Annotated in this window: 60 protein-coding genes and 1 riboswitch (1 of these 61 running past the window's edge); of the genes, 33 read left to right on the forward strand and 27 right to left on the reverse strand. The window is 64.6% G+C overall.

Annotation, left to right across the window (positions count from 1 at the left end; all coding sequences use genetic code 11):
• The 4 genes from YP76_RS09210 to YP76_RS09225 all read left to right on the forward strand — a co-directional run.
• On the forward strand, positions 1-277 hold a 277-nt coding region (locus YP76_RS09210; protein ID WP_046763332.1), incomplete at its 5' end, for an IS5 family transposase.
• A gap of 375 nt (positions 278-652) precedes the next feature.
• Positions 653-3478, forward strand: a complete 2826-nt coding sequence (locus YP76_RS09215; protein ID WP_046763333.1) for a TonB-dependent receptor domain-containing protein — start codon at positions 653-655, stop codon at positions 3476-3478.
• Between the two features lie 142 nt (positions 3479-3620).
• Positions 3621-5516, forward strand: coding sequence for a molecular chaperone HtpG (gene htpG, locus YP76_RS09220; protein WP_046763334.1), 1896 nt, complete (start codon positions 3621-3623; stop codon positions 5514-5516).
• A 144-nt stretch (positions 5517-5660) separates the two neighbouring features.
• Positions 5661-6917, forward strand: coding sequence for an NAD(P)/FAD-dependent oxidoreductase (locus YP76_RS09225; protein WP_046763335.1), 1257 nt, complete (start codon positions 5661-5663; stop codon positions 6915-6917).
• A 12-nt stretch (positions 6918-6929) separates the two neighbouring features.
• On the opposite strand, the gene YP76_RS09230 is transcribed toward YP76_RS09225, so the two are convergent.
• On the reverse strand, positions 6930-7430 hold the full coding sequence (locus tag YP76_RS09230; RefSeq protein ID WP_046763336.1) for a 2'-5' RNA ligase family protein: 501 nt from the start codon (positions 7428-7430) through the stop codon (positions 6930-6932).
• A gap of 110 nt (positions 7431-7540) precedes the next feature.
• Here YP76_RS09230 and YP76_RS09235 point away from each other — a divergent pair, with 110 nt between their 5' ends.
• Positions 7541-7960 carry a hypothetical protein gene (locus YP76_RS09235; RefSeq protein WP_046763655.1) on the forward strand — a complete coding sequence of 140 codons (420 nt, stop codon included), beginning with the start codon at positions 7541-7543 and terminating at the stop codon, positions 7958-7960.
• On the opposite strand, the gene YP76_RS09240 is transcribed toward YP76_RS09235, so the two are convergent.
• The 6 genes from YP76_RS09240 to fabD all read right to left on the reverse strand — a co-directional run bounded on the left by YP76_RS09240 (position 7957) and on the right by fabD (position 13671).
• On the reverse strand, positions 7957-8880 hold the full coding sequence (locus YP76_RS09240) for a homoserine O-succinyltransferase (RefSeq protein ID WP_046763337.1): 924 nt from the start codon (positions 8878-8880) through the stop codon (positions 7957-7959). The two genes, YP76_RS09235 and YP76_RS09240, sit on opposite strands and share 4 nt — an antisense overlap.
• A gap of 42 nt (positions 8881-8922) precedes the next feature.
• Positions 8923-9029: riboswitch (SAM-I-IV-variant riboswitch) on the reverse strand.
• 59 nt (positions 9030-9088) lie between these two features.
• Positions 9089-10060, reverse strand: a complete 972-nt coding sequence (mltG, locus tag YP76_RS09245) for an endolytic transglycosylase MltG (protein WP_046763338.1) — start codon at positions 10058-10060, stop codon at positions 9089-9091.
• Positions 10061-10070: 10 nt separating this feature from the next.
• Positions 10071-11330 (reverse strand): beta-ketoacyl-ACP synthase II, encoded by a 1260-nt coding sequence (gene fabF, locus YP76_RS09250; RefSeq protein WP_046763339.1) that lies wholly within the window; start codon positions 11328-11330, stop codon positions 10071-10073.
• A gap of 179 nt (positions 11331-11509) precedes the next feature.
• Positions 11510-11743, reverse strand: coding sequence for an acyl carrier protein (locus tag YP76_RS09255; protein ID WP_007689016.1), 234 nt, complete (start codon positions 11741-11743; stop codon positions 11510-11512).
• 229 nt (positions 11744-11972) lie between these two features.
• A complete protein-coding gene (gene fabG / locus YP76_RS09260) occupies positions 11973-12713 on the reverse strand; it encodes a 3-oxoacyl-[acyl-carrier-protein] reductase (RefSeq protein ID WP_046763340.1) in 741 nt (246 codons plus the stop codon).
• Positions 12714-12735: 22 nt separating this feature from the next.
• Entirely contained in the window at positions 12736-13671 is a 936-nt protein-coding gene (gene fabD / locus YP76_RS09265) for an ACP S-malonyltransferase (protein ID WP_046763656.1), read from the reverse strand.
• 128 nt (positions 13672-13799) lie between these two features.
• Here fabD and YP76_RS09270 point away from each other — a divergent pair, with 128 nt between their 5' ends.
• The 5 genes from YP76_RS09270 (at position 13800) to YP76_RS09290 (ending at position 19304) form a co-directional block, all read left to right on the forward strand.
• Positions 13800-15287: an efflux transporter outer membrane subunit gene (locus YP76_RS09270; RefSeq protein ID WP_084733095.1), complete on the forward strand. Its 1488-nt coding sequence runs from the start codon at positions 13800-13802 to the stop codon at positions 15285-15287.
• On the forward strand, positions 15277-16809 hold the full coding sequence (locus YP76_RS09275; RefSeq protein WP_046763341.1) for an efflux RND transporter periplasmic adaptor subunit: 1533 nt from the start codon (positions 15277-15279) through the stop codon (positions 16807-16809). The genes YP76_RS09270 and YP76_RS09275 overlap by 11 nt, the downstream gene beginning before the upstream one ends.
• Before the next feature lie 4 nt (positions 16810-16813).
• Entirely contained in the window at positions 16814-17515 is a 702-nt protein-coding gene (locus tag YP76_RS09280) for an ABC transporter ATP-binding protein (protein WP_046763342.1), read from the forward strand.
• Positions 17515-18720 (forward strand): ABC transporter permease, encoded by a 1206-nt coding sequence (locus YP76_RS09285; protein WP_046763343.1) that lies wholly within the window; start codon positions 17515-17517, stop codon positions 18718-18720. Before YP76_RS09280 ends, YP76_RS09285 begins: the two co-directional genes overlap by 1 nt.
• A gap of 221 nt (positions 18721-18941) precedes the next feature.
• Positions 18942-19304, forward strand: a complete 363-nt coding sequence (locus tag YP76_RS09290) for an RcnB family protein (protein WP_046763344.1) — start codon at positions 18942-18944, stop codon at positions 19302-19304.
• Positions 19305-19345: 41 nt separating this feature from the next.
• On the opposite strand, the gene YP76_RS09295 is transcribed toward YP76_RS09290, so the two are convergent.
• Positions 19346-20749 (reverse strand): GntP family permease, encoded by a 1404-nt coding sequence (locus tag YP76_RS09295; RefSeq protein WP_046763345.1) that lies wholly within the window; start codon positions 20747-20749, stop codon positions 19346-19348.
• Between the two features lie 218 nt (positions 20750-20967).
• Between YP76_RS09295 and rpsF the strand changes: the two genes are divergently transcribed.
• The 3 genes from rpsF to rplI are packed head-to-tail and all read left to right on the forward strand — an operon-like array spanning position 20968 to position 22238.
• Complete coding sequence (rpsF, locus tag YP76_RS09300; RefSeq protein ID WP_046763346.1) at positions 20968-21390, forward strand: 30S ribosomal protein S6; 423 nt, start codon at positions 20968-20970, stop codon at positions 21388-21390.
• 13 nt (positions 21391-21403) lie between these two features.
• Positions 21404-21628: a 30S ribosomal protein S18 gene (gene rpsR, locus YP76_RS09305; protein ID WP_004212076.1), complete on the forward strand. Its 225-nt coding sequence runs from the start codon at positions 21404-21406 to the stop codon at positions 21626-21628.
• A 13-nt stretch (positions 21629-21641) separates the two neighbouring features.
• Entirely contained in the window at positions 21642-22238 is a 597-nt protein-coding gene (gene rplI / locus YP76_RS09310; RefSeq protein WP_046763347.1) for a 50S ribosomal protein L9, read from the forward strand.
• 145 nt (positions 22239-22383) lie between these two features.
• Here the strand turns inward: rplI and YP76_RS09315 are convergent, their stop codons facing one another.
• The 3 genes from YP76_RS09315 to YP76_RS09325 form a co-directional block, all read right to left on the reverse strand.
• Complete coding sequence (locus tag YP76_RS09315; protein WP_046763348.1) at positions 22384-22800, reverse strand: response regulator; 417 nt, start codon at positions 22798-22800, stop codon at positions 22384-22386.
• A gap of 65 nt (positions 22801-22865) precedes the next feature.
• Complete coding sequence (locus tag YP76_RS28200; protein ID WP_269748637.1) at positions 22866-25523, reverse strand: TonB-dependent receptor; 2658 nt, start codon at positions 25521-25523, stop codon at positions 22866-22868.
• 146 nt (positions 25524-25669) lie between these two features.
• Positions 25670-26374, reverse strand: a complete 705-nt coding sequence (locus YP76_RS09325; protein WP_046763658.1) for a 2OG-Fe(II) oxygenase — start codon at positions 26372-26374, stop codon at positions 25670-25672.
• 73 nt (positions 26375-26447) lie between these two features.
• On the opposite strand from YP76_RS09325, the gene pip reads away from it, so the two are divergent.
• The 5 genes from pip (at position 26448) to YP76_RS09350 (ending at position 31366) form a co-directional block, all read left to right on the forward strand.
• A complete protein-coding gene (pip, locus tag YP76_RS09330) occupies positions 26448-27401 on the forward strand; it encodes a prolyl aminopeptidase (protein ID WP_046763350.1) in 954 nt (317 codons plus the stop codon).
• A gap of 2 nt (positions 27402-27403) precedes the next feature.
• Positions 27404-27730, forward strand: a complete 327-nt coding sequence (locus YP76_RS09335; RefSeq protein WP_046763659.1) for a hypothetical protein — start codon at positions 27404-27406, stop codon at positions 27728-27730.
• A gap of 167 nt (positions 27731-27897) precedes the next feature.
• Positions 27898-29355, forward strand: coding sequence for a hypothetical protein (locus tag YP76_RS09340; RefSeq protein ID WP_232307496.1), 1458 nt, complete (start codon positions 27898-27900; stop codon positions 29353-29355).
• Positions 29356-29442: 87 nt separating this feature from the next.
• Entirely contained in the window at positions 29443-30309 is an 867-nt protein-coding gene (gene lgt / locus YP76_RS09345) for a prolipoprotein diacylglyceryl transferase (RefSeq protein WP_046763351.1), read from the forward strand.
• A complete protein-coding gene (locus YP76_RS09350; protein ID WP_046763352.1) occupies positions 30299-31366 on the forward strand; it encodes a class I SAM-dependent methyltransferase in 1068 nt (355 codons plus the stop codon). The genes lgt and YP76_RS09350 overlap by 11 nt, the downstream gene beginning before the upstream one ends.
• Positions 31367-31422: 56 nt before the next feature.
• On the opposite strand, the gene gmk is transcribed toward YP76_RS09350, so the two are convergent.
• The 4 genes from gmk to YP76_RS09370 all read right to left on the reverse strand — a co-directional run bounded on the left by gmk (position 31423) and on the right by YP76_RS09370 (position 34460).
• On the reverse strand, positions 31423-32088 hold the full coding sequence (gene gmk, locus YP76_RS09355; protein WP_046763661.1) for a guanylate kinase: 666 nt from the start codon (positions 32086-32088) through the stop codon (positions 31423-31425).
• Positions 32089-32141: 53 nt separating this feature from the next.
• On the reverse strand, positions 32142-32480 hold the full coding sequence (locus YP76_RS09360; protein ID WP_046763353.1) for a hypothetical protein: 339 nt from the start codon (positions 32478-32480) through the stop codon (positions 32142-32144).
• A gap of 49 nt (positions 32481-32529) precedes the next feature.
• Positions 32530-33915, reverse strand: coding sequence for a class II fumarate hydratase (gene fumC / locus YP76_RS09365; protein WP_046763354.1), 1386 nt, complete (start codon positions 33913-33915; stop codon positions 32530-32532).
• Positions 33916-33983: 68 nt separating this feature from the next.
• Complete coding sequence (locus tag YP76_RS09370; RefSeq protein ID WP_046763355.1) at positions 33984-34460, reverse strand: SspB family protein; 477 nt, start codon at positions 34458-34460, stop codon at positions 33984-33986.
• Between the two features lie 99 nt (positions 34461-34559).
• Here YP76_RS09370 and hisB point away from each other — a divergent pair, with 99 nt between their 5' ends.
• The 7 genes from hisB to YP76_RS09405 all read left to right on the forward strand — a co-directional run bounded on the left by hisB (position 34560) and on the right by YP76_RS09405 (position 38711).
• On the forward strand, positions 34560-35147 hold the full coding sequence (gene hisB / locus YP76_RS09375) for an imidazoleglycerol-phosphate dehydratase HisB (protein WP_046763356.1): 588 nt from the start codon (positions 34560-34562) through the stop codon (positions 35145-35147).
• Positions 35144-35761: an imidazole glycerol phosphate synthase subunit HisH gene (gene hisH, locus YP76_RS09380; protein WP_046763357.1), complete on the forward strand. Its 618-nt coding sequence runs from the start codon at positions 35144-35146 to the stop codon at positions 35759-35761. Before hisB ends, hisH begins: the two co-directional genes overlap by 4 nt.
• Entirely contained in the window at positions 35758-36495 is a 738-nt protein-coding gene (hisA, locus tag YP76_RS09385; protein ID WP_046763358.1) for a 1-(5-phosphoribosyl)-5-[(5-phosphoribosylamino)methylideneamino]imidazole-4-carboxamide isomerase, read from the forward strand. Before hisH ends, hisA begins: the two co-directional genes overlap by 4 nt.
• Position 36496: 1 nt before the next feature.
• Positions 36497-37261, forward strand: coding sequence for an imidazole glycerol phosphate synthase subunit HisF (gene hisF / locus YP76_RS09390; protein ID WP_046763359.1), 765 nt, complete (start codon positions 36497-36499; stop codon positions 37259-37261).
• A 160-nt stretch (positions 37262-37421) separates the two neighbouring features.
• Positions 37422-37679: a PEP-CTERM sorting domain-containing protein gene (locus tag YP76_RS09395; RefSeq protein WP_046763662.1), complete on the forward strand. Its 258-nt coding sequence runs from the start codon at positions 37422-37424 to the stop codon at positions 37677-37679.
• A gap of 42 nt (positions 37680-37721) precedes the next feature.
• Entirely contained in the window at positions 37722-38042 is a 321-nt protein-coding gene (locus YP76_RS09400; RefSeq protein ID WP_046763360.1) for a phosphoribosyl-ATP diphosphatase, read from the forward strand.
• Positions 38043-38129: 87 nt separating this feature from the next.
• Entirely contained in the window at positions 38130-38711 is a 582-nt protein-coding gene (locus tag YP76_RS09405) for a hypothetical protein (protein ID WP_046763361.1), read from the forward strand.
• Here YP76_RS09405 and YP76_RS09410 read toward each other — a convergent pair.
• Complete coding sequence (locus tag YP76_RS09410) at positions 38708-39619, reverse strand: histone deacetylase family protein (protein ID WP_046763663.1); 912 nt, start codon at positions 39617-39619, stop codon at positions 38708-38710. The two genes, YP76_RS09405 and YP76_RS09410, sit on opposite strands and share 4 nt — an antisense overlap.
• Positions 39620-39677: 58 nt before the next feature.
• Between YP76_RS09410 and YP76_RS09415 the strand changes: the two genes are divergently transcribed.
• The 3 genes from YP76_RS09415 (at position 39678) to YP76_RS09425 (ending at position 42257) form a co-directional block, all read left to right on the forward strand.
• Positions 39678-41147 carry a L,D-transpeptidase family protein gene (locus YP76_RS09415; protein ID WP_046763362.1) on the forward strand — a complete coding sequence of 490 codons (1470 nt, stop codon included), beginning with the start codon at positions 39678-39680 and terminating at the stop codon, positions 41145-41147.
• 6 nt (positions 41148-41153) lie between these two features.
• The gene (locus YP76_RS09420; RefSeq protein ID WP_046763363.1) at positions 41154-41450 is read left to right on the forward strand and encodes a hypothetical protein; all 297 of its coding nucleotides are present in this window, start codon (positions 41154-41156) and stop codon (positions 41448-41450) included.
• Between the two features lie 126 nt (positions 41451-41576).
• On the forward strand, positions 41577-42257 hold the full coding sequence (locus YP76_RS09425) for a murein L,D-transpeptidase catalytic domain family protein (protein ID WP_046763364.1): 681 nt from the start codon (positions 41577-41579) through the stop codon (positions 42255-42257).
• A gap of 79 nt (positions 42258-42336) precedes the next feature.
• On the opposite strand, the gene YP76_RS09430 is transcribed toward YP76_RS09425, so the two are convergent.
• The 6 genes from YP76_RS09430 to crcB form a co-directional block, all read right to left on the reverse strand.
• Positions 42337-43056: a hypothetical protein gene (locus YP76_RS09430; protein ID WP_046763365.1), complete on the reverse strand. Its 720-nt coding sequence runs from the start codon at positions 43054-43056 to the stop codon at positions 42337-42339.
• Between the two features lie 103 nt (positions 43057-43159).
• Positions 43160-43855, reverse strand: coding sequence for an ATP12 family chaperone protein (locus YP76_RS09435; protein WP_046763366.1), 696 nt, complete (start codon positions 43853-43855; stop codon positions 43160-43162).
• Positions 43852-44109, reverse strand: coding sequence for a hypothetical protein (locus YP76_RS09440; protein WP_046763367.1), 258 nt, complete (start codon positions 44107-44109; stop codon positions 43852-43854). The genes YP76_RS09435 and YP76_RS09440 overlap by 4 nt, the downstream gene beginning before the upstream one ends.
• On the reverse strand, positions 44106-44765 hold the full coding sequence (locus YP76_RS09445; protein WP_046763368.1) for an HAD-IA family hydrolase: 660 nt from the start codon (positions 44763-44765) through the stop codon (positions 44106-44108). The genes YP76_RS09440 and YP76_RS09445 overlap by 4 nt, the downstream gene beginning before the upstream one ends.
• Positions 44762-46096, reverse strand: a complete 1335-nt coding sequence (locus YP76_RS09450) for an RluA family pseudouridine synthase (RefSeq protein ID WP_046763369.1) — start codon at positions 46094-46096, stop codon at positions 44762-44764. The genes YP76_RS09445 and YP76_RS09450 overlap by 4 nt, the downstream gene beginning before the upstream one ends.
• Positions 46093-46476 carry a fluoride efflux transporter CrcB gene (gene crcB / locus YP76_RS09455; RefSeq protein WP_046763370.1) on the reverse strand — a complete coding sequence of 128 codons (384 nt, stop codon included), beginning with the start codon at positions 46474-46476 and terminating at the stop codon, positions 46093-46095. The genes YP76_RS09450 and crcB overlap by 4 nt, the downstream gene beginning before the upstream one ends.
• Before the next feature lie 240 nt (positions 46477-46716).
• Between crcB and YP76_RS09465 the strand changes: the two genes are divergently transcribed.
• From YP76_RS09465 to YP76_RS09480, 4 genes are all read left to right on the forward strand, one after another.
• A complete protein-coding gene (locus YP76_RS09465) occupies positions 46717-47055 on the forward strand; it encodes a hypothetical protein (RefSeq protein ID WP_046763372.1) in 339 nt (112 codons plus the stop codon).
• Positions 47056-47092: 37 nt separating this feature from the next.
• The gene (locus YP76_RS09470; protein WP_044662519.1) at positions 47093-47758 is read left to right on the forward strand and encodes a response regulator transcription factor; all 666 of its coding nucleotides are present in this window, start codon (positions 47093-47095) and stop codon (positions 47756-47758) included.
• Between the two features lie 83 nt (positions 47759-47841).
• Positions 47842-49146, forward strand: coding sequence for a sensor histidine kinase (locus YP76_RS09475; RefSeq protein ID WP_084733096.1), 1305 nt, complete (start codon positions 47842-47844; stop codon positions 49144-49146).
• Complete coding sequence (locus YP76_RS09480; protein ID WP_046763374.1) at positions 49146-49496, forward strand: YbaN family protein; 351 nt, start codon at positions 49146-49148, stop codon at positions 49494-49496. Before YP76_RS09475 ends, YP76_RS09480 begins: the two co-directional genes overlap by 1 nt.
• Before the next feature lie 87 nt (positions 49497-49583).
• Here YP76_RS09480 and YP76_RS09485 read toward each other — a convergent pair whose 3' ends face one another.
• From YP76_RS09485 to YP76_RS09500, 4 genes are all read right to left on the reverse strand, one after another.
• Complete coding sequence (locus YP76_RS09485; RefSeq protein ID WP_046763375.1) at positions 49584-50225, reverse strand: trimeric intracellular cation channel family protein; 642 nt, start codon at positions 50223-50225, stop codon at positions 49584-49586.
• A gap of 96 nt (positions 50226-50321) precedes the next feature.
• A complete protein-coding gene (locus YP76_RS09490; RefSeq protein ID WP_046763376.1) occupies positions 50322-50867 on the reverse strand; it encodes a glutathione peroxidase in 546 nt (181 codons plus the stop codon).
• A gap of 37 nt (positions 50868-50904) precedes the next feature.
• On the reverse strand, positions 50905-51630 hold the full coding sequence (locus YP76_RS09495) for a VIT1/CCC1 transporter family protein (protein ID WP_046763377.1): 726 nt from the start codon (positions 51628-51630) through the stop codon (positions 50905-50907).
• A 58-nt stretch (positions 51631-51688) separates the two neighbouring features.
• A complete protein-coding gene (locus YP76_RS09500; protein ID WP_046763378.1) occupies positions 51689-53467 on the reverse strand; it encodes an ABC-F family ATP-binding cassette domain-containing protein in 1779 nt (592 codons plus the stop codon).
• A gap of 194 nt (positions 53468-53661) precedes the next feature.
• On the opposite strand from YP76_RS09500, the gene YP76_RS09505 reads away from it, so the two are divergent.
• On the forward strand, positions 53662-54390 hold the full coding sequence (locus YP76_RS09505; protein WP_046763379.1) for an SIMPL domain-containing protein: 729 nt from the start codon (positions 53662-53664) through the stop codon (positions 54388-54390).
• A gap of 106 nt (positions 54391-54496) precedes the next feature.
• Here YP76_RS09505 and YP76_RS09510 read toward each other — a convergent pair whose 3' ends face one another.
• On the reverse strand, positions 54497-54773 hold the end of the coding sequence (locus YP76_RS09510; protein ID WP_046763380.1) for a polyhydroxyalkanoate depolymerase. Its footprint extends 947 nt past the window's final position; only the last 277 of its 1224 coding nucleotides appear in the window; its start codon lies beyond the right edge, outside the window; it ends in the stop codon at positions 54497-54499.

The raw sequence follows: 54773 nt of genomic DNA on the forward strand, positions 1-54773 counted from the left end.
CGCCTGGGTCGATCAGGGGTATACCGGCGAGCGTGCCGCGCAGGCCGCCGAACGGCACGGCATCACCCTGGAAGTTGTCAAATTACCCGAGGCGAAGCGCGGCTTTGTTCTCCTTCCCCGTCGATGGGTCGTCGAACGTTCCTTCGCATGGGCAACCAAATTCCGCAGGCTCGTCAAGGATTACGAACGATATGCCCAAACCCTCGCAGGGCTACATGTCGTCGCTTTCGCTTGCCTCATGATCAGGCAAGTCGCCGCTCTCACCGCAGATTCATAACAGTCTCTAGGCCGCACAAGCTGAGCCACGGGCGGGACAACGGAGCGGTACCGCGCCGCCCGCATGCCCGTATCACATATCGGCGGCGGCGCGCGGATGCGCGCTTCTCGGCCTTGCCTGCCGTTGCATGTCCATGAAGATCATCGTTACTGGCATCGTCGGGTTCGCCGGTCGCTTCCGGAAAAATTGTCGACCCCTGGATTTTTGAAATCCACCCCAAAGCTGCGTCGACCTTATTTACCGCGCACAATTTTGTTGCTGATTAGCAACATTATCGAAAAAAAGCTTCTACATTGGTGCAAGATAACACAAGTATGATTGCCAGGGTGATGTAGACGGACAACACTCCGCAAGTCTATTTTGTGGGGAGTCATCATGCGCAAAAAGAATAGTCTGAAATATGGCGTCGTCATGTCGGTCCTGATCGGGGCGACACCGGTTCTGGCCCAGACAGCTCCTCAGGAAGACGAGGGCGTTTCCATCATCGTTACGGGTTCCCGCATCCGTCAGAACCCGCTGAATCAAGACAAGCCGGTCGTGACCGTCGATCAGGAAGCGATCGGACGGACGGGCCTGTCCTCTGTCGCAGACGTTCTCCAGCGTATTCCCAGCGCCGCCGGCGGATTGAACACCAAGGTCAATAATGCCGGCAATATCGGCGGCCCGCCCGACGGCACCGGCGTCAGCTCCGGCTCGGCGGAAGTCGATCTGCGTTATCTGGGTGCCAAGCGCACGCTGATCCTGGTTGACGGCATGCGTTATGTAAACGGTTCTGCCGCCGGTGGCATTCCCGCTTCGGTAGACCTCAACACCATTCCCGCCAACATGATCGAACGGGTGGAAGTACTCCAGTCCGGCGCATCGCCGCTTTATGGCACCGATGCCATTGCCGGCGTCGTCAACATCATTACCAAACAATCGCAAAAAGGGCTGGACTTTTCCGCACAATTCGGAACCTACCGCCAGGGTGACGGCGACACCTGGGACATCAATGCCAGCTACGGCATACAGACTGACCGTACCTCGCTGGTCTTCGGCGCAAACTATGTGAAGCAGAGCGGCGTCAGCACCGCTGACCGCTCCATCTCGCAATGGCCGACGCCGGGTGCCACGAGTTGCGCCGCGGGTGGCTGTTCCAGCGCCACGCCCAACGGCCGGTACGATGTTCTGGGCCAAAGCCTGACGCTGAGCGCGCCAGTCATCGGTCGCAATCCCACGCTGGCAGACTATCGCAACTATAGCAGCAGCACGGACTCGTTCAATTTCGCGCCCTATAATTATCTTCTGACGCCGTCCGAACGCTATGGCGCCTTCGTCAATTTCAAGGGAGAATTGAACGACAGCGTCAACCTGCGCACGCGCTTCGTCTATCAACATCGCAATTCGACGACCCAGGCGGCATTCCTGCCGCTGTTCATCGGACCGGATGCGGGCAACGGCAATCTGCTCGACACCATTTCGGTCGACGTCACCAACCCTTATAATCCCTTCGGCGTGACGCTGTCGTCGGGCGCCAACGGGACTCCGGCCAATTATTCCACCATTCGGCGGCGCTTCGTGGAAGGCGGCCAGCGCACCTTCAGCCAGGATGTCGACACGCTGACCATGGCGGCGACGCTGGACGGTTCGTTCGACGTCGGGGATCATAAATGGTATTGGGACGTCAACGGCGTCTACGGCATCAACGACGCGCACCAGGTCTTCACCGGCAATCTCAACGCCGCCAGGCTGGCTCAGGCGCTGGGTCCGGTGGGGAATTGCACCGGCCCCTGCGTGCCCTTCAACATATTCGGTGGAGCGGGGTCGATCACCCAGGCGATGCTGGACTATGTGACCTTCGACGAGAAGGACAAGAGCGAACAGCGACTTTGGGACTTCACGGCAAACCTGTCGGGCGAATTGTTCAATCTTCCGGCAGGCCCCGTCGGTGTCGCCATCGGCTATGAACATCGCGACCAGAAGGCATCCTATAGTCCCGATCCGATCATCGTCGCGGGATTGGGTGCGGACGTACCGACCAGCCCGGCGCGGGGCGGTTTCAACGTCGATGAAGTCTATGGCGAAATCCGGATACCGATCCTGGCCGACACGCCCTTCTTCCAGAAACTGGACCTGAATGGCGCTGTACGTCATTCCAACTATTCCAGCTTCGGCAGCAATACGACGATGACTGTCTCCGGCCTGTGGAAACCGACGCGCGACCTGCTGCTGCGCGGCGGCTATGCGGAGAGCTTGCGCGCACCGAGCATCGGCGAGCTTTATGCGGGTCTGTCGCGGACCGACGCCACCATCGACGATCCGTGCACCAGCGCACCGGGCGGCTCCTTCACGACCAACGCCACCGTCCGCGCCAACTGCATCGCCAATGGCGTACCTGCAAGCGGCAGCTATGCCGAACCGACAGGTGGGCAGTTGGGCGTCTTCTCGCAAGGGTCGACCGCTCTGAAGCCGGAAACGGCGAAGACCTGGACGGCGGGCGGCGTCTACAGCCCGGCCTGGGCGCGGAACAGCGGCTTTGCCAGCACGCTCAGCCTGGAAATCAACTATTACAACATCCGGCTGAAGAATGCGATCGACTCGGTTCCCGCGTCGCTGACGCTGCGCCGCTGCGCCTTCGACGCCGATCCGGTGAGCTGCGCCGCGATCACCCGCACCGCCAACGGCAATGTCGCGGGCATCAGCGGGCGGCTGCTCAACCTGAACGCGATCCGCACGGACGGGCTGGACGGCTCCTTCATCTATCGTTCGCCTGCCATTTCCGACGGGACGATCGGATTGACCGTCAATGCCGCCTATCTGATCAAATATGACGTCCTGCCGCCGTCGGACCTCAATGCCCCGCCGCAGAAATTCGCCGGCACGGAACGCGGCAGCACGGATCAGGCCTATCCCCGTTTCAAGCTGAACGCGACGCTCGACTGGTCGACCGACGGCTATGGCGCCTCCTTCACCGGGCGTTATATCAGCAAGGTGGATGAACGGGACGGCGTGCACAGCATGGGCAGCACCTTCTATGGCGACATCCAGCTTTATTTCTCGCCAAGCTGGATGGATCACCGGGCGCGGCTGACGCTTGGCGTCAACAATCTCTTCGACAAGGATCCGCCGGCCTGCTTCACGTGCGACAGCGCCAATTTCGATCCCACCACCTATGATATACCGGGACAGTTCGGATATCTGCGCCTGTCCTACAAGATGTAAGCCCCAGCGACTGAGGGTGCCGAAAAGCGCCCTCAGTCGCCTGCATGGGCATTTGATTTTCAGGCCATGCAAGGCTTGAAAGACGGCTCTGTCCCCGCCATCTGACGGTCCGGATTCACCAGGGAGAGCCTTCTATACTGCCATGACCATCTCTACCGGCACCGCACCCGAAACCCGTTCCTTCGAGGCCGACGTCGCCAGGCTGCTGCACATGATGGTGCACTCAGTCTATTCGGACAAGGACGTCTTCCTGCGCGAGCTGATCTCCAATGCGGCCGACGCCTGCGAAAAGCTGCGCTATGAACTGCTCAGCGATCCGGCGCTCGCCGGGGATGACGGACAGCCGCGCATCACCGTCACGATCGATCCCGACGCACGCCAGCTCATCGTGGAAGATAATGGCATCGGCATGAGCGAGGTCGAACTGGCCGAAGCGCTGGGCACCATCGCACGATCGGGCACGCGGGCCTTCATGGAACGCGTCACGGCTGCCAAGGAGGGAAACAGGGAAGGAGAAGGCGCGCAACTCATCGGCCAGTTCGGCGTCGGATTCTATTCCGCCTTCATGGTCGCGGACAAGGTAGACGTCTTTTCCCGCCGTGCCGGGGCCGATACTGCCGCCCACTGGGCATCGGAGGGCCTGGGCAGCTACACCATCCAGCTTGTCGACCCGGCCGAGGGACCCGCGCGCGGCACCCGCATCATCCTCCACCTGAAGGATGACGCGAAAAGCTACACCGAACAATTCACCACCCAACGCATCATCACCGCGCAATCGGGCCATGTCCCCGTCCCCATCTTCCTCAAGGAAAAGCCGGATGCGGAGGAAAAGCAGATAGCGGACGGCGCAGCGCTCTGGACCCGGCCGAAGTCGGACATCACGGCGGAGGAATATACCGACTTCTACCGCAGCGCCGCCGGTCAGTTCGACGAACCTGCGCTGACCCTTCATTACCGTGCGGAGGGGCTGCACGAATATTCGGTGCTCGCCTTCCTGCCCTCCACGCGTCCGTTCGACCTGTTCGATCCGGATCGTGCCGGCCGCATGAAGCTCTATGTCCGCCGCGTCTTCATCACCGACGAGGCACAGATATTGCCGCGCTACCTGCGCTTCGTGCGCGGGCTGGTCGACAGCAACGACCTGCCGCTCAACGTCTCTCGCGAGATGATCCAGGAAAGCCCGGTCCTTTCCGCCATCCAGAAGGGTGTGGCCAACCGCATCCTTTCCGAACTGGACAAGCTGGCCGAGAAGGATAGCGAGGCCTATCGCAAATTCTGGGACGATTTCGGCGCGGTGCTGAAGGAAGGGCTGTACGAGGACTTCGCCCGGCGGGAAACGCTGCTCGGCCTTGCGCGCTTCAAGACCACCGCGGGTGGGGAGGATTGGCGCTCGCTCAAGGACTATGTGGAAGCGATCAAGGACAATCAGACGGCGATCTACTACGCCACCGGGACGGATCTCGACCGCCTTTCCTCCTCGCCCCAGTTGGAGGGCTTCCGCGCCCGCGGGATCGAGGTGCTGCTGCTCACCGATCAGGTCGACAGCTTCTGGGTCACGGCAGGCGTGGACTATCAGGGCAAGCCGTTCAAGTCGGTGACGCAGGGCCTGGCCGACCTCAGCCTGATCCCGCTGGCCGACGGCGAAGCGCCCGCCACACAGGCATCGGCGGAGGTCGACGGCTTCATCGCCTATGTCAAGGATGTGCTGGGCGAGGAGGTCTCCGACGTCCGCGCGTCGGAACGGCTGACGGAAAGCGCCGTCTGCCTGGTCGCGCCGGACAATGCGATGGATCGTCAGCTCGAAAAGCTGCTGGCGGGCGCGGGCCGGCTCGACAATGCGGCCAAGCCGGTGCTGGAGATCAATCCGCGCCATGAACTGATCGTCCGGCTCGGGACATTGCCGCAGGATAGCAGCCTGCGCGAGGATGCCGCGCGCCTGTTACTGGATGAGGCCCGGATCGCGGATGGTGAGCTTCCGGCTGACCCGCGCGCCTTTTCCGCGCGCCTCGCCCGCATGATCGGTGGCGCGATCCAATAAGTGCCGCGATCCAATAGGTGCAAGGCGGCCGGGAACGGCCGGCCGCCGACCCGATAATGGCGATGTCGAACGACAATAGGCTTGCCAGTCCCGCGAAAGCGCGCCAAGCACGCGGCAATGGGAAAATGAGGGGATAGCGCGTCGATGAGCTACTATGACGTTCTGATCGTGGGTGCGGGACATGCCGGGGCACAGGCGGGCATTTCGCTGCGCCAACTCGGCTTCGAAGGCTCGATCGCGATGGTTGGCGACGAGAAGGATCCGCCCTATGAGCGTCCGCCGCTGTCCAAGGAATATTTCGCGGGCGACAAGAGCTTCGACCGCATCCTGATCCGCCCGGCCAGCTTCTGGGAAGAGCGCAAGATCGACATGCTGCTGGGCCATCGGGTGAAGTCCGTCGATCCGGTGGGCAAGTTCGTGACCGTGGGCGGCAAGGAAACGGGCGGCAAGGAAACGGGCGACGGGGAAATCGGCTATGGCAAGCTGATCTGGGCGACCGGCGGCTCCCCGCGAATGCTGACCTGCAACGGCGCCGACGCGCCCAACGTCCATGCCGTCCGCCGCCGCGACGATGTCGACGCGATGATGGCGAAGATCGACCAGATCAATCATGTGACCGTCATCGGCGGCGGTTATATCGGGCTGGAGGCTGCTGCCGTCCTGTCGAAATTCGGCAAGAAGGTCGTGCTGCTCGAAGCGCTCGATCGCGTGCTGGCGCGCGTGGCGGGCGAGGAACTGTCGCGCTTCTACGAGGCGGAACATCGCGCCCATGGCGTCGACCTGCGCACCGGCGCGCGGATGGACTGTATCGAAGTCTCCGACGGGAAGGCGACCGCCGTGCTGATGCAGGATGGCGAGCGGATCGCAACCGACATGGTGATCGTCGGCATCGGCATCATTCCCGAAACCGGCCCGCTGATCGCGGCGGGTGCGGTGGGCGGCAATGGCGTCGACGTGGACGAATATTGCCGCACCAGCCTGCCCGACATCTATGCGGTGGGCGATTGCGCGGCGCATGCCAACAGCTTCGCCCGCGGCGCGCAGATCCGGCTGGAATCCGTGCAGAACGCCAATGACCAGGCGAAGACGGCCGTGGCCCACATCATGGGCAAGGAAGAACCCTATCATGCGGTGCCGTGGTTCTGGTCGAACCAATACGACCTCAAGCTCCAGACCGTGGGCCTGTCGACCGGCCACGACCAGACCATATTGCGCGGCGATCCGGCGACCCGCAGCTTTTCCGTCCTGTACATGAAGGGCGGCAAGCTGATCGCGCTCGACTGCGTCAATGCGGTCAAGGATTATGTGCAGGGCCGCGCCCATGTGATCTCCGGCGCGGTGCTGGATCAGGCGCAGCTTGCCGATCCGGCGGTGCCGCTCAAGGAAGTGGACCTCGCCTGACCGTGGCGAAGGTCAGCCCCGAAAGCTGGCCTTCATCGCCAATTCCCAGGGTCCGCCGCGATAATGCCAAGCCGCAAGGCCCGCGATCGCGAGCGGCCGTGGGCAGAAATCTTGCCGCAATTCGGCTGCGAGCGCCCTGGCCTGGGCTGGTTCGACCTTGTTCTGTACCGTGACGTGAAAGCGCGGCCGTCCCTGATCCTGCGGCATCAGCAGGCCGGCCAGGGCTTCCGCCAGTTCCTCGCGCATCGCCATCAGTTCGGGGCTTTCCACCCGATAGGCGACGCCCCGCCCCAACAACATCACTTCGGTCAGGCTCGCAGCGGGCGGCAAACCTGCGCAGAGTTGTTTCAACCGCCGCGCCAATTCCTCCAGGGCCGAGGGCGGCAGATGATGGAACAATGTGATATGTGCCGGGACCAGGTTGCGATCAGGCGGAAAATGGGCCCGGCGCAAGCCTTCGGCCCAGCCGAAATCCGCCGCACCCATCAATGCCGTCACGATGATCGGCGCCATCCGAGTCTCAGCAGCCAAGGACCGGCTTCTCCTTTCGCAAAATCCCGCCCGGCGCTATGATCCGCACGAGCGGCGCCGACAGGCCGGCCGCCGACAACGGGGGAACTGCCATGACTGCACCGCGATCCTTCCGGGCCATCGGGATCATATTGCTGCTCTGGAACCTGATGGGCGTCATCGCCTTCATCCTGCAATATAGCGCCGACCTCGACCAATTGGCGAAGACCGATCCCTACACCGCCCGCATTTTCGCGGCCATGCCCGTCTGGGTCTGGGCAGCCTATGCGATCGCGGTGGGTGCCGGTTCATTGGGCGCTATCATGCTGCTGCTCCGCAAGGCCGCCGCGGCGCCCCTGTTCCTCATTTCCATCGTCGGCGTGATCGTGCAGTTCGGCTACAGCTTCATCCATACCGACCTGCTGGCGGTGAAGGGCTTCACGGCCGCGATCTTCCCGGCGGTGATCCTGGTCATCGCGATCTTCCAGTGGCGCTATGCCAGCACCCAGCTCGCCAAGCGCATCCTGCGTTAGGCTGCGGTCAGCGCCGGCTGTCCGACCGCGCCCAGATCGAAGGGAACGGTCTGGTAGATTTCGTTGATCCAATTGCCGAACAGCAGATGTGCATGGCTGCGCCAATGATTCAGCGGCGGCTGCGCCGGATCGTCGCCGGGGAAATAATGGGCCGGCAACTGCCCGGCCCCATCGCGGGCATATTCATCGGCCAGCGTCAGCGTGTCATATTCCAGATGATTGAACATGTGCAGGAAGCCGCGCCCCGGATCACCGATCAGACAGAGGCCCGATTCATCGCTTTCGGCCAATATCTGCAAACCCCGCCCTTCAGGAATGTCAGCCCGCCGCACTTCGGACCAGCGTGACACGGGTACGCAGAAATCATCCGAAAAGCCCCGCATCCAGGGTGACGAAGGCACATGATTGTGATGGCGGAATACACCGAACGCCTTCCGTTCCAGCGCATGCTTCTCCACGCCATGGAAATGATGCAGCGCCGCCTGCGCCGCCCAGCAGATACTGAGGGAGCGGTGGACATGGGTCTGGGTCCAGTCGAAAATGGCCCTCAATTCATCCCAATAGCTCACCTCTTCGAAGGGCAGCGTTTCCACCGGCGCTCCTGTTATGATGAAGCCGTCGAACCGCTCGTCCCGCACATCGGTCCAGGGGCGATAGAAGGACGCCATATGGTCGGCGGACGTGTTGCGCGACACATGGTCGCTGATTCGCACCAAGGTCAGTTCCACCTGTAGCGGCGTCGCGCCCAGCAACCGGGCGAGCTGCGTTTCCGTGCTGATCTTGTTCGGCATGAGGTTGAGCAGCGCGATCCGCAACGGGCGGATGTCCTGCCGCACGGCATCGACCTCACGCATGACGTCGACACCCTCGGCCTCCAGCGTGCGGCGGGCGGGCAGGTCGTCGGCTATCTTGATCGGCACTTCACGTCATTCCTTGTTCCGGAGCGACGCTGACGATGTGGCTTGGGTCCGCTTGGTTGCCGGATCGGCCACATCCTCCCTTCGGGAGTGCCACCTTGCCCGGATCGGCAGGTTGGCGTTGGGCGTCGCCCCAACTCTTGATGCTGACGCCCATCTAAGCGCGCCCTTCCGGTTTGGCAATCCTTGCTTTACCGAAGAAAAGGAAAACTTACAGCTCGCCGCGCGCGCGCCGGATCTCGAACCATTTGCGCACATTCTCATTATGCTCTTGCAGCGTGTCGGCAAAGATATGCCCGCCCTTGCCATCCGCGACGAAGTAGAGCGCCTTCGTCTCCGCCGGATGCAGCACCGCCAATATCGACAGCCGCCCCGGATTGGCGATCGGCCCCTTCGGCAGCCCGGTCATCGCATAGGTGTTATAGTCGTTGACCGCCGCGATCTCCGACTTCTTGATCCGCCGCCCCAACGGCTTTCCCCTGGTGATCGGATAGATGATCGTCGGGTCCGCCTGCAACATCATGCGCGCCTTCAGGCGGTTGCCATAGACCCCGGCCACGGTCGGCCGCTCCGATGGCACGGCTGTTTCCTTCTCCACGATACTGGCAAGGATGATCGCCTCTTCCGGTGTCCTGGCAACTGCGTTGGGCGCCCGCTCCGCCCACATCTTCTCCAGCGCCTTGTCCATAGCGGATTGCATGCGCTTCAACACCGCCGCCCGGCTCTCGCCCTTGTCGAAGGCATAGCTGTCGGGCATCACGCTGCCCTCTTCGGGCACCGCTATATCGCCGGTCAGCTCCTCATTTGCCTTCAGTCGTTCATAGACGAGGATCGATGGCATCCCCTCTGGTATGGTCACCAGCCGGGTCAGCGTCTTGCCGCCGCCCAATATCCTGAAGATGTCGCTGTTGCTGGCGCCCTTGGGGATCAGGAATTCGCCCGCCTTGATCGACTTGCCGCGTCCGAAGACCTTGGCGCGGGTCAGGAAAGCGTCGGCGGAGCGCACCGCGCCCTTCTGCTTGAGCAGCACGGCGGCATCGGCGAGCGTCGCGCCATCGGGCACGACGACCGTCACATCCCTGGTCGCGGGCCCCGCCTCCGTCCATCCATGAACGAAACGGAATGCCACGAAGGCCGTGACGGCCAGGCCGATCAGCAATATGGACCAGCCAAGCCGTCGCATCCGTCTCGTCTCAGACCGCCTTCATGATCAGCGACGCGTTGGTCCCGCCGAAACCGAACGAATTGTTCAGCACCGCGCGCACCTTGCGCTCCTTGGCGACGTGCGGGACCAGGTCCACGCCCTTGCAGCTTTCGCTCGGCTCGTCGAGGTTGAGCGTCGGCGGCACGATCTGGTCGCGCAACGCCAGGATGCAGAAGATGCTCTCCACCGCGCCCGCGCCGCCCAGCAAGTGGCCGATGGCCGACTTGGTCGAACTCATCGACATGGTGCTGAGATGCTCGCCGAACAGACGCTTCACCGCGCCCAGTTCCAGTTCGTCCCCCAAAGGCGTCGAAGTGCCATGCGCGTTCACATAATCGATGTCGGCCAGCGAAAGGCCCGACTTCTTGAGCGCCATTTCCATCGAGCGGTAACCGCCATTGCCTTCCGGATGGGGGGCGGTGACGTGATAGGCATCGCCCGACAGACCATAGCCGATGACTTCGGCATAGATTTTCGCGCCGCGCGCCTTGGCCCGCTCATATTCCTCCAGCACGACCACGCCCGCGCCCTCGCCCATGACGAAGCCGTCACGGTTGACGTCATAGGGGCGCGAAGCCTTTTCCGGCTGATCGTTGAAGGCGGTCGACAGCGCCCGGGCCTGCGCGAATCCGGCAATGCCGATCGGGCAGATCGCACCTTCCGCGCCGCCCGCCAGCATCACGTCGGCATCGTCCATCGCGATCATGCGCGCAGCGTCGCCGATCGAATGCGCGCCCGTCGAGCAGGCCGTCACGACCGCATGGTTCGGCCCCATCAGGCCATATTTGATCGAAACCTGGCCCGAGATGAGATTGATCAACCGTCCATGCACGAAGTGCGGCGACACGCGGCCCGGCCCCTTGTTGGCCAGCACCAGCGATTCGCTCTCGATGCCCGGCAGTCCACCGATGCCCGAACCGATCGAGCAACCGGCGCGCAGCCGCTCTTCCTCGCTCATATTGTCGAGACCCGCATCGCGCAGCGCCTGGCTGGCGGCGGAAATGCCATAGACGATGAACGGGTCCACCTGCCGCTGGATCTTGTGATCGACATCCAGCCCCGCATCATAGCCATATTCATGATCGGCCGGCTTCACTTCGCAGGCGATACGGCATTTATATTCGCTGGCGTCGAAGCGCGTGATCGTCGCCGCGCCGGATTTGGACGCGATGATGTTCTTCCAGGTCGTTTCCACATCCCCGCCGAGCGGGCTGACCATGCCAAGGCCGGTGACGACAACACGACGCATATGCTTGCTCCGAAAATTCTCTTTGGCTCAACGCCGCTCATCTAGCCATTCAAGACGGTCTTGTGAACGGGGGACCAGATACGAAAAGGCTCCCCAAGACCCGGTTTTTGCCGGACAGGAGGAGCCATTCCCTTTGAAACGCAGCGGCCATCTGTTTTCAGACAGGCCGCCCGACGCTCTTACTGCTTGCTGTCGATATAATCGATGGCATCCTTGACGGTGGCGATCTTCTCGGCCGCATCGTCAGGGATTTCGACGCCGAATTCTTCCTCGAACGCCATCACCAGCTCGACGATATCCAGGCTGTCAGCGCCCAGATCGTCGATGAAGCTCGCATCCTCGGTCACCTTTTCGGCTTCGACGCCCAGATGCTCGACGACGATTTTCTTTACGCGATCCGCGGTCTCACTCATGAGTGGTCCTTTTTACTGGGTATCGTTGATGGTTCTGAATATCTGTTAAGGCAAAGCCCTAGAGGCAAGCCCCTACAGAGGCAAGAGGCAAGAGACAATCGGGAAACGCACACCCGCTCGCCTGCATTCGACTCCCTGACCCCGATGGCACAGGGCGAGAGCTTTGCAAATGCCCAAAATTTTTGACGAAATCACGAAAGAGATGGAATAATTCATCTCTCCCGCGCCTTCAAATCATCGCCATGCCGCCATTGACGTGCAGGGTCTGGCCGGTGACATAACCGGCTTCCCTGCTCGCCAGATAGACGACGGCCGCGCCGATATCCTCGCCCGCGCCCAGGTCGCCCGCCGGAATCCTGGTGAGAATCGCGCTCTTCTGCGCATCGTTGAGCGCGTCGGTCATGGCCGACCGGATGAAGCCGGGCGCCACGCAATTGACGGTGATGCCCCGGCTCGCCAATTCCTGGCCCAGCGACTTGGACATGCCGATGATGCCGGCCTTGGACGCGGCATAATTGGCCTGTCCCGGATTGCCCGTCACGCCCACGACCGAGGTGATGGAGATGATGCGACCGAAACGCGCCTTCATCATCGGCTTGGCAGCCGCGCGGGCGAGCCGGAACGCCGCCTCCAGATTGACGGAGATCACGTCCGACCATTCCTCGTCCTTCATGCGCAGGATGAGGTTGTCGCGGGTGATGCCGGCATTGTTGACGAGGATGTCGATCTTGCCGCCCAGCGCCTCGACCGCCTGCCCTACCAGCGCGTCGACCGCCGCCGGATCGGAGAGGTTGCACACGAGAATCTTGTGATCGCCGCCCAATTCCGCCGCGAAAGCCTTCAGCTTCTCCTCGTTGCTCCCCGAAAGGGCGAGCGTGGCGCCCTGCGCGGCCAGCGCCCTGGCAATGGCGGACCCGATGCCCCCCGAAGCGCCGGTCACCAGCGCGGTCATGCCTGACAGATCGAACATGTCTCTTATCCTTTGATTCCGTTCAGAAAGCGGCCAGCGCCGCCTCGATATCGTCCATCGTCACGATGCTGCGCACGGTCGCGTCGGGCGCGATGCGCTTCACCATCGGTCCCAGCACCTTGCCGCCCAGCTCGACGAATTCGGTCACGCCCGCGTCCCACATGGCGGCAACGGATTCGCGCCAGCGCACCCGGCCCGTCACCTGCTCCACCAGCCGCAGCTTGATCTCTTCCGGATCGGCGATCGCGCTCGCGAGCACATTGGCATAGACCGGCAGCAGCGGCGTGTTGATCGCCGCCTTGGCCAGGGCCTCCTCCATCGCCTCGGCGGCGGGCTGCATCAGCGGGCAGTGGAAGGGCGCCGACACCGGCAGCAGCACGCCGCGCTTGATGCCATGATCCTTGACCAGCGCCACCGCACGCTCGATCGCGCCGCGATGGCCGGAAATCACCACCTGCGTCGGGTCGTTGTCATTGGCGACGGTGCAGACCTCGCCCTCGGCCGCCGCGTCGGCCAGCGCCTGCGCCTTCTCGATGTCGGCGCCCAGCAGCGCCGCCATGGCGCCCTCGCCCACCGGCACGGCCGCCTGCATGGCCCTGCCGCGCAGCTTGAGCAGCTTCGCCGTGGTGCCGATGTCGAACGCCTCCGCCGCACAGAGCGCGCTATATTCGCCCAGCGAGTGCCCGGCGACGAAATCGCCCTTCTCGGCCAGCGAAAAACCGCCCTCCCTCTGCATCACCCGCAGGGTCGCCAGCGCGTTCGCCATGATCGCGGGCTGCGCATTTTCCGTCAGCGTCAGGTCGCTTTCCGGCCCTTCCACCATGATGCGGAACAAATGCTGCGACAGAGCGTCATCGACCTCCTGAAACAGCTCCTTCGCGGCCGGGCTCGCATCGGCCAGCGCCTTGCCCATGCCGACCGACTGGCTGCCCTGTCCCGGAAAAAGAAATGCCCTCATCATCCACCTTCTGACACGCGCGCTTTTCCAAAAGCGCAATTTTTCAAAGTCGTTACACTTTGAGACACAAATGCCGTTGAGCCCCCCGGCCCATTTCGGCACTTCTCTCTGGACGACCGCCTTTAACGATGACGGAGTATAAGGAAAAGGTGCGATATCGCATTGGATGGATCACGGGAACGGCGCTGACCCTGTCGGCCTGCGCGGCGGGCCCTGACTATCGCGCCCCCGCTCCCGCCACGCTCGGCGTGCCTCCCGTTTACAGCCAGGGCGAAACCGGGGCTGTCGATGAAGCCGGCCTTGCCAGCTGGTGGACGCGCCTTGGCGATCCGACGCTCAGCGGGCTCATCGAGCGGGCGATCGCCAACAATCTCGACATTGTGCAGGCTCAGGCACGGCTCCGCCAAGCGCGGGAATCGCTGCGCCAGGCAAGGGCGGCTTTCCTTCCGCAAGTGAACGGCTCGGCCAGCGGCGGGCGCAATTACAGCAACCAGGATGCCGGCGGACGCCTCGACCCCAGCGGCAATCCGATAGGCGGCGGTTCCTCCAACTGGTCGAGCAGCTATTCGGTCGGCGCCAATGCAAGCTGGCAGGTCGACCTGTTCGGCGAACTCTCCCGCTCCGCGCAGGCCGCCCGCGCCGACCTTGCCGCTTCGGGCTATGACCTCGCCAATGTGCGGATGACGATCATCTCCGAACTCGTCACCAATTATGTTCAGGCGCGGCTGGCACAGGAACAGTTGCGCGTCGCCCGCGAAACGCAGGCGATCCAGCAGGATAATTACAGGATCGCCGCCTGGCGGCTTCAGGCGGGCCTCGTCTCCTCCCTGGACGAGCAGCAGGCCAAGGCGCAACTCGCCCAGACCAACGCCACCATCCCGCAACTGGAAGCCAGCCTGAGGGGCAGCCTCAACCGCATCGCCGTCCTCACCGGACAGGCGCCGGGCGAGGCCACCCGCACCCTCGAAACCCCCGCACCGATCCCGACCGCTTCGACACAGATCGCCGTCGGCATCCCCGCCGACACGCTGCGCCAGCGACCCGACGTCCGCTCCGCCGAGCGTGCGCTCGCCGCCGCCACGGCCCGGATCGGCGTGGCGCAGGCGCAACTTTATCCCTCGCTCGGGATCAGCGGCAACATCGGCACCACGTCGAACAGCTTCAAGGACCTGTTCAGCCTGATCACCGGCGGCATCTTCGCCAATGTCGCGCAGCTGATCTTCGACGGCGGCCGCCTCGCCTCGCAAGTCCGCTCGCAAAGGGCCGCCACCGAGGGCGCCTTCGCCGCCTATAAGCAGTCCGTGCTGACCGCGCTGGAGGATGTGGAGAACGCCATGGCCTCCCTCTCCAGCGCCCGCGCCCGCAAGGCCGCGTTCGCCACCGCCTACGAAGCCTCGAACAATGCCGCGATCATGGCCCGCAGCCAGTATCAGTCCGGCCTGATCGACTTCCAGACGCTTTCCCAGACCGAAAACACGCTTCTGAGCGCGCGCAACAGCCTGGCCGCCGCGCAATCGGACGAGGTGCTCGCGATCGCCCAGCTCTACAATGCGCTGGGCGGCGGCTGGCAGGATATGGAAAAATCGTCCCCAATGAGCAAAAACAATGAGCAATGATGTGACGACCGATCAGGGCCTCGACGACTTTCTGGGCGCGAAACCCGAAAAACCGTGGCGCAAATGGGCGATCCGGAGCGGCATCGGGATCATCCTGCTGATCCTGATATTGTTGCTCGCGCACTGCTTCGCGGGCGAAGACAAGCCCAATTATGCGACGCGGGAGGCGCGCAAGGGCGACCTCACCGTCTCCGTCTCCGCCACCGGGAACCTCAAGCCCATCAACCAGGTCGATGTCGGCTCCGAACAGTCGGGCAAGATCACGGCGGTCTATGTCGACGTCAACGACCGCGTGACCCAGGGACAGAAGCTGGCCGAACTCGACACCCGCCGCCTGGTCGACACGATCAACCAGACCCGCGCGCAGGTCGCCTCTTCGGAGGCCAGCGTCGCGCAGGCACAGGCGCAGGCCGCGCTCGCCAAAGCGACTCTCGACCGCCAACTCAACGTCTTCAAGCTCTCCGGCGGCCGCGTGCCCGCGAAGACCGAACTGGATGCGGCCCGCGCCGATTACAGCTCCGCCCTCGCCAACCTCCGTTCGGCGCAGGCCCAGGTCCGCGTCTCGCAGGCGCAGCTTTCGACCGCCCAGACCAACCTTTCCATCGCCCAGATCGTTTCGCCCGTCACCGGCGTCGTCCTTTCGCGCGACATCGAACCGGGCCAGACCGTCGCCGCCTCCCTCAACGCCCCGGTCCTCTTCACCATCGCGGAGGACCTCACCAAGATGGAGGTGGAGGTTTCGGTCGACGAAGCGGACGTGGGCCAGGTGAAGGAAGGCCAAAGCGCCAATTTCTCGGTCGATGCCTTTCCCGGCCGCACGTTCCCCGCCAAGGTGACGCGGGTCAATGTCGGTTCGAACAGCGCCAGCAGCAGCTCCTCTTCCTCATCGAGCGGCAGCACGGCCAGCAGCACCAGCGGCACGGTCGTCGCCTATACGGCGGTGCTCTCGGTCGACAATGAACAGGAAATCCTGCGCCCCGGCATGACGGCCACGGCGGACATCGTGACGCAGGAACTGCATGACGTGCTGCTGGTCCCCAACAGCGCCCTCCGTTTCAAGCCCAGCGCGGGCAACAGGGACGGCGGTATCACCAGCCAGATCGTCCCCGGTCCCCGCCGCTTCCGCCGTGGCGGCGCCAGCCGTCAGGTCAGCTTCGGCATCGGCAGCAGCCAGACCGTCTATATCGTGGGAGCAGACGGCGATCCCAAGGCGGTGCAAGTGACCGTCGGCGCCAGCGACGGCGCACGTACGGTCATCACCGGCGGCGACCTCAAGCCCGGCATGCGCGTCATCACCGGCCAGCTCGCCAGCGGCCAGCAGGCTCCGGCAGAGGATCAGGCAACGGATGGCGGATCACGGGACGGCAAGCCCCGCGACCGCTCCACCGACGGCAGCCCCGCGACGGTCGGAAAGCTTGGAAATTCCGGCGATTCGAAGCCGGAAACCGCACCCCTCACCCCTCAGCCGCCACAGTCCCGGACGATGGAACCGCGCGGCACCGGCCGCAACGGCGGAACGTGATCGGATGGCCGACGATCCTATCATCTCCCTGCGCGGCGTGACCAAGGTCTACGGCTCGGGGCCCACCGCCTTCCAGGCCTTGAAGGGCATCGATCTCGACATCGCACAGGGTGATTTCGTGGCAGTGATGGGACCTTCCGGGTCCGGCAAGTCGACGACGATGAACATTCTGGGCTGCCTCGACGTACCATCGGGCGGCGAATTCCTGTTCAAGGGCCGCCATGTCGAACGGCTCGACCGCGACCAGCGCGCCCTGCTGCGCCGCCGCTATCTCGGCTTCGTGTTCCAGGGCTTCAACCTGCTCTCGCGCACCACGGCGCTGGAGAATGTCGAACTTCCCTTGCTCTATCGGGGGGAAGACAAGAAGACACGGTATGATTCCGGCATGGCCGCGCTCGACAAGGTGGGCCTGAAGGACTGGTGGGACCATACGCCCGCTGAGCTTTCCGGCGGGCAGCAGCAGCGCGTCGCCATCGCGCGCGCCATCGTGACCCAGCCCGACGTGCTGCTGGCCGACGAGCCGACCGGCAATCTCGATTCGGAACGCTCGGTGGAGATCATGGAACTGCTGACCGATCTCAACCGCAACAGCGGGATCACCGTGCTGATGGTGACGCATGAACCCGACATGGCCGCCTTCGCCCGTACCATCGTCCACTTCAAGGACGGTCTTGTGGAGAGCGTCGAATATGGGGTGAAGGCCTGATGCTGGGCACCACCGTCATCCTCGCCTTCCGCGCGATCAACCGGCACAAGCTGCGCAGCTTCCTCACCACGCTCGGCATCATCATCGGCGTGGCGGCGGTCGTCACCATGGTGACGCTGGGCAACGGGGCCACGGCCGCCGTGCGCGAACAGATCAGTTCGCTGGGCGCCAACGTCCTGCAACTTCGCCCTGGCCAGGGATTCGGCCGCGGCGGCGGCGGTCCGCGCCCCCCGGACTTCAAGCCCGCCGATCTTGCGGCGATAGAAAACCAGCTCACCGGCGTCCGCGCCGTCGCCCCCATGGTCCAGTCGAGCGGCACGGCCATCTACGAGGGCAGCAACTGGTCGACCACCGTCTACGGCACCACCGCCGCCTATTTCGAGGTGCAAAGCTGGAAAGCCGACACCGGCCGCCTCTTCATGCCGGAGGAGGAGGAGGCGGGGAAACCCGTCTGCATCATCGGCAACACGGTCCGCACCAATCTCTTCCAGGGCAATGACCCCGTCGGCAAGCGGATACGCATCAAGGGTGTTTCCTGCCAGGTCATCGGTGCGCTGGCCACGCGTGGACAGGGCGGCTTCGGCGATCAGGACGATGTCGTCGTCATGCCCATCAAGTTCGTCCAGCGCCGCTTCACCGGCGACCGCGACATCAGCCAGATCATGGTCGCGGTCGACGACGCCTATGACACCAGCACCGTGCAGACCAGCCTTGAGGAACTGATGCGCGAACGGCGCAAGGTGAAGCCGGGCGCGGAGGATAATTTCAACGTCTTCGACACCAAGCAGATCAGCGACACGCTGACCGGCACCACCACGATATTGACGCAGATCGTGGCGGCGGTGGCGGCGATATCCCTGCTGGTCGGGGGCATCGGCATCATGAACATCATGCTCGTCTCCGTGACCGAGCGCACCCGCGAGATCGGCATCCGCCTCGCCATCGGCGCCGTCGCCCGCGAGGTGTTGATGCAGTTTCTGGTCGAAGCCATCGTCCTCTCCTGCCTTGGCGGCCTGATCGGTCTGTTCCTGGCGCTGATAGCCTCGCTCGCCATCGCCCCGCTGATGCAGGTGCCCTTCATCTTCGACGTCAAGGTGAACCTGATCGCCTTCCTCTTTTCCGCCGCCATCGGTGTCGTCTTCGGCTATTTCCCCGCTCGCCGTGCCGCCGCGCTCAACCCGATCGACGCGCTGCGTCATGAATGACCGGCAAGATCCTGCATGGCTCGCCACATTCCGTACAGTCATGCGGCAAGCATCTTTCCCTGGGAAATAATCGTTCATGAACAGATATTCAGACTAAATCCGTTTCCATTACACTTTTCGACAAACTCCGCCATGCCGCGACACATCCCTGCGACAGGCCCCTCCTAAATCTGATTTCAACGCCGGACAGCGGCGCAGAAATCGAAGCAAGGAGCAACGACATGATGAAGAAGTTTCTGATGGCCCTGGCCGCCACCACGATGGTCGCCAGCCCGATGATCACCGCGCAGGCGCAGGCCGCGCCGCATCGCGAGGAAACCCGCATCGTCAAGCAAGGCCCGCACGGCCGCATGGTGGTCAAGCAGAAGACCGTGGTCCGCAAGGACGATCACCGCCGCTGGGCCAAGGGACAGCGCTTCGACCGCCGCTACGCGCACAATTATCGCGTCATCGACAATTATCGCGGCTACCGTCTGAAGGCCCCGCCGCGGGGCTATCACTGGGTCCGGTCGGGCAATGACGCGGTCCTGGTCGCGATCACCAGCGGCATCATCGCCTCGATCATCACCGGCGCGATCCGCTAAACCAAAAGACGCTCCGGAGCCGGGTCTCCGGGGCGTCTTTTCTATACCAGCCCCGTCAGATAATAGACCGCGATCACCACGAACACGGTGAAGGTCTTGATCAGCGTCAGCGCGAAAATATCCTTGTAAGCCTGCCGATGGGTCAATCCCGTCACTGCCAGCAGGGTGATGATCGCCCCATTATGCGGCAGGCTGTCCATGCCCCCGCTTGCCATCGATGCGACCCGATGCAGCACCTCGCGCGGGATTCCGGCCGCATCGCCCGCCGCCGTGAACTGCTCCGCCATCGCCGCCAGCGCGATCGACAGCCCGCCCGAGGCCGATCCCGTGATCCCGGCCAGCGACGTCACGGTGATCGCCTCATTCACCAGCGGATTGGGCACCGCCTTCAGCGCCTCCTTCACCACCAGAAAGCCCGGCAGCGCCGCGATCACCGCCCCGAAACCATATTCGACCGCCGTGTTCATCCCCGCCAGCAGGGCTCCGCCCACGGCCGCTTTCGACCCATCGGCAAAGCGCCGGGCCACCGGCCGGAAAGCGAAGAGCAGGATCGTCGCGATCCCCGCCAGCAGCGCGCCCTCCACGGCCCAGAGCGCCGCCACCTGTGCCACCTTCACCGTCACCGGCTCGGACAGGCCGATCAGCGACACACCGACTTCTTCCCCCGGCACCATGCGCGGGATCATCATGGTCAGCGCCAGATTGCCCAGACCGACCACCAGCAAAGGCAGCAGCGCGATCAGCGGATGCACCCCGCCCTGCTCGCCGGCCACGGCTTCCGGCTCGTTCACCAGCGTCTCCGGCGCGCCATAGCCCTCTCCCGCCGCCATAAGCCTGGCTTTGCGCCAGCCCAGATAGGTCAACCCCAACCCCGTGATGCACAGGGACCCGATCAGCCCCAGCACCGGCGCCGCCCAGGCGGTGGTCCCGAAGAAACTGGTCGGGATGATATTCTGGATCTGCGGCGTCCCAGGCATCGCATCCATGGTGAAGGTGATGGCGCCAAGGCCGATCGTCGCGGGCACCAGCCGCTTGGGAATATTGCCCTGCCGGAACATCTCGGCAGCGAAGGGATAGACGGCGAACACCGCCACGAAGACCGAAACCCCGCCATAGGTCAGCAGCGCCGTCACCAGCATGATCGCCGGGATCGCCTGCCTCGCCCCGACCAGCCGGACCACCGCCGTCACGATCGCACGCGAAAAGCCCGAAATCTCGATCAGCTTGCCGAACAGCGCGCCCAGCAGGAACACGGGGAAATAGAGCTTCAGGAAGCTTCCCACCTTCTCCATGAAGAGACCCGAAAACACCGCAGGCACGGCGGAAGGATCAGTCAGGAACACCGCCAGCATGGCCAGCAACGGCGCCATCACTATGACGCTCATCCCCCGATAGGCCGCGATCATCAGCAATATCAGCGACAAGGCCGCGATCCCGACCGCCATTCCATTCTCCCCTTTTCGCGTCGTTGTCCAACCTCTATGCAAGCGGCGGGGCAACGCCAAGTCTCCCTTGCCTTTCTCCTGCATTTCCGTCATAGGCGCCGCTTCGCACGGCTCCGGGGTGACTCGGAGGCGCGCGATTGAATGCTTGAGACGACAGCCGGAGGGGCGTTCCGCATGGGGCGGACGTCAGCGATCGGCCAACAGATGAGGCAATACCCATGGCTCTTTACGAGCATGTGTTCCTTGCGCGCCAGGATCTGGCACAGGCGCAGGTGGACGCTCTGGCGGAAACCGCCACCAAGATCGTCGAGGATAATGCTGGCAAGGTGACCAAGGTGGAAACCTGGGGCCTGCGTTCGCTCGCTTACAAGATCGCCAAGAACCGCAAGGCTCATTATGTGATGCTGAACATCGACGCCCCCGCGGGTGTCGTTGCGGAACTGGAGCGCCAGACCCAGATCAACGAAGACATCATCCGCTACATGACCATCAAGGTCGATGAGCTGGAAGCCGGTCCGTCGGTCATGATGCGCAAGCAGGAACGCGCCGAGCGTGGTCCGCGCGGCGATCGTGGCGACCGTGGTCCCCGCGAAGACCGTGGCCCGCGCCGTGAGCGCGAAGAAGCCGCCGCCGGCGAATAAGGAGATCTGAACAATGGCACGCCCGTTTTTCCGCCGCCGCAAGAGCTGCCCCTTCGCCGCCAAGGATGCGCCGAAGATCGATTATAAGGACGTTCGTCTGCTCCAGGGCTTCGTGTCCGAGCGCGGCAAGATCGTCCCCAGCCGCATCACCGCGGTTTCCGCCAAGAAGCAGCGCGAGCTGGCCCAGGCCATCAAGCGCGCCCGTCATCTGGGCCTGCTGCCCTACATCGTGAAGTGAGGGAGTAAGACTCATGGAAATCATTCTCCTTGAACGGATCGAGAAGCTGGGCGCCATCGGTGACGTCGTCACCGTGAAGGACGGTTACGCCCGTAACTATCTGCTGCCCAACAAGAAGGCGCTGCGTTCGAACGCCGCCAACAAGAAGGTGTTCGAAGCCAACCGCGCGAAGATCGAAGCCGACAACGCCGCCCGCCGCTCCGACGCCGAAAAGGCTGCCGAAGGCGTCAACGGCAAGCAGATCGTCCTGATCCGCCAGTCGTCCAACGCCGGCCACCTCTATGGTTCGGTCGCCGTCCGTGACGTCGTCGAAGCCCTCCACGCCGATGGCGTCACCAACGTCACCAAGGCGATGGTCGTTCTGGAACGCCCGATCAAGACGCTCGGCGTGTTCGACGTCAAGGTCGCGCTGCACCCCGAAGTCGCCGTCACCATCACGGTGAACGTCGCCCGCTCGCCGGAAGAGGCTGACCTTCAGGCGCAGGGCGTCGACGTGATGGCCGACCTGTTCGAAAAGGACGAGGCTGGCTTCACCGAAGATTATGATCCGAATGCGGAACCCGGCGAGATCGCCGTGGAAGCCGAAGAAGCTCCGGCCGAAGAAGCCTGAGCCTCAGCATCGGACTGAACAGAAAAGCCGCCCTCACCGGGCGGCTTTTTTGTTGGATATGACGACAGTCGATGACCAAAATTCATGCGTTGCCGACGCATAAAAGGCCCCAAAACCCGCGGCCTTTCTTTCCCTCCCGTCCCGTTCAGGCCGCCAACATCACCGGCTGAACCTGCACCATGCCGCGCGCCACATCCTTGATCAGCCCGATGAACCTGGCTGCCTCGCGCGCGATCATCGCCTTGTTGAAGCAGGCCGCCGCTCCCCGATCCAGCGCCTCGCCCGTGATCGGCGCCCCGTCGCGCATCAGGCTGGACAGCATGATGACGGGGCGCGGGTCCATGTCCATGATCTCGTCCAATATGGTCATGCCGTCCTTCCCCGGCATGGCGACGTCCAGCGTCACCACATCGGGCCGGTGCAGCCGGACAAGATCGATCGCCTCGTCCCCGTCGCGGGCGATCCCCACCACTTCGAAACGCCGGTCGCGCTCCAGCAGCGTTTCGATCATCGCACGGATGGTCAAGGAATCGTCGACCACCACTATCCGTATCGGTTTCATGCCCCGGACCTTTCCCGATCTGTCATGACGATCATAACGGACCGGGAGGAACCGGCTTAAATCCGTCAGAAGAACAGCTTGCGGAAGCTGATCGTCACCGCCCGCCCCAGCGGATCGAGATAGCCCGGCTGGTAACGCACCGGCGTCATTCCGGTCGCATCGGTCACGCTGCGCCGTTGGTTGAAGAGATTGTCGATGCCGATCGACACGCGCGCTCCCCGCAGGAAGGGATGCCGCTTCACCAACGAAGGCATCTGGCCCAGATTGGCAAAAAGCCGCAAGTCCACCGTCGCCAGGCTGCCGAAGTCCAGCCGTGAGGCTCCGCCGAGGGCGCCGTCGACATGGGTGCCGCTCTCCCAATCGACGCTCAGCCGCGCGCCAAGCCCATTATTGGTATAGCCGACCCGCGCATTCAGCTCATGCCGCGGCTGGCCACCCGACGATCCCGTGGCGCCACCGTTCAGCAAATCCAGTTCCGGCACGCCCGGCGCGATCAGGATGCTCTCGGTGAAATGCCAGGTGTGATAGAGGCTGAAGCTCAACCGGCCGCCACCGCCACCAGGGCCGCGTCCGCCGCCGCCAAAGCCACCCGGACCACCGAATCCGCCGCCAGGACCAGGCTGGCCGCCTCCGCCAGAGCCGCCGGGGCCGCCTTGATCGCCTTCGCGGCGCGGTCGATCACCACCATCCTGCGTCTGCGGCGGCTGCCCCCCCTGCCCACCGCCCGGTCCTCCACCCGGCCCGCGATTGCCGAACAGGCCGCGCAGGTCCTGCAATTCCTTGGGCCGTTCCTCAGGCTTGGCGCCCGCCGCGCGCCACGCCTCGATCACTTTCTGGATGTGCGATTTCAGCGGGATGGAAAGATCGAAACCCCAGCGCAACTGCTCGCTCTGCGATCGCAGATAATTGACCGGCCGCGCGTCGATCTGAGTCAACATACAGCTATAGCAATCACGCCTGAAGCGATCTTCAAAGGCATCTTCGATCGCCGGTGTCGGCGTCGGGAAAGCCGAAATCGGATTCCTCGTCCGGCTGTTGGTATAGGTCGCGGTGAGCGTCAGATTCGGTTTCTCGAAAGGCTTGATCGTGGCACTCAAGCGGAACTGATCCCGTACGCTCTCTTTAAGGTCGGCATTGCCGCCGCTGATCTGGGTAACGAAGACGGTTTGGCCTGTCCGGTAATCGAAGACCGACACGTTGGGCGTCGAAATCAATGGATCGGTGATCTGTTGCCCGGTCGGCGCCGCGCGGTCCTGATTGGCCGACATCAGCAATTGCACGGCGGGCACCGGCCGCCAGCGCATGCCGTAGCCCAAGGTCGAAAGCGTGCCGAAATCGGAATAATGCTGCGCCGCCGCATTCACATTGACGCCGATGTCGCCCACCGCGCCCAGCACGCCCTTGGACCGGCTGGTGATCGGCATGTCCAGGCTGATCTGCCCGCTGCCGATTTCCCGGCTGTAACTGCTGTTGCGCTCCACGCCCGACCGGATCGACCAGCTATCGAAGCCATTGGCCGATCCGCCCAGGCGCACCGCTGTCGTCACCGCCCCGGCGGGCAGGTCGAACAGCGAACCCGACAGCAGCAGGTCGCCCTGTATGGCCTGGGACTCGGCCTTCGCCCGATCGATCACATGGGTGGAGAAGAGATCGGCCACGAAACTGCCGAAGGGATCGGCACCGCCGTCGATGGCATTCTGGATCGCGTCCTGACCGATGCCGCGATCGGTGGAGGTGCGGGTGCTGGAATAATCGCCATTGCCGGTGAAGGACCATTGCCAGCCGCCGCCCAGCAGCCCGTTCAGCGTCACGCCGACATGGCCGGTCGTGCCCTTGACCTGCTGCCCCAGCACGCCCGCCTGCCGCAGATAACGATAGAAGCTCGTCTGATCGGCGAAAGGCGAGAAGGGGTTGCCCGCCGCCAGCGTCAATTGTTCCGCCTCGAACCCTTGCAGGCTGTCGCTGTCCGACAGTTCCAGCCGCCCGTTGACGGTCATCGACACCTTGCCCAGCGCGCGGGCCAGAGTCGCATTGGTGGCGAAGCTCTCGGTCGCCGGGCTGAGCGTGCGGTGGTGGGCCAGTTCCGCGCCGGTCATGGCGTTCTCGCCGACCAGAAATGCGGAGAGGCCCGATTGCTGGTTGGCCCGATCGCCCTGCACCGTCGGCACAACCCCGCGTTCGCTTTCCAGCAGCGACGCGGCGGTCTTGTACTGCATGTTCAGGGTGAAGCGATTATCCCCCCTTATGCGCAGCAGCCCGCCTTCCGCCGATCCATTGTCGCGCCCGCCCTCCGTGGTCGTGCCCGCGCGCAGGTCCACCGTCTCAGCGCGGAAACGCTGGCGCAGGACGATGTTCACCACCTTCTGCGTCGGCGCATAGCCATAGCTGAGCGCCACCTGTTCGGGCAGGATGTCGACCCGCGCCACCGCTTCGGAGGGGATGTCCTGGATCTCCGAGAAGCTCGAAATCCGCTTGCCGTTGAGCAGGACCACCGGGCTGCCATTGGTCTGCGGCGACAGTTCCGTGATCATCTCGGCTATCGAGGTGACGCCCAGAGCGCGGACATCGGCGGGGGAAAGCTGCTGTTCCGGCTTGATATTGCCGGCGACCGCGCCGCGCTCAGGCTGGCCGGTGACGACGATCTCGTCGGCGTCGTCCATCTGTCCCGCAGGACCTTTGGGCTGCTGCGTCTGCGCCATCAGTGCGCCCGGCGCTGCGCTCATCATCAACGGAAACAGAAGACATGTGAAGGAACGGCGCACTTTTCACCCCTAAATCCAGGACCCTGACGCATCCCTCTCTAGGCGGGAGTTGTCGCAAAATTCTGGCAAGGCCGATAAGGATTTGTCGCAAAATGTAATCGGGAAAATCATGCGGCATCGTGAAAAATGATGCCCAGCGTATAACGTACCCCGGAAAGCAACCGGCTGACACCGTGCCGCATCTGCACCCGATGCACACCGCGAACGCCGGTCACCGGCCGATCACGCACAGGGAAAACCACCGCGTCACCCTGACCAAGCGGCACGATTTCAGGTCGCGACTGCATGCGGGGCCGCTGTTCGGTCAGGACGAAGGCGCCGCCGGTAAAGTCGCGACCAGGCTCGGAAAGCAGGATTGCCACCTGAAGCGGAAAGACATGCGGCCCATAGACATCCTGATGCAGGGCATTCCAGTCCCCTGTCTCATAACGCAGCAGTAGCGGCGTCGCCTTGTCCTGCCCGCCCAGCGAGCCTGCCTTCAGGAAATCGGCGTGGCGCGCGGGATAGATGTCACCCCTCCCCAGCATCTCCGCCCAGCGATTCGCCTGGCTGGCGAGCGCAGGATAGAGTGCCTCCCGCAAGGCCGCGACAGGTTCGGGAAGGGGATAGCCGAAATAGCGGTAACGTCCGCTGCCATAACCATGCCGCGCCATCACCACCTCCTTGCGGAAGAGGTCCGGTCGGTCCCACAATGCGATCATCTCCGTGCATCGATCCGGGGAAAGCAAGGCGGGCAGGCGCGCGGCGCCGTACCGGTCGAGGTCTGACAGGTCCATGTCCGCCAGAGTGGCGCCGTGCCTGTCCCCTGTCATCCCGTTGCTTGCGGTCAAACGGATCGGGCCACTGTCGATTGCATTGCCCGCCAGACTTTCTACACCTTGGCTCATGCGCACGCTTTATCCCCCGATCGAACCCTTTGCCTCCGGCCATCTCGATGTGGGAGATGGCCACCGCATCTATTGGGAGCGCGCCGGAACACCCGGCGCCAAGCCCGCCGTCTTCCTGCATGGCGGACCCGGCGGCGGCATCTCGCCCGATCATCGCCGCCTGTTCGACCCGGCGCGCTATGACGTCCTCCTGTTCGACCAGCGCGGTTGCGGGCGCTCCACCCCCCATGCGGAGCTGGAGGCCAACACCACCTGGCATCTTGTCGCCGATATCGAACGGCTGCGGGAGATGATGGGGGTGGAAGAATGGCTGGTCTTCGGCGGGAGCTGGGGCTCCACCCTGGCCCTATGCTATGCCCAGACGCATGTCGGGCGCGTGACCGAACTGGTGCTGCGCGGCATCTTCACCATCCGTCGCCAGGAAATCGACTGGTATTATCAACATGGCGCCAGCCGCATCTATCCCGACAAATGGGAACGTTTCGTGGCACCCATTCCGGAGGCGGAGCGCGGCGACCTGCTCCATGCCTATCGCCGCATCCTGACCGGGGACGATCGCGCCGCCCGGATCGCCGCCGCCAAGGCCTGGAGCGTGTGGGAAGGGGAGACCATCCGCCTGCTTCCCGACGAAGCGCTCTCCGCCACCCATGAGGGCGATGATTTCGCGCTCGCCTTCGCCCGCATCGAAAATCATTATTTCGTGCATGGCGGCTGGCTGGAGGAAGACCAGCTCCTCCGCGATGCGGACAAGCTGGCGGACATTCCCGGCGTGATCGTGCAGGGTCGGTACGACATGGCCTGCCCCGCCGAAACCGCCTGGGCGCTGCACCGGGCCTGGCCGCGAGCGACATTCGAGATGATCGAAGGCGCCGGTCACGCATTCAACGAACCCGGCATATTGGACGCGCTCATCCGGGCGACGGACGGGTTTGCCGCCCAGGCGAAAGGATGAACATGCGCAAATGGATGATATTGGCCGGGGTCTTCAGCCTGATGGCCTGCGGCGAAAGCAGCGAAAAGATCACGGCTGTCGACAATCAAGCGGCACCCGAGAGCGGCGCGGCGGCGCAGGTCGCCCGGCTGGACGAAACCCAGCGCAACGGCGTTCTGGAGCGGGCGGTCCGCGCCTCGGGCGAGGCGTGCCCGACTGTCACCCGATCGGAACGGACCGAGGTGCGGCACGGCGTCATGGGATGGAAGGCGCAATGTAACGACGGCACCGCGCATCTGATCGAAATACAGGCCGACGGCACGGCCAACGTCACCAGCCGAACGCACTGATCGCGTCATCCCCGAGCAAGCGGGGTGGCGATTGGGAAAGGGCGGATGAACGCCGATTGCCGCCGCTGAGCGCAATATGCTCCCGCGAAGGCAGGAGCGGTATCCAGGCTGGGCGCAAATCAATGCCTGCCTGTCATCCGATGCCCGTCATCGCCCCCTCGACAGGGATGACGATTGTGGGCAGCTATCAGGGTCTCAAAGGGGGAAGCGTGCGCGTCGATGCCATCACTCAGGATGCCGTCCCTCCGGCCAGGCCATGGCCGCTCGTCATCGCCGTGGCGCTGCTGCTCTGCTTCCTGCTCCTCTTCTGGCCGGGTATTGCGAGTTACGACACCGTCGTTCAATATCAACAGCTTCTGAGTGGAAGCTATGACGACTGGCATCCGCCGGTCATGGCCCGACTCTGGTCTACCCTCCCCTTCGCCCGGCATGGCACCGCCCCCATGTTCGTGCTGCAACTGAGCGCCTATTGGATCGGGCTTGGCCTGCTCGCCCGGACATTTGGCGGCCGCAGGGCCATCGCCCTGCTTGCCATCGGCGCGACGCCCTTCCTCAGCGGGTGGATCGCCGTCGTGATCAAGGACAGCCAGCTGATCGGCGCGCTGGCCCTCGCCACCGGCCTGGTCAGCCATTACCGCCTGCGCCGCCAGCCCGTCCCGACGCCAGCCCTGATCCTCATCATCCTCTGCCTGGCCTACGCAACGCTGGTCCGCGCCAATGCAATCTTCTCGACCGTGCCGCTGGCGATGCTGCTGCTTGCACGGCCGCAATCCGGCCTCGCCCGCCTGGGCGTGATGATCGCCGCCATCCCGGCCGTCCTGCTCCTTTCCCAGCCGGTCAATCACGGCCTGTTCGGCGCGCAGGACAGCGGCGTCCGCCGCACCCAGCCCCTATACGACCTGGCGGGCATCGCCGTGCGGACGGGGGACGGAACAGGCAGCGGCCTTTCCATGACGGCGATCGAGGCACTGAGGCAACATGATTGTGTCCGCCCGCTGTTCTGGGACTCGCTCGGTAGCGCGCCGGGATGCCAATCCGCCATCGGCCCAATGGAGAAGGCGCCGATAGGCCCGCTCTATCTCCAACTCGCCATGGCCGCCGCGCGCCATCCGATCGCTTATCTGACCCACCGCGCCGTCCATCTCAACTCGACCGAACGCTGGCTGGTGCCGCGCCATTGGCCGCTTGCCGCGCCTCCGGCCAGGGCCGAACCCAATGATGTCGGCCTTGCAAATCCTGACAATCCCCTGGTCCCGGCATGGCAGGGATGGGCCGCATGGTTGACGGAAACACCCCTGGCATGGCCGATCCTGTGGACCGCAGCCGCCCTCTGGGGCCTGTGGGCCAGCCTTGCCATGGCATCCGGAGGTGCCAGGGATATGGCGCTGGCCCTCTTCACCTCCGCCCTGTTTCAGGAGGCCAGCTTCGCCGTCATCAGCATATCGTCGGACCTGCGCTATCATCTTTGGCCGATGCTGGCGACGGCGCTTGGCTGGCTGTTCCTGGGTCGCCCCGCCCTGCGCGGATGGCGCGTTGCTGGGCCTGCCATCGCGCTGCTGCTGCTCTGCGGCGGTATCGCCCGCTTCACCCTGCCGCCGGTGCCGCCCCATTATGCGGAGCTGTAGCCGGACCGGCGCCCGTCAAACGCCCCCTTTCATCTTCCCCCCAACCTGCTCTATGGCGGGTCCGAATTTCCCAAGGGGAACGACAACTTGATCCTTGACCTTGCCGCCGCCGCTTCGGGCGCCATCCGCTTCGACCAGCTCGGCCTCAGCCCGGTCGCGCTCGACCTCGGCTTCTTCACGCTGAAATGGTACAGCCTCGCCTATCTGGCCGGCATATTGATCGGCTACTGGTATCTGCTGAAGCTGATCGCCCAGCCCGGATCGCCCATGGCGCGCCGTCATGCCGACGACATGATCTTCTATGCGACGCTGGGCATCATCATCGGCGGGCGGCTGGCCTATGTCTTCTTCTATCAGCCCGAAATCCTCCGCAACCCGCTCGATATCTTCAAGCTGTGGAACGGCGGCATGTCCTTCCATGGCGGGGCGATCGGCGTGTCGCTCGGCATCCTCTACATGGCGCGCAAGGAGAAGCTGTCGTGGCTGCGCATCCATGATTTCGTCGCCTGCTGCGTCCCCTTCGGCCTGTTCTTCGGCCGCCTCGCCAATTTCGTGAACGGGGAATTGTGGGGCAAGGAAACCGACGTGCCCTGGGCGATCATCTTCCCGACCGGCGGCCCCTTCCCCCGCCATCCGAGCCAGCTTTACGAAGCCTTTTTCGAGGGCATCGTGCTGTTCCTGGTCCTGGCCTTCGCCTTCTGGCGGACGCGCGCCCGCTACAAGCCCGGCATGCTCGTTGGCATCTTCCTCTTCTGCTACGGCATATTCCGCTTCGGCGTCGAATATTTCCGGGAGGCTGACGCGCAGCTCATGGAATTCGCCGCCCGCACCGGCCTGCACATGGGCCAGTGGCTGTGCGTGCCGATGATCCTGGGCGGCCTCTACCTGATCCTCACCGCCAAGGGACGCCGGGTCAGGGTGGAGCCGATCGCAGGCAGCGCGAGTGTCAGTTGAGTTGAGTCTCGCCGAACGGCTCGTCCGCCAGATCGCGGCGGGCGGCCCGATCTCCGTCGCGCATTATATGGCGGAGGCGAACCAGCATTATTACGGCACCCGCGATCCGCTGGGCGCCGCGGGAGACTTCACCACCGCGCCGGAGATCAGCCAGATGTTCGGGGAACTGGTCGGCCTGTGCCTGGCCGACATCTGGATGCGGTCGGGCGGCCGCCCGGAGGCGAGCTATGTCGAACTCGGCCCCGGACGTGGCACATTAGCCTCCGACGCGCTGCGTGCCATGGCCAGCGTCGCACTCCATCCCCGTGTGCATTTCGTCGAAACCAGCCCCAGCCTGCGTGAAAGGCAAAGGGCCCTGATCCCCAATGTCTTCCATCATGACGCCGTTTCCGGCCTGCCCGATCAAGGGCCGCTGCTGGTCGTCGCCAATGAATTTTTCGACGCCCTGCCGGTGCGCCAGCTTGTCCGCACGGGCAGCGAATGGCGCGAGCGGGTGGTCGTCCGCCCCGATCCCGACCAGCCCGACCGGTTCGCGCCGATGCCCGGTTATCGCCGGGTGGAATCAGGCATTCCCGCCATGGCCGCCGATGCGCCGGACGGCACGATCCTGGAAATGCCCCTTGCCGGATCGGCCGTTGCGCTGGAACTGGCGCATCGCATCGCGCGGCAGGGCGGCGCGGCGATCATTGTCGATTATGGCTATGAAGGCCCCGCGACCGGCGACACGCTTCAGGCGGTCAGGGCGCATCGTTTCGCCGACCCCTTTCTGGAACCCGGAGAGAGCGACCTTACCACCCATGTCGATTTCACCATGATCGGCAATATGGCGCGTCAGGCCGGGCTGCGGGTGTCGCGCACCGTCGGCCAGGGCGATTTCCTGCGCCGCCTCGGCATAGACGCCCGCGCCGACCAGTTGAGCCGCACCGCCCCCGCCCGCGCGCAGGAGGTGGAGGCCGCCCGCCACAGGCTGACCGCGGACGACGCCATGGGGACCTTGTTCAAGGCCATGGCCTGGGTCCATCCGGACTGGGCCGATCCAGCGGGTTTCGAGGGATAATGATTTGCGTGCTCGGAGTGCAGGACTGAGCTCCTACATTTCAGCCGGTGTGAGCCTCAATCTTCCTGGTGATAGCGGCTCAGCCTGCGGATGAAGCCGATCAGGCCGGTCTGGCGGCTGCGCTTCATGCGTTCGGCATGCAGGATGGTCTGGACGCGCTGGAAACAATCGTCCGCATCGACATTGCACAGGACATAGTCATAGCCGTCCCAATGCGCGATCTCTCCGGCGGCGCGGGACATGCGGCCCTCGATCACTTCATTGCTGTCGGTCGCGCGGCCGCGCAGGCGACGCTCCAGCTCCTCCATCGACGGGGGCAAAATGAAGATGCGGACCACGTCGCCGCCCGCAATCTGGTGGAGCTGCTGCGCGCCCTGCCAGTCGATGTCGAACAGCACGTCGCGGCCCGACTTCAGCATCGCCTCGACCGGCGCGCGGGGCGTGCCGTAGCGCTGGCCGAAGACATGCGCCCATTCCAGGAACTCGTGATCGGCGGTCATCCGCCGGAATTCCTCCAGATCGACGAAATGATAATCCTTGCCGTCGACCTCCCCCGGCCGCATCGGCCGCGTCGTCGCAGATACCGACATCGCCAGATCCGGCTCGGCGGCGAGCAGCTTGCGCGCAATGGTGGATTTGCCGGCGCCCGAAGGCGAGGAAAGAACGAACAGGACGCCGCGGCGCTTGAAATCGGGCGTCTCGATAGAGGTGCTGTCGGCCATGGCCGCTAGTGCCGCCATGGACGCGATTTTGCAAGAGGGACAATCCGCGCGCGTCAGCCTTTGCGGGCCTTGCGCGCCTCCTCGATCAATATGGGCTGCGCGCTTTTGTCGGGCAGGGCGTTCGTCTTGCGCTTGCGGTCCGCTTCCCGCTTCGCCTCATAGAGCTTACCCGCCATATAGGCGCCGGTGACGAACAGGGCTCCGGCAGGATAGCGCATGATCAGCCGCTTGGCGCCCATGCCCGCCAGCAACCCGATCACGCCCTTCTTGCCAGTGTCCGCGGCGACCCGCGCCGCCACCACCGTCGCCCCGACGCGGGCGGCCTTTTTGAGCAGGCTGGATTTGCGCGGCGGGCTGCCCTTGACCGGCGGCTGGGCGGTTTTCTTCTTCATAGCGGCTCAATGTATCGCAGGCCGGGCGGTTCCGCCATGTCGATCTGGATCAGACCATATTTTCCGGTCGCACCAGCCGGTCGAACGTCGCCTCATCGACCAGCCCCAGGGCGAGACCCGCTTCCCTGAGCGTCAGCCCCTGCGCATGGGCATATTTGGCGATCTTCGCCGCATTGTCATAGCCGATCTCCGGCGCCAGCGCTGTCACCAGCATCAGCGAGCGGTCGACCAGTTCGGCGATCCGCCTTTCATTGGCCTCCAGCCCCTCGACGCAGCGTTCGGCGAAGCTGTCCATGCCGACGCTCAGCAGATGGACGGAGCGCAGCACGGCAGCGCCGATCAGCGGCTTGAAGACATTGAGCTCCATATGCCCCTGAAGGCCGCCGACCGTCACCGCCTGATGATTGCCGATGACCTGCGCGGCCACCATCGTCAGCATCTCGCACTGAGTCGGGTTGACCTTGCCCGGCATGATGGAACTGCCCGGCTCATTGGCAGGCAGGTCCAGCTCGCCAAGGCCGGAGCGCGGCCCGGAGCCCAGCAGTCGGATGTCGTTGGCGATCTTGGTCAGGGCCACGGCCAGCGTCGCCAGCGTGGAGGAAAGGTGCACCAGCGGATCGTTGGATGCCAGCGCCTCGAACTTGTTGTCGGCGGTGCGGAACGGCAGGCCGGTCAGCCCGGCGATTTCCCGCGCCATTGCGACATCGAAGCCCTTGGACGCGTTGAGGCCGGTGCCGACCGCCGTGCCACCCTGCGCCAGCGCCATCATCCCGTGCATGGTGGCGGGTTCGATCCGCTTGCGGCAGCGATAAAGCTGGTGGACATAGCCGGAAAATTCCTGGCCCAGCGTCAGCGGCGTCGCATCCTGCAAATGGGTGCGGCCGATCTTGACGATGCCGGCCCAGGCCTGCGCCTTGGCGTCGAGCGCGGCATGCAGCCGGTCGAGCGCGGGGAGAAGCTCGCCCGTCACCGCCCGCGCCGCCGCAATATGCAGGGCGGTGGGAAAACTGTCGTTGGACGACTGGCCCATATTCACATGATCGTTGGGATGGACCGGGATTTTCCCGCCGCGCCCGCCGGTCAGCGCCTCATTGGCGATGCCCGCGATCACCTCATTGACGTTCATGTTGGACTGGGTGCCGCTGCCCGTCTGCCAGATGACGAGCGGAAACTGGTCGTCATGGCGGCCCGCGATGACGTGCGCGGCGGCGGCCTCGATCGCGTCGGCCAGCCCCGAGTCGAGGCCATAGCCGCGATTCACCCGCGCCGCCGCCTGCTTCACGATCGCCAGGGCATGGACGATGCCGATCGGCATGCGCTCATCGGCGCCGAAGGGGAAATTCTCGATGCTGCGTTGGGTCTGCGCGCCCCAATAGGCGCTCGTCGGCACTTCGATGGGGCCGATACTGTCCGTTTCGGTGCGGGTCTCGCTCAAGTCGGGCACTCCCTGAAAATGGCCGGAGTGCCGCCAATCTGGGGACGCCCCGCCCAGGATACCAGAGCTTATTTCTTCTTGCCGAAATCCACGGTCACGACATTGGAGCCGTCTTCGCTCGTCACCTGCGGCGCGTCGTTTTCCGCCTCCTCATGCGGTTCGGGCGCGATATCGGCCTGCGCCTGGAACTGGAGCGCGAAATTCACCGCCGGATCGACGAAGGCCGTGATCGCGGCAAAGGGAATATAGAGATGCGCGGCGACCTGGTTGAAGGTGAGGCTGACGCCGAAGGCATCGTCGCCGACCTTCAGGTCCCAGAATTTGTTCTGGAGCACGATCGTCATCTCATCGGGGAAACGCTCGACCAGATGGCGGGGAATATCGACTCCGGCCGCCTGGGTCTTGAAGGTGATATAGAAATGGTGGGCACCGGGAAGTCCGCCCGAACGCTCCACCTCGCCCAGCACGCGGCCGACCACGGCACGCAGCGCCTCCTGCACGATTTCGTCATAGGGAATCAGGCTGTCGGGCAGGTCGTCGCTCATGGGCCAATGTCCTAACGACGCGGCGGCCCGGGTCAAGAGCGCGCCACACTTTGCAAGGGCACATTGCATGCCGCCCCCACTTCGGTATAGGGCGCAGCCATGCGCACGGCCGACATTCACCGCAACACTGCGGAAACGCAGATCGACGTGACCGTCAACCTCGACGGCACCGGCATCTATACCGTTTCGACGGGCATTGGCTTCCTCGATCACATGATCGAGCAGCTTTCGCGTCACTCGCTGATCGACATGGATGTGAAGACGGTCGGCGACCTGCACGTGGACCAGCACCACACGACAGAGGACACGGCCATCGCCATCGGTGAGGCCGTGGCCAAGGCGCTGGGCGACAAACGCGGCATTTCCCGCTACGGCAGCGTCTATTCGCCGATGGACGAAACGCTGACCCGCGTGTCGCTGGATATTTCGGGCCGCCCCTGGCTGGTGTTCAAGGCCCCCTTCACCGTGCAGCGCATCGGCGAATGGGATACGGAGATGGTGGAGCATTTTTTCCACAGCTTCGCGCAGGCCGCCGGGATCACGCTGCACATCGAAAATCTCTACGGCAGCAACAACCATCATATCGTCGAAAGCTGCTTCAAGGGGCTGGCCCGCGCATTGCGGCAGGCGGTGGAGATCGATCCGCGCAAGGCCGACGCCATCCCGTCGACCAAGGGGATGTTGTGACGACTCTGGCCCTGATCGATTACGGCGCGGGCAACCTTCATTCGGTGCACAACGCCCTGCGCAAGGCGGGAGCGACGGACGCCGTCATCACCGCCGATGCGGAACTGGTGGCGAAGGCGGATCGCATCGTCCTGCCGGGCGTCGGCGCCTTCCGCGCCTGCCGCGACGCACTGGTCGCCATTCCCGGCATGGTCGATGCCATGAACGAAGCCGTACATAAGCGCGGCACGCCCTTTCTGGGCGTATGCGTGGGCATGCAGTTGCTCGCCGATGCGGGCGAGGAGTTCGGGCGGCATGAGGGGCTGGGCTGGATCGCCGGCACCGTCAGGCTGATCGAACCGAAGGACCCGTCGATCAAGGTTCCCCATATGGGCTGGAACGACGTGACCCTGCACGGCCATCCGCCGTTGCTGGAGGCAGGCGAGGCCTATTTCCTGCACAGCTATCATTTCGACGTGGCGCAGGATGAGCATATCGCCGCCGTGACCGACCATGGCGGGCCGCTGGTCGCCGCGGTGGCGCGCGATACGATCATCGGTTGCCAGTTCCACCCGGAAAAGAGCCAGAGCTATGGCCTTTCCTTCCTATCCCGCTTTCTGGAATGGCGCCCATGAGCCTCATCGTTTTCCCAGCCATCGACCTCAAGGGCGGACAGGTGGTCCGCCTGGCCGAGGGCGACATGAATCGCGCCACCGTCTATGGTGACAATCCCGCCGCGCAGGCGTTGCTGTTCGCGGAAGCGGGCGCGCAGCATCTCCATGTCGTCGATCTCGACGGCAGCTTCGCCGGTCACGCGGTCAATGCCGAAGCGGTCGAGGCGATCGTCGCAGCCTTTCCGGGCCATGTGCAACTGGGCGGCGGCATCCGCAATCGGCAAGCGGTGGAGCGCTGGTTCGACCTCGGCGTATCGCGGATCGTGATCGGCACGGCGGCGCTCAAGGATCCCGAATTCGTGAAGGCGGCGGCGCGCGAATTCCCCGGCGGCATCGTCGTCGCGGTCGATGCCCGCGACGGCTTCGTCGCCACCGACGGCTGGGCGGAGAAATCCGACATGCCGGTGGTCGACCTCGCCCGCCGGTTCGAGGATGCCGGCGTCGCCAGCCTGCTCTTCACCGATGTCGGCCGCGACGGGCTGCTGAAAGGGTGCAATATCGAAGCGACCGTCGATCTCGCCCGTGCCACCGACATTCCGGTGATCGCCAGTGGCGGCGTGGCGGGAATCGCGGACATCCGCATTCTGAGCCTGCATGCGGACGAAGGGATCGAAGGCGTCATCACGGGCCGGGCGCTCTATGACGGGCGGCTCGACCTCAAGACCGCGCTGGCGGTGGCGCAGGCGGCGGCATAGGATGACGGTCCGTACCCGCGTCATTCCCTGTCTGGACGTCGCCAATGGTCGGGTGGTCAAAGGCGTCAATTTCGTCGACCTGCGCGATGCGGGCGATCCGGTCGAGCAGGCCAAAATCTATGACGCGGCCGGGGCGGACGAACTTTGCTTCCTCGACATCACGGCGACTCATGAGGCGCGCGGCACCATCCTGGACGTGGTGCGGCGGACGGCGGAGGTCTGCTTCATGCCGGTGACGGTCGGCGGCGGCGTGCGCAGTCCCGAGGATGCGCGGGCGCTGCTGCTTGCAGGCGCGGACAAGGTGGCGGTGAACAGTGCGGCGGTCGCCCGGCCCGAAGTAGTGGCCGACATCGCCGACCGCTTCGGCAGCCAGTGCGTCGTCGGCTCCGTCGACGCCCGGCGCGTTGGCGAAGGCCGATGGGAGATTTTCACCCATGGCGGGCGCAAACCGACCGGCATCGACGCGCTGGAACATGCGATACGTCTGGCGGAACTGGGCGCGGGCGAGTTGCTCGTCACCTCCATGGACGGCGACGGGACCAAAGCAGGCTATGACCTTGCCCTCACCCGGTCCATTGCCGATGCGGTGTCGGTTCCGGTGATCGCCAGCGGCGGCGTCGGTACGCTGGAGCATCTGGTCGAGGGCGTGATCGAGGGCCATGCCAGCGCCGTGCTGGCGGCATCCATATTTCACTTCGGTCAACACACTATTGCTGAAGCGCATCAGGCACTTGCAGCAGCCGGCGTGCGCGTCAGGGCGAACTGAAAAGCGCCTTTGCGCAAAAGCGTCGGTTGCATTTACATTAACCAAGAACCGTAGAGACGCGTTAACCATGGTTCGTGCGTCGGACGCGTTCCTTCGCGCATCTGGCACGGCCCCTGCACATCTTCATCCACCTGATTAAACCGGCAAAGGGGTGAAGATCATGAATGTAAACAAGCTGTTTCTGGCCGCTGGCGTAGCGGCTCTGATGGGCGCGGCGGCTCCGGCCGAGGCGACATGGTGCTGGGGCAAGAAGTGCGGCGGTTCGAGCGGTTCCTCGGGCGGCGGCTCCAGTTCGGGCGGTTCCAGCTCGGGCGGCACGCCCACCCCGGTTCCCGAACCAGAGCAGATGGCGCTGTTCGGCCTGGGCGCGGCAGTGCTGGGCGCGCGGGTTTTCGTCGGCCGCCGCCGCAAGAAGTAAGTTTTCATTTGACGGGTCGCGCGTGCGGCGCTTGATGGCGCCATGCGTGCGACCCTTTTCGACCTTGAACGGACCATCCGCCAGCGGCGGCAGGCCGACCCGTCCCAAAGCTATGTGGCCAAGCTGACCGCCAAGGGACGCGGCAAGATCGCCCAGAAGGTAGGCGAGGAAGCCGTGGAGACGGTGATCGCCGCCATGGCGTCCGACCGCGACGGCGCGATCGGGGAAAGCGCCGACCTGCTGTTCCACCTGATGGTGTTGCTGGCCGATCTCGACATCGCGCTCGACGAGGTGCTGGACGAACTGGACCGGCGCGAGGGCGTGTCGGGGATCGCGGAAAAGGCGTCCCGCAAGGCAGACTGATCCTCGTCGGATCGATCCGCGCGAAACCTGTTGCCGATCCGGCATTTGTCCGTCAGCCTCTTCCCCGCGGAGAGGACAGGAGGGCATATGATCAAGACCTTGTTGGGCGGCCTGATCGGCGGCGTCGCCATGTATCTCGTCGGGTTCCTCTTCTGGGGCACGCCGCTCAGCGCGCTGGCCTTTCATCGCGCGGATGCCGGAGCCAGCGGCACGTTGCAGACCGCCATGGCGCAGGCGCTGACGCCTTCGGGAACCGGCGTCTATATCGTCCCCGATCCGGCGACCGCGCAGGGCACGGTGCTTTACGGCAAGGGGCCTGTCGCGACAGTCTTCTATAATAGCGGCGGCTTTCCGGTGACGGATACCGGCGCACTGGTCGGCGGCCTCGTCCTGGCTCTGGCAGTGGGGGTGCTGATCGCCCTGATGCTGCGGTTCGCGGGTGCGGATTTTGGGGGACGGGCGCGGGTAAGCGTGCTGTTGTCCCTGATTGCGGTGCTATGGCTGCATGTCGGGCAGGCGGTGTTCAACCATGCGCCCTGGGGCTATATCCTCTATCTGGCGTTCAGCGATTTCTTGGCGCTTGTGGTGGCCGGATTGATCGCAGCGAAGGTGATGGAGGGCAGGAATATTTCCCCTACGGAGCCGGGGAATGAGGAAACGCTGCATTAGGCCTGCTCGCCGCGACGGGCCTCCTCCGCCAGGCGGATCATGCAGTCGGCGTGGCGGCGGGCGATCGCCATGCGATCGACGCCATAGCCTCCACCCATGGTGCTGGCGAGCGGAATGGCCCGGCGCCTGGCGGCGCGCATGACGGCGCGGTCACGGCGGTCCAGCCCGGCATCGGTCAATGAGAGGCGCCCCAGCCTGTCGTCGGCATGGGGATCGATCCCCGCCTGGTATAATATGAGATCGGGCCGAAAATCGTCCATCGCGCGTGGCAGCACATCCATCAATACCGCCAGATAATCCTCATCCCCCGTCCCGTCGGGCAATCCGATGTCCAGGGTGGACCGCGCCTTGCGGACCGGGAAATTCTTCTCCGCATGGATCGACAGGGTAAAGACATCCTCGCGATCGGCCATGAGGGCCGCCGTCCCGTCCCCCTGGTGCACATCGAGGTCCAGGATCAGGATGCGCCGGGCGTCCCCCTCCCCGATCAGGCGGTTGGCCGCGATGGCGAGGTCGTTGAACACGCAATAGCCGGCCCCGCTGTCATGCAGCGCATGATGGCTGCCGCCGGCCGCGTTGGCCGCATAGCCATGGACCATCGCCAGCCGCGCCGCGGCCCAGGTGCCGCCGGGCGAAAGCAAGGAACGCCGCATCACCCGATCGGTCACGGCAAAGCCGATGCGGCGTTCCTTTTCGCGCGGCACGCTCAATGTCGCGACCTGCTCGACATAGGCGGGATCGTGCACCGCCTCGATCCAGTAGCGGGGCATGGGATGGGGTTCATGCACGGTAAAGGGCGCGCCTGTCATGGCGAGGGCGTCCATCACCAGCCCATATTTGTCGAAGCGAAAGGAACCGTCCCCTGTTGCCGGAGAAACATAAGCCGGATGGTGAACGACGTGCAGCATCATCTTTTCCGCTATCTTCGAGTTTGAACGATGCGGGCTTTGCGCTATCTGGTCCAGCATGAAGCGTCCCGATTTGATCCGTTTTTCCGTTCTTTCCCTGCTTGGCGCAATGGCGGCGCCGTCGCTGGCGCAGCCGCCGGCGGTCGCCCCCACGCAACCGCAGGCCCCATCCGCGCCCCAGCCGCAGGTGATATTGCCGCCGTCCATCGTCACGCCGCCGCCGCCTATTCCGCTGCCCCAGCCGTCCGCCGCGCAGGAACGCTGGCTTAACGACTGGCTGAAGGGCGGCACGCAGCAGGGGCTGATGGCGCGCAGCAAGGTGACCGGCGACCTGAAAGGCGACGCCCTGTTGTCGGCCGCGCTGGACCGGGCGCGTGCGCTCAGCACCGGGCGCGTCGACACGGCGGACTTCCTGGAGATCTGGGCGCTGCGTCCCGCGCCCTTCGACCCGCGCCCAGGCCTCGCCAAGGCACTGAGCGAGGATCGGTTGCCGCAATGGGCGCTCAACCTGACGCCGCCCTATTCGGGCTATGACGGACTGCGCAAGGGCCTCGCCAACTACGAGCGGATTCGCGACGCGGGCGGCTGGCCCATGCTGACCGCGCAATCCGCGCCCGATGTGGTGCGGGCGCGCATCGCCATCGAGGACAGGAGCGTGACGCCCGGCGAAAAGCTGATCGACGTGTTGCAGCGGGCGCAGCGGCGCTACGGCCTCAATCCCACCGGCCTGCTCGACGCCCGGACGCTCAAGGAACTGAACGTGCCGGTCGACGACCGTATCGCCGCGATCATGGCGAATATGGAACGCTGGCGCTGGATGCCGCGCGAATTGCCGGTCAATCGCGTACAGGTGAACATCGCCGCCGCCGTGCTGACGGTGTTCGAGGGCGACGAGCCGGTGACGTCGATGCGCGCCGTGACGGGCGCGCCGGACAATGCGACGCCGATGCTGTCGTCCAGCATCCATTCGATCGTCGTCAATCCGCCGTGGAATGTCCCCGCCTCCATCGCCAAGCGCGAATTGTGGCCCAAGGGGCGGGCAACGCTGATCCGGCAGGGCTACAAGATCGTCGGCACACCCGAAACCGGCGAGCGGATCGTGCAGCCGGCGGGGCCGAACAGCGCGTTGGGCCGGTTGAAGTTCGACTTCAACAATCCCTTCGCCGTCTATCTGCACGACACGCCGTCGCGGGCGAAATTCTCCAGCTATGACCGGCTGGCAAGCCATGGCTGCATCCGCCTGGAGAAACCGGTGCCGCTGGCCGAGCTGATGGTGGCAAGCGATCCCGCCCTGGCCGGGCAGATCCAGTCGCTGATCGATACGGGCAAGACGCAACGCGTCTCGCTGCCCAAGCAGGTCGCCGTCTATCTGCTCTACTGGACCGCCTTTGCCAGCAACAACGGCACGATGAGCTTCCGTTCCGATCCCTATGGCTGGGACAAGCTGCTCGCCGCCAAGATCGAGGCGTCGAGCCGCCGTGCCGATCCCACTGCCGCCCCAGCCGCCACCATCGCATCCAAGGACTGATCTTTCATGCGCAAATTCGCCCTTATCGCCCTCGCCGGGACGCTTGCCCTCGCCGCCTGCGGCAAGAAGGAGGAGGAAGCGCCCACCAACAATCTGGTGGAGCCGCCGGTCGAGAATGTGATCGTGAACGAGCCGGAAGAAGCGCCCGCACCGGAGCCGGGCAACAACGCCGCCGCGCTCCAGCCAGCCGCGCCACCCAGCATTTCCGAGCAGCAGCAGATCGAGGATGATGCCGCGGCGACCGGCATGACGTCCCGCCTCAGCCGGGACGAGCCGGGCGAATCGTCGAACTCGACGCAGTAAGCCATGCCCACGCCCTGCCCCGGAAACCGGGCGGCAGGGCGGCTTTTCCGCCAGGCGCCGGACGAATGGACAGGGCCCCTTCTCCCTGCCCTTGGAGCCTGCGCACGCATTTGCTATATAGGGTTCATGGATCGTCGTAGTTTTACCAAGCTCGCTTTGAGCGGGTTGGCCTTTTCCTTCGTTGCCGACAGCGCCGGGCGCGCCGCTTCGCTTGGCGAAACGCTGCCCACATCTCCCGCACCGGCAACGCCGCGCTCCGTCCCGGACGGGCCGCTGGCAACCCAGCCTTACGCGAAGTTGCTGGAGCGGGCGAAGGCCGCGCTCGATCAGCATGGACATATGTTCGAACTGCGCGATCGTGTCGCGCTGGCCGATTTCAATGCGCCCTCACGGGAATTACGCTTTCATGTCGTCGACCTGATCGGCGGACAGGCCAGTTCCTATCTGGTGGCCCATGGCCGAGGATCGGACCCGGGGCATTCGGGATGGCTCCAGAGCTTTTCCAACGAACCCAATTCGCTGGCAAGCTGTTCAGGCGCCTTCAAGACGGGCGAAATCTATGAGGGCCAGCATGGCCGCGCCATCCGGCTGATGGGGCTCGACCCGCAGAACAACAACGCGGAAATGCGGGCCATCGTCGTACATGGCGCCGACTATGTGAGCGAAGACCATATCGCGACCTGGGGCAAGATCGGACGCAGCGAGGGTTGTTTCGCGCTCGCCCGCCATATGCTGCCTCAGTTCATCGGCCTCATTGGGCCGGGACGGATGCTATACGCCGACAAGATCATCGGCGCGCCAGCCTGAAGGGCGGCCCCGGTCGCACCATCGACCGGGACGGATGCCCCGGCCGCATAGCTCGAAGGTCGCATAGCCCGAACGGAAATCAGCCCGCCTTGGCGCCTGTCATCGCTTCCACCGAAGGCTTGTTCGTCGCGTCGATCGTGCCGTCGCTGAGCATCGCCTTGCCCATGCTGAGAGCTTCGTTGGTGAGCGCGGGGTCATTGGCGGTCTGGCTGGTGCCGATCAGGGCGGAGAGCAGGATATTCCGGCTCACCGCGTCCGTGCCGTTTTCCGACACCGACTTCCGGGCCAGGGTCAGCGCCTCCTTGTAGAGCGGATCGGCGCCGGTCTTGTCCTGCGTCGCCAGCTTCTGATTGCCCATCTGGACCAATATGCCCGCGAAGATATTGCGGCTGGCGGCATCGGCGGGTTTCGCCTCCACCAGCTTGCGCCAATGCGGCGCGGCCTCACCATAGAGGGCGATCACCCTGTCCATCCTGCCGAGCGCACCCTGCGCGGCCGCATCGGCATAAAGCGCATTGGCAAGGAAGTTCACATTCTCGATCTTGCCGGGATCAACCTCCACCGCCGTGCGGATGGCGGGGAGCGCGGCGTCATATTTGGCGGCGGCGGTGCCGTTGTCGCCCGCCTGCTGGGCCGTCTGGCCCGCGGTGAAGTCCGTCACGGCCTGGTTGAACGCCGCGATCTGTTCGGAGGTCATCTGGCCGGCGGCGGGAGCGGCGGCCTGCTGGGCAAGGGCCGGGGCGGAAAATGCCAGCGGACCGGAAAGGGTCAACAGCGCGGCAACGAAGGAACGGGGCATCAAGGTCAGGGCCTCCTTGGAGAGTCATCCATATGGGACGCGAGGCGCCTCCCCGCGCCTCACCCTGACAATTGACCAGAGATGCGCCGCCGATCCCAGCCGATCAGGCACGGGTCAGCGCGCAAAAGGCTCGCGCCATGGCAAATTCGTTTCTGCGCTGCGCCGAACGGGCGGCGGCTTCGGCATCCTCGCCCCATTGTTCGACTTCCCATGCCTCGTCGATTTCGGCCGCCGTCCACACAAGGTCGGCGTCATGCCCGCCCTCGACAATGGCAAGGCCGCAGACGAGCGAGCCGGAAAGCGTGACCAGCGTCGATAGTCCCGCCAGGGTGAAGGGATCAAGCGCAGCCACCGCCGATGCCAAGCGGTCCAGCGTATCGCCCGGCTGATCGACGGGAATGATGCCCTGCGTCACGGCGAAGGTCACGTCATAGCGACGGCGCGCCCAGTCGAGCAGCGGGTCCCAGGCTGCGGCCTCCCGATCGATGAGTTCGCCCGGTCCCTCGGCGCGGTAGCAAAGCAGGTCGCTGGTCCCATAGCGGGCGATGCCGTCGGCAAAACTCTCCCGATTGGGCGCGATCTGGTCGATGGCGCCATTGGCGAGGCCGGTGAAGGGCATGGAGCGCGGGTCGATCGTTTCGCCTTGAGCGCGCCATTCCTCGGCAATGGCCTCGGCCAGCGCGGCATTGGGCAAGGCCAGAGGCGCGCGGGCGGGCGTGCGGACGGGCCGGTCGTCAAGCCGGATTTCGAAGCCGTTTTCGCCGGAAACGACGCTCACATCCTTGTAGAAGCGTTTCATGATTGCGGGGGCCTTCGAAACAGCGCCAACAGCAGGCGGGGCACGATGACGAACTGGAACAGGCCGACGACAACGAAGATCGCGCCCATCGCCTTCGCCTTGTTGCCCTGCACCCAATGAAAGCGCTGCATCAATATGAGGAAACCGAACATCACCAGCAGCGCGCCCGACAGGCGGAACAGGCCCAGCGCGAAGAAGCGCTGACGGGCGACCTTTTCAGGGTCGACAGGCGGGATCGGGGGCAAGTCGGTCATCTGGCGCGGATATGGCCGTGCAATTCCGCGCTGTCCATCGCGACGCTATGGGCACCCGCCGCGATCAGATCCTGTGGCGTATGATAACCCCAGCCCACACCCAGCGCACGCGTGCCTGCGGTCAGCGCCATGTCGATGTCGAAGCTGGTGTCGCCGATCATCACCGTGGTTTCCGGTGCCGCGCCCGCTTCGGCCATGGCAGTCAGCAGCATCGAGGGATGCGGCTTGGACGGGTGGCGATCGGCGGTCTGAAGCGTCACGAAATGGGCGTGGATGCCGTGATGGGTGAGGCAGAGCTGAAGGCCACGGTCGGACTTGCCGGTGGCGACGCCCAGCAGCCAGCCATCGGCATCCAGTTCGCGGATCAGATCGGCAATGCCGGGATAGAGCGGCTCCGACACGGCATTCTCCCGGCGCAATTGCTGGAAGGCGAGCTTGTAGCTTTCGGAAAGATGGCCGTGATAGGCTGCGTCCGCATCCGGCAGCAGCCGCGCCATGGCAAGCGGCAGCGACAGGCCGACCACGGACAGGATCGTCGCCCGGTCCGGCGCGACCAGCTTTTCGCCTTCAAAGGCTCGGATCATGGCCGTGCAGATGCTATGCTGGCTGTCGACCAGCGTGCCATCGCAATCGAACACGGCGAGACGGTTGGTCATTTCCTGCGCGGAGCTCCTCCGGACTTGGGGCCGCCGCTCTTGGCGCCGCCCGACGCGCCGCGCGCGCGGCGCTCGCCCTTGCGACCCTTGCGGATTTGCTTGGCATGGGCCTTCGCCACCTTCTTCTCATCCTCGCGGGTGGGCTTGCGCGCGATTTCCTCATCCAGCGGCAGGTCGCCGGCATGGAGGTCGAAACCCAGCGAAACGAGGCTGGCCGCGAAATGTTCGGGCAGTTCCGCCCGCACGTCGACGCGATCGCCGTCGGGATGGTCCACCCGGATGCGCCGGGCATGAAGATGCATCTTGCGGCTGATCGTGCCGGAGAGGAACGCTTCCTTCCCGCCATATTTGCCGTCGCCGACGATGGGATGGCCGATCGCCGCCATATGGACGCGAAGCTGATGGGTGCGGCCGGTATAGGGTTGCAGCTCGACCCAGGCGGCGCGGTTGCCGGCGCGTTCGATCACGCGGTAGCGCGAACGGGCGGGCAGCCCCTCCTCCTCATCCACATGCATCTTCTCGCCGCCGGTGCCGGGCTGCTTGGCGATGGGCAGTTCGATCATGCCGTCCTCGATCGAGGGGACGCCCATGACGATCGCCCAATAGACTTTCCGGGCCGTGCGGCTGGAAAAGGCCTTGGCGAAATGAGCCGCGGAGCGCGCGGTGCGGGCGATCAGCAGCGCGCCGGACGTATCCTTGTCGAGCCGGTGGACCAGCTTGGGGCGCTGGTCGAGTTCGAACTCCAGCGCGTCGAGCAGGCCGTCGACATGATCGTCGGTCTTGGTGCCGCCCTGGGTCGCCAGACCCGGTGGCTTGTTGATCACGATCGCCTGCGCGTCGCGGTGGATGACCAGGCTTTGCGCGAAGGCGATCTGATCATCGGTCAATTGCGGGCGAACGCGCCGGGGCTTCGCGATTTCGGCGGCCTTTGGCTCGGCGGGGGGGACACGGATGGTCTGCCCTTCCGCGACGCGATCTCCGGGAGCTGCGCGGGCGCCGTCGACGCGGAGCTGCCCGGTGCGCGCCCAGCGCGAGACGACGTTGAAACCGACGTCCGGCAGATGCCTCTGGAACCAGCGGTCGAGGCGGATGCCGTCATCGTCCGCGCCGACGCGGAACTGGCGGACGTCGAGCGAGACACCCTTGGCCGGGGAAGCCTTGACTGGTGCAGACTTTGCCGCCGCCACCTTGGGCGCGGGATTGGGCGCGGGTCGGGGCGCGTCAGGCTTACGGGCACGCGCAGCCTTCACGGCACCGCGCGCGCGCCCCTGCGGCGCGGCGCCGGGCTTGCGGGGGCCGCCGCGCGATGGGCCGGATGATTTCCCCTTCATGCGACGCTCCTCATCACGGCAAGGCCGCCGGCCAGCGCGCCGACGGCGCCGATGACGGAGAAGGCGGCATAGGCCAGTGCCATGCCCAACTGACCACGCTCGATCATCAGCACCGTTTCCAGGCTGAAGGAAGAGAAGGTGGTGAAGCCGCCCAATATGCCCACGGCGAACAAAAGGCGGATCGGTTCACCGGGTCCGGTATTGAAGCGCGCCAGGAAGCCCGCGAGCAGGCCCATGGCGAAACCGCCGAATATATTGGCCGCAAAGGTGCCCCAGGGCCACAAGGCGCCGGGCAATAACTGGCCTGCGAGACGCCCGAGCAGATAGCGCAACGCCGATCCGACGGCGCCCCCTGCCATGACGAGAAGGATATTGATCATGCCGCCCGCCCTAGCATTTTTGCCGGGATTGGGAAGCGATCATTGGCAAACGGGTGGCGAGAGCGGTGGGTAGCGGTGATGGCCAGAGATTGCCTTTCGCGTTGCCACGGGCTTGATCCGCGACCGCGCGGCCCTGGGTCGGCGCGGGGTGCAAAAGGAAGCGCGCGCCCCGGATCAAGTCCGGAATGACGAATGGGAACGGCGGGAAACCATCCTTCATCGCCATTCACCACCTGTTCAATGCTGCGCGGCTATGCCAAGGTCATGCGAATGATGTGGTTCAGACTGATAGCAGGGCTGGGAGCCATGGCGGCGCTTTTCGCCGCAAATCCCGCTGCTTATGCCGGCAGCCAGCGCGACGAGCAGGATGCCGCGCGCCGCGCGATGCTGGACGGGCAGGTCATGCCCTTTTCCGTCATCAAGCGTCGGGTCGATGCCGCCATGGGCGGCGCAACCTATCTGGGCAGCGAATTCAACCCCTCCTCCAACCGCTACCGCCTGAAATATGTGAAGGACGGCAAGGTGGTATGGGTTGATGCGGACGGTCGCACAGGCGATATAATCGGCTGGGCGCGCTGAGGGCGCGCTTCCGGCATAACAAGAGAAACGGGGCCATATGCGTCTGCTGATCGTCGAAGATGAACCTAGCCTCGGGCAACAGCTCCGCAATACGCTGGAGGGCGCGGGTTATGCCGTGGACCTGGCCGATGATGGTGAGGACGGGCATTTTCTGGGCGCGACCGAAAGCTACGACGCGGTGGTGCTGGACCTGGGCCTGCCGACCATCGACGGGCTGACCGTGCTGGACCGCTGGCGCAAGGAAGGCCGCAGTTTTCCGGTGCTGGTGCTGACGGCGCGCGACAGCTGGTCGGACAAGGTGGCGGGGCTGGACGCGGGCGCGGACGATTATCTGGCCAAGCCGTTCCAGAGCGAGGAACTGATCGCCCGGTTGCGCGCACTGATCCGCCGCGCATCGGGCAATGCGTCGAGCGAATTGACGGCGGGCGACGTGCGGCTGGACACCCGGTCGGGCAAGGTGACGCTGAAGGGCGAGCCGGTGAAGCTGACCGCGCAGGAATATAAGCTGCTGTCCTATCTGCTCCACCACAAGGGCAAGGTGGTGAGCCGCACCGAACTCATCGAACATATTTACGATCAGGATTTCGATCGTGATTCGAATACGATCGAGGTGTTCGTGACGCGCATCCGCAAGAAGCTGGGCGCGGACGTCATCACGACGATCCGGGGCCTTGGCTACAGCCTCGACGAACCGGGACGGTAATCGGGGCCGAGGTTCCGGCGCCCGCGATGACCGATCCCCACGCCCCTGCTTCGGTTCGATCCACCGGATCGCTCAGCCGCCGCATGATCGGCATCGCAGCGCTGTGGATCAGCCTGCTGCTGCTGGGCGGCGGGCTGGCCTTGGATCGCGTGCTTTCGGACGCGATCACACGCAATTTCGACGATGGCATGAACTATGTGCTGACCGCCATGATCGCATCGGCGGAAATCGGGCCGGACGGCGAGGTGCTGTTCAATCGCGAACCCGCCGACCAGCGTTTTCTGGAACCCAATAGCGGCCTCTACTATCAGATCAGCGGCAAGGGGCATGAGGATTGGCGGTCGCGGTCGCTATGGGACCGGGCGCTCAGGGTGAAGCCGGAGCATCAGGACGATGCGCCCCATATCTATGACAGCAACCAGTTTCCCGGCGAGGATCTGCGGATATTGGAGCGCAGCATCGTCCTGCCGGGATCGAACACACGCTGGATGTTCATGGTGGCCCAGGCCCGCGAAGGACTGGACGCGCAGATCAAGACGCTGCGATCGACGCTGTTCGAAAGCTTCGCGCTTCTGGCGCTGGGATTGATCGTGCTGGCGACGCTTCAGACCATTTATGGCCTTCGGCCATTGCGCAAGGTGCGGCACGAGATCGTGCGGATGCGGGCGGGCGAGAAGAACCGGGTCACCGAACCCATGCCCGCCGAGGTGCTGCCGATGGTCGAGGAACTGAACGCGCTGCTCGCCCATAATGAGCGGCAGGCGGAGGAGGCGCGGACCCATGCGGGCAACCTTGCCCATGCGCTCAAGACGCCGCTGACGGTGATCATGAACGCCGCGACCGCGCAATCGCCCGACCTTGGCGATACGGTGATCCGTGAGGCAACGACGATGCGGCGGCAGGTCGACCATCACCTCGCCCGCGCCCGCGCCGTGGGGCGGCGCGGCGCGGCACAGAGCCGGGCGGAGGTCTGGCCCAGCCTCGACGCGGTCGAACGCGCGGTACGGCGGCTCTATCCGGATGTGCGGATCGACATGGATGGCGTGAAGGACGCCGCCGTCCGGGTCGAGCGGCAGGATTTGGACGAAATGCTGGGCAATCTGATCGAGAATGCCGCGAAATATGGCGGCGGCAGCGTGTTCGCGACGGTCGGGCGCAGGGGCGCCATGGTCGAAATCCTGGTCGAGGATGACGGCATGGGCATAGCCCAAGCCGATCGCACGCGCATCTTCGACCGGGGTGTCAGGCTTGATTCGGGCAAGCCGGGTACGGGTCTTGGCCTCGCCATCGTGCGGGATGTCGCGGAAATCTATGGCGGGTCGGTCGCGCTGGAGGAAAGCGAGGATCTGGGCGGTGTGCTGGTCCGGCTACGGCTGCCTTCGGCCTGATGCGGCGGCATATCTATCTTGCCTGCGGCTTTCTTTCGCTGGGCCTGGGAGCGATCGGGGCCTTTTTACCGTTGCTGCCCACTGTGCCGTTCATGATCCTGGCTGCCTTCTGCTTTGCCCGATCCAGTCCGGCGATGGAAGCCCGGCTGCTGGAGCATCGTCATTTCGGGCCGCATATCCGGCGATGGCGGGAAAAGGGCGCGATCAGCCGGCGGGGGAAGAAAGCCGCTCTGGCAGCCTTTGCATTCAGCGTGGTGATGGCGCTGCTGTTCTCGCCCTTCCCGTGGTTCCTGATTCCGGTTGGAGCCGCCATGGTCGGCGGAACCTGGATATGGACGCGGCCGGACTGACGGTTCCGGCATCGCCATTCTCGTCATCCCGGGCTTGATCCGGGTGACGAAGCGGGGAGCGGAAGTCCCCCAAAGCCGACAATTGCCTCAGTCCCCCGCTCGCTTATAATGTGGCAATCCAAGGCCGCGCCAGATTGCGACAGCGCGGAGCAGAAATCCCAGAAACGCAGCGATCAGGCCGGCGACCGGTACGTCCAGTCCCCACCAGCGCAGGCAGACGAACAGACCCGACGCGAGCGCCGCAGCCGTCACATAAAGCTCCGGACGCAGCAGGATCGACGGTTCGTGCGCCAGCAGGTCACGCATGATACCGCCGACGCAACCGGTGACGACGCCCATCATCGCCGCGACGAGGGGCGGAATGCCGTAGCTCATCGCCTTGGCCGCGCCGTAGACGGCGAAGGCGGCAAGACCGATCGCATCGAGCCAGTCGAGCGCGCGGTCGCTCCACCAGCGGCGCGGCGTGAACCAGATGAGCAATGCCGCGATCATGCAGGCAATCGCGGGCATTGCATCATGGACCCAGAACACCGGGGCACCGATCAGCAGATCGCGGACCGTTCCGCCCCCCACCCCCGTCACCAGCGCGAAGAAGGCGAAAGTCACGAGCGTCTGGCGCAACCGCGCGGCAGCGAGCGCGCCCGAGGCGGCGAACACGAAAGTGCCGACGATGCTCAATGTTTCGAGGACCGGGCCGATCTGATGAAAGGCGATGGCGGGTGGCAGCATGGGATCGAATAGGCGCCCGTCAGCCGCGCCCGCCGAGGATCAGGCACGAACGGTGAGCGCCGCCATTCCGGTCGGGGAGAATGGCGGCCCTCCCCATCATTTCGCCAGTTCGGCCTCGATGGCGGCGATCAGCGCGGCGTCATCGGGCGCGGTAGTGGGCGCGAAGCGGGCCGCAACGCTGCCGTCCTTCGCGATCACGAACTTCTCGAAATTCCACAGGACTTCCGGCTCGGGATTGGGCGTGATGCCATAGCCTTGCAGCTTTTCGCGGAAGGCGGCGCCGTCGCCCTGCGCTTCGGGCCGGGCACTGGTGAGGGCAGCATAGAGCGGGTGCTTTTCCGGACCGGTCACGACGATCTTTTCGAACATCGGGAAATCGACGCCGAAATTGGTGGTACAGAAGGTCGCGATCTCGTCATTGCTGCCCGGTTCCTGCGCGCCGAAATCGTTGGCGGGGAAACCGGCGACGACCAGGCCCTGGTCCTTGTAATCGCGGTAGAGCTTTTCAAGGCCCTCATATTGCGGGGTCAAGCCGCATTTGGACGCGACGTTGACCGCCAGCACCACCTTTCCCGCATAGTCGGCGAGGCTGGCGTCGGCACCCTTGATGGTCTTGAGCGGGATTTGCTGGATATCGGTCATCTTGTCACTCCTTGGAGATAGGCGGCGGCTTCTGCCGTCATATGGCTGCGCCGAAAAGCTTGCCCACGCCGGATGTCGCCAGCATCGCGAACACGCCCCAGAAAACGACGCGTGCGACGGCACGGACGATCCCCCCGCCGCCGAGCCGCGCACCGACATAACCCAATATGGCAAGGCAAACCAACGACGTAACCGCTACAGCTACAAGCGCATGGGAAGGATATGCGACCGCCGCCAACAGTGGTGCGACGGCGCCGGCGGAAAAGGTCGCCGCGGATGTAAACGCGGCCTGAACCGGGCGCGCGGTGCTGATGTCCGAAATGCCCAGTTCATCGCGCGCATGGGCAGCCAGCGCATCGATATTCATGAGTTGCGTCGCCACTTGCCCCGCCAAATCAGGGGTCAGGCCGCGATCGACATAGATGTTGCGCAACTCCTCCCACTCCACATGAGGTTGTTGGGCCAAAGCCTTCTTTTCCTTGGCCAGGTCGGCACGTTCGGTATCGGATTGGGCGCTGACGGAAACATATTCGCCCGCCGCCATCGACATGGCGCCCGCCACCAGCGCCGCCGTGCCGGAAAGAAGGATCGTCGAGGGCGCCGCCCCGGAAGCCGCGATGCCCGTGAGCAGGCTGGCGGTCGAGACGATGCCGTCATTCGCGCCCAGCACGGCGGCGCGCAGCCAGCCGACTCGGTTCACATAATGGACCGCATGATGGCCGTCGATCACGTCATCATCCTGCGTCGCCGTGGACTGTTCCATCCGCTTCCCCCTGACTTGCTGCCTTGGCTATCAGATGAGACGATTGGCGCAAGGCCTTCTAGGCACCCAGCCCTTCGGCCCTTTCCGCCAGTTCGAGCCAGCGTTCCTCCGCCGCGTCCTTTTCGGCGCGGGCCTTTTCGATCGCCTTTGTGAGAGCATCGAATTTCTTCGGGTCGCGACTGTAGAGATTGGGATCGGCCAACGCCTCTTCGTCGCGGGCGATGGCGGCCTCGATCGACTCGATTTGCTTAGGGATCAGATCGAAGTCGCGCTGGTCCTTGTAGCTGAGCTTCGTCGCGGCGGTCTTTTGCGGCGGCGGCGCGGCGGTCTTCTTCTCCTGCCTTGGCGCGTTCTTCGGCTGGCGCTTGGCAACCCAGTCGGCATAGCCGCCGACGATCACGTCGATCGTGCCGGAGCCGTCCAGCCCCAGCGTCACGGTGACGGTGCGGTCGAGAAAATCGCGGTCGTGGCTGACGATCAGGACCGTGCCCTCATAGTCGGCGATCACCTCCTGGAGCAGGTCGAGCGTTTCGAGATCGAGATCGTTGGTCGGCTCGTCCAGTACCAGCAGGTTCGATTCGCGGGCGAATTCGCGGGCGAACAGGAGCCGGGAGCGTTCGCCGCCGGACAGCGTCCCCACCCTCGCCTCGGCCAGCGAGGGATCGAAGAGGAATTCCTTGAGATAGCCGTGGACATGCTTGCGCACGCCGCGCACGTCGATCCAGTCGCCGCCTTCGGCCAGCACATCCCTCACCCGCTTGTCGGGCTGCATCAGGCTGCGCTGCTGGTCGATGAAGATCATGTCGAGCGACTTGGCCTGTTTGACTTGCCCCGCGTCGGGCGCGAGTTCGCCGGTGAGGAGCTTCAACAGCGTGGTCTTGCCCGCGCCATTGCCGCCGACGATACCGATGCGGTCGCCGCGCTGGATGCGCAGGGAGAAATCCTTGATGACCGTGCGCTCGCCGAACTGCTTGGTGACATGCTCGGCGGTGATGACGCTTTTCGTCTTGTTGTCGTCGCTGGCGACGGCAATCTTCGCAACGCCCTGCGGCCCGACCATGGCGGCGCGCTGGGCGCGCATCTCCCACAATTTGGCAAGGCGGCCCTGGTTGCGCTTGCGCCGGGCGGTGACACCGCGTTCCAGCCAGTGGGCCTCGATCTTGAGCTTGGCGTCAAGCTTTTCGGCGGCGCGGGCCTCTTCGGCATAGACGGCTTCCATCCATTCCTCGAAACCGCCGAAGCCGATCTCGTTGCGGCGGATGCCGCCCCGGTCGAGCCACAGCGTCTGGCGCGTCAGGCGGGTCAGGAAGGCGCGGTCGTGACTGATCACGATGAAGGCGCCATTATAGCGGCTGAGCCAGCCCTCCAGCCAGTCGATCGCGTCGATGTCGAGATGGTTGGTCGGTTCGTCGAGCAGCAGCAGGTCGGGTTCGCTCGCCAGGGCGCGGGCGATGGCGGCGCGGCGACGCTCGCCCCCCGAAGCGGTCGCGGCCTCGCGATTGAGGTCGGTGCCTAGCTGGCTGGCAATGGCCTCCACCTCATGGGCGGGCGGCGCGAACTGGCCCGCCAACGCGAAATCGCGCAGCGTGGCGAAGCTGCCGACGTCGGGGTCCTGCTCCAGCATGATGACCCGCGCGCCAGGCCGGACCGACCGGGTGCCCTCATCCGGTTCGATCTGCCCGGCAATGAGCTTCAGCAACGTGGTCTTGCCCGCGCCGTTGCGGCCGATCAGCGCCAGCCTGTCCCTCTCCCCGACGAAAATGTCGAGATTGCGGAACAGCCAGTGGGTGCCCTGCGAGAGGCCAAGATTTTCGAAGGAGAGAATGGGAGCCGCCATGGGCGTGCAGCTAGAGCATTTTCAAGTCGGGTGGAACAGGTGACGGCCGGAAAAATGCGGAAAACGAAAGAGCGATCGGCGGTTCGCGGCAGGAGGGGGAACCGGAATCTGTCTGACGGCTTTCAACGCATGTCAGCGTCCATTCATCGCAGCCGTCACAATAGACCTGCATCGCTTTTTGAGGAGAAAGCCCCGTGAAATCAATGCTTGCCCTGATGGCTCTCGGCGCCGCCCTGCCCGTTTCGGCTGTGGCGCAGACCAGTGTCACCATTGCCGAAACCGCTCCCGTCGTGACGCTGAACGTTACGGAAACCGTCGAAGCGGCGCCGGACATGGCGACCGTCGGCACCGGGGTCCAGACCCGCGCGCAGACCGCCGCCCAGGCGATGCGCGACAATGCGGTACAGATGGACAAGCTGATCGCTGCGCTGGTGAAGGCGGGCATCCCGAAGAAGGATGTCCAGACCAGCGGGATCAATCTGAGCGCGCAATATGATTACAGCAATCGCGACGGCCAGCCGTCGGGACCGCGCTTCATCGGCTATGAGGCGTCGAACCAGCTTTCGGTGAAGCTGCGCGACATCAAGAAGGTGGGAACGCTGCTCGACACCATGGTCGAGGCGGGCGCGACCAATGTGAACGGGCCGAGCTTCTCGATCAGCGATCCCGCGCCGATGCTGGCGCAGGCACGGGCGGCGGCGCTCAAGAGCGCCAAGGCGCAGGCGGATTTCTATGCGCAGGCGGCCGGCTATCGCTCGGCCCGGCTGGTGTCGCTGGCAGAGAGCAACAGCGGCGGCCAGCCACCCATGCCGATGATGGCGGCCGCGCGGTTCAAGGCCGATGCCGCCCCCGCCACCCCGGTCGAGCCGGGACAGGTCGGGTCTTCGGTGACGCTGACCGTTCAATATGCGTTGGAGAAATAGAATAGCGGATTTAGCGGCTTGCAGCCGTGATCGCCCTCGTCACCCCCGGCTTGCCCTGGGTGACGAAAGGGGGGAGGTCCGTCTTCCCCCGAATGCCCGGGCAGGCTCAGTTCATCGCCAGGATCATGTTCCGCACCTGCGGATAGACCTGCTTTTCCCATTTGCTGCCTGAAAACACGCCATAATGGCCGACGCCGGGCTGGAGGTGATGGCGCTTGAGATGCGGACGCAAACCCGTGCAGAGCGCATGGGCCGCCGCCGTCTGACCCACGGCACAGACATCGTCCTTCTCACCCTCGACCGTCAGCAACGCGGTGTTGCGGATCGCACCCGGATTGACCTTGCGCCCGCGATAGGTGAGTTCGCCCTTCGCCAGGAGGGTG

Origin of the sequence: Sphingobium chungbukense (assembly GCF_001005725.1) — a bacterium.
Classification (GTDB): Bacteria; Pseudomonadota; Alphaproteobacteria; order Sphingomonadales; family Sphingomonadaceae; genus Sphingobium; species Sphingobium chungbukense.

Bases quoted from the DNA above. Each gene is read 5' to 3' on its own strand.
- hisF (WP_046763359.1), top strand. From the start codon at position 36,497: ATGACGGTCCGTACCCGCGTCATTCCCTGTCTGGACGTCGCCAATGGT.
- YP76_RS09445 (WP_046763368.1), bottom strand. From the start codon at position 44,765: ATGACCAACCGTCTCGCCGTGTTCGATTGCGATGGCACGCTGGTCGAC.
- fabF (WP_046763339.1), bottom strand. From the start codon at position 11,330: ATGCGTCGTGTTGTCGTCACCGGCCTTGGCATGGTCAGCCCGCTCGGC.
- YP76_RS09315 (WP_046763348.1), bottom strand. From the start codon at position 22,800: ATGAAACCGATACGGATAGTGGTGGTCGACGATTCCTTGACCATCCGT.
- YP76_RS09235 (WP_046763655.1), top strand. From the start codon at position 7,541: ATGACTGCACCGCGATCCTTCCGGGCCATCGGGATCATATTGCTGCTC.
- rplI (WP_046763347.1), top strand. From the start codon at position 21,642: ATGGAAATCATTCTCCTTGAACGGATCGAGAAGCTGGGCGCCATCGGT.
- YP76_RS09475 (WP_084733096.1), top strand. From the start codon at position 47,842: ATGATCGGCATCGCAGCGCTGTGGATCAGCCTGCTGCTGCTGGGCGGC.
- YP76_RS09295 (WP_046763345.1), bottom strand. From the start codon at position 20,749: ATGGCGGTCGGGATCGCGGCCTTGTCGCTGATATTGCTGATGATCGCG.
- YP76_RS09340 (WP_232307496.1), top strand. From the start codon at position 27,898: ATGACGATTGTGGGCAGCTATCAGGGTCTCAAAGGGGGAAGCGTGCGC.
- YP76_RS09500 (WP_046763378.1), bottom strand. From the start codon at position 53,467: ATGGCGGCTCCCATTCTCTCCTTCGAAAATCTTGGCCTCTCGCAGGGC.
- YP76_RS09255 (WP_007689016.1), bottom strand. From the start codon at position 11,743: ATGAGTGAGACCGCGGATCGCGTAAAGAAAATCGTCGTCGAGCATCTG.
- YP76_RS09400 (WP_046763360.1), top strand. From the start codon at position 37,722: ATGCGTGCGACCCTTTTCGACCTTGAACGGACCATCCGCCAGCGGCGG.
- YP76_RS09415 (WP_046763362.1), top strand. From the start codon at position 39,678: ATGAAGCGTCCCGATTTGATCCGTTTTTCCGTTCTTTCCCTGCTTGGC.
- YP76_RS28200 (WP_269748637.1), bottom strand. From the start codon at position 25,523: ATGAGCGCAGCGCCGGGCGCACTGATGGCGCAGACGCAGCAGCCCAAA.
- htpG (WP_046763334.1), top strand. From the start codon at position 3,621: ATGACCATCTCTACCGGCACCGCACCCGAAACCCGTTCCTTCGAGGCC.
- YP76_RS09230 (WP_046763336.1), bottom strand. From the start codon at position 7,430: ATGGCGCCGATCATCGTGACGGCATTGATGGGTGCGGCGGATTTCGGC.
- YP76_RS09270 (WP_084733095.1), top strand. From the start codon at position 13,800: ATGACGGAGTATAAGGAAAAGGTGCGATATCGCATTGGATGGATCACG.
- YP76_RS09465 (WP_046763372.1), top strand. From the start codon at position 46,717: ATGCTGCGCGGCTATGCCAAGGTCATGCGAATGATGTGGTTCAGACTG.
- YP76_RS09360 (WP_046763353.1), bottom strand. From the start codon at position 32,480: ATGAAGAAGAAAACCGCCCAGCCGCCGGTCAAGGGCAGCCCGCCGCGC.
- fabG (WP_046763340.1), bottom strand. From the start codon at position 12,713: ATGTTCGATCTGTCAGGCATGACCGCGCTGGTGACCGGCGCTTCGGGG.
- YP76_RS09490 (WP_046763376.1), bottom strand. From the start codon at position 50,867: ATGACCGATATCCAGCAAATCCCGCTCAAGACCATCAAGGGTGCCGAC.
- YP76_RS09275 (WP_046763341.1), top strand. From the start codon at position 15,277: ATGAGCAATGATGTGACGACCGATCAGGGCCTCGACGACTTTCTGGGC.
- YP76_RS09450 (WP_046763369.1), bottom strand. From the start codon at position 46,096: ATGAAGGGGAAATCATCCGGCCCATCGCGCGGCGGCCCCCGCAAGCCC.
- YP76_RS09325 (WP_046763658.1), bottom strand. From the start codon at position 26,374: ATGACAGGGGACAGGCACGGCGCCACTCTGGCGGACATGGACCTGTCA.
- YP76_RS09480 (WP_046763374.1), top strand. From the start codon at position 49,146: ATGCGGCGGCATATCTATCTTGCCTGCGGCTTTCTTTCGCTGGGCCTG.
- YP76_RS09225 (WP_046763335.1), top strand. From the start codon at position 5,661: ATGAGCTACTATGACGTTCTGATCGTGGGTGCGGGACATGCCGGGGCA.
- YP76_RS09395 (WP_046763662.1), top strand. From the start codon at position 37,422: ATGAATGTAAACAAGCTGTTTCTGGCCGCTGGCGTAGCGGCTCTGATG.
- YP76_RS09470 (WP_044662519.1), top strand. From the start codon at position 47,093: ATGCGTCTGCTGATCGTCGAAGATGAACCTAGCCTCGGGCAACAGCTC.
- YP76_RS09495 (WP_046763377.1), bottom strand. From the start codon at position 51,630: ATGGAACAGTCCACGGCGACGCAGGATGATGACGTGATCGACGGCCAT.
- rpsF (WP_046763346.1), top strand. From the start codon at position 20,968: ATGGCTCTTTACGAGCATGTGTTCCTTGCGCGCCAGGATCTGGCACAG.
- YP76_RS09440 (WP_046763367.1), bottom strand. From the start codon at position 44,109: ATGACCGACTTGCCCCCGATCCCGCCTGTCGACCCTGAAAAGGTCGCC.
- YP76_RS09215 (WP_046763333.1), top strand. From the start codon at position 653: ATGCGCAAAAAGAATAGTCTGAAATATGGCGTCGTCATGTCGGTCCTG.
- YP76_RS09430 (WP_046763365.1), bottom strand. From the start codon at position 43,056: ATGCCCCGTTCCTTCGTTGCCGCGCTGTTGACCCTTTCCGGTCCGCTG.
- fabD (WP_046763656.1), bottom strand. From the start codon at position 13,671: ATGAGGGCATTTCTTTTTCCGGGACAGGGCAGCCAGTCGGTCGGCATG.
- mltG (WP_046763338.1), bottom strand. From the start codon at position 10,060: ATGCGACGGCTTGGCTGGTCCATATTGCTGATCGGCCTGGCCGTCACG.
- YP76_RS09290 (WP_046763344.1), top strand. From the start codon at position 18,942: ATGATGAAGAAGTTTCTGATGGCCCTGGCCGCCACCACGATGGTCGCC.
- rpsR (WP_004212076.1), top strand. From the start codon at position 21,404: ATGGCACGCCCGTTTTTCCGCCGCCGCAAGAGCTGCCCCTTCGCCGCC.
- YP76_RS09410 (WP_046763663.1), bottom strand. From the start codon at position 39,619: ATGCTGCACGTCGTTCACCATCCGGCTTATGTTTCTCCGGCAACAGGG.
- YP76_RS09435 (WP_046763366.1), bottom strand. From the start codon at position 43,855: ATGAAACGCTTCTACAAGGATGTGAGCGTCGTTTCCGGCGAAAACGGC.
- pip (WP_046763350.1), top strand. From the start codon at position 26,448: ATGCGCACGCTTTATCCCCCGATCGAACCCTTTGCCTCCGGCCATCTC.
- crcB (WP_046763370.1), bottom strand. From the start codon at position 46,476: ATGATCAATATCCTTCTCGTCATGGCAGGGGGCGCCGTCGGATCGGCG.
- YP76_RS09285 (WP_046763343.1), top strand. From the start codon at position 17,515: ATGCTGGGCACCACCGTCATCCTCGCCTTCCGCGCGATCAACCGGCAC.
- hisA (WP_046763358.1), top strand. From the start codon at position 35,758: ATGAGCCTCATCGTTTTCCCAGCCATCGACCTCAAGGGCGGACAGGTG.
- gmk (WP_046763661.1), bottom strand. From the start codon at position 32,088: ATGGCCGACAGCACCTCTATCGAGACGCCCGATTTCAAGCGCCGCGGC.
- YP76_RS09485 (WP_046763375.1), bottom strand. From the start codon at position 50,225: ATGCTGCCACCCGCCATCGCCTTTCATCAGATCGGCCCGGTCCTCGAA.
- YP76_RS09335 (WP_046763659.1), top strand. From the start codon at position 27,404: ATGCGCAAATGGATGATATTGGCCGGGGTCTTCAGCCTGATGGCCTGC.
- hisB (WP_046763356.1), top strand. From the start codon at position 34,560: ATGCGCACGGCCGACATTCACCGCAACACTGCGGAAACGCAGATCGAC.
- YP76_RS09280 (WP_046763342.1), top strand. From the start codon at position 16,814: ATGGCCGACGATCCTATCATCTCCCTGCGCGGCGTGACCAAGGTCTAC.
- YP76_RS09425 (WP_046763364.1), top strand. From the start codon at position 41,577: ATGGATCGTCGTAGTTTTACCAAGCTCGCTTTGAGCGGGTTGGCCTTT.
- YP76_RS09405 (WP_046763361.1), top strand. From the start codon at position 38,130: ATGATCAAGACCTTGTTGGGCGGCCTGATCGGCGGCGTCGCCATGTAT.
- YP76_RS09420 (WP_046763363.1), top strand. From the start codon at position 41,154: ATGCGCAAATTCGCCCTTATCGCCCTCGCCGGGACGCTTGCCCTCGCC.
- YP76_RS09370 (WP_046763355.1), bottom strand. From the start codon at position 34,460: ATGAGCGACGACCTGCCCGACAGCCTGATTCCCTATGACGAAATCGTG.